36 protein-coding genes, 1 rRNA gene and 1 riboswitch are annotated in these 52136 nt (G+C 56.7%); of the genes, 20 read left to right on the forward strand and 17 right to left on the reverse strand.

Going from position 1 to position 52136, the window contains the following annotated elements; genetic code table 11:
- The first annotated feature begins 34 nt into the window (after positions 1–34).
- The 5 genes from rrf to aceK all read left to right on the forward strand — a co-directional run bounded on the left by rrf (position 35) and on the right by aceK (position 6567).
- Positions 35–150: ribosomal RNA gene (rrf, locus tag ACUTQ5_RS20975) — 5S ribosomal RNA — on the forward strand.
- Positions 151–348: 198 nt separating this feature from the next.
- On the forward strand, positions 349–1278 hold the full coding sequence (gene metA, locus ACUTQ5_RS20980) for a homoserine O-succinyltransferase MetA (RefSeq protein WP_445652813.1): 930 nt from the start codon (positions 349–351) through the stop codon (positions 1276–1278).
- A 388-nt stretch (positions 1279–1666) separates the two neighbouring features.
- Positions 1667–3265, forward strand: coding sequence for a malate synthase A (aceB, locus tag ACUTQ5_RS20985; RefSeq protein WP_445652814.1), 1599 nt, complete (start codon positions 1667–1669; stop codon positions 3263–3265).
- Between the two features lie 46 nt (positions 3266–3311).
- Positions 3312–4619 (forward strand): isocitrate lyase, encoded by a 1308-nt coding sequence (aceA, locus tag ACUTQ5_RS20990; protein WP_445652815.1) that lies wholly within the window; start codon positions 3312–3314, stop codon positions 4617–4619.
- A gap of 193 nt (positions 4620–4812) precedes the next feature.
- Positions 4813–6567, forward strand: a complete 1755-nt coding sequence (aceK, locus tag ACUTQ5_RS20995) for a bifunctional isocitrate dehydrogenase kinase/phosphatase (RefSeq protein ID WP_445652816.1) — start codon at positions 4813–4815, stop codon at positions 6565–6567.
- Positions 6568–6597: 30 nt separating this feature from the next.
- Here the strand turns inward: aceK and ACUTQ5_RS21000 are convergent, their stop codons facing one another.
- The 4 genes from ACUTQ5_RS21000 to iclR all read right to left on the reverse strand — a co-directional run bounded on the left by ACUTQ5_RS21000 (position 6598) and on the right by iclR (position 11086).
- The gene (locus ACUTQ5_RS21000; protein WP_445652817.1) at positions 6598–7239 is read right to left on the reverse strand and encodes a bifunctional 4-hydroxy-2-oxoglutarate aldolase/2-dehydro-3-deoxy-phosphogluconate aldolase; all 642 of its coding nucleotides are present in this window, start codon (positions 7237–7239) and stop codon (positions 6598–6600) included.
- Between the two features lie 56 nt (positions 7240–7295).
- A complete protein-coding gene (gene edd / locus ACUTQ5_RS21005; RefSeq protein WP_445652818.1) occupies positions 7296–9110 on the reverse strand; it encodes a phosphogluconate dehydratase in 1815 nt (604 codons plus the stop codon).
- Positions 9111–9461: 351 nt separating this feature from the next.
- On the reverse strand, positions 9462–10001 hold the full coding sequence (gene gntK / locus ACUTQ5_RS21010; RefSeq protein ID WP_445652819.1) for a gluconokinase: 540 nt from the start codon (positions 9999–10001) through the stop codon (positions 9462–9464).
- 254 nt (positions 10002–10255) lie between these two features.
- On the reverse strand, positions 10256–11086 hold the full coding sequence (gene iclR, locus ACUTQ5_RS21015; RefSeq protein WP_445652820.1) for a glyoxylate bypass operon transcriptional repressor IclR: 831 nt from the start codon (positions 11084–11086) through the stop codon (positions 10256–10258).
- A gap of 197 nt (positions 11087–11283) precedes the next feature.
- Here iclR and metH point away from each other — a divergent pair, with 197 nt between their 5' ends.
- On the forward strand, positions 11284–14979 hold the full coding sequence (gene metH, locus ACUTQ5_RS21020; RefSeq protein ID WP_445652844.1) for a methionine synthase: 3696 nt from the start codon (positions 11284–11286) through the stop codon (positions 14977–14979).
- 74 nt (positions 14980–15053) lie between these two features.
- Here the strand turns inward: metH and ACUTQ5_RS21025 are convergent, their stop codons facing one another.
- A complete protein-coding gene (locus tag ACUTQ5_RS21025; RefSeq protein ID WP_445652821.1) occupies positions 15054–15779 on the reverse strand; it encodes a UTRA domain-containing protein in 726 nt (241 codons plus the stop codon).
- Positions 15780–15970: 191 nt separating this feature from the next.
- Here ACUTQ5_RS21025 and ACUTQ5_RS21030 point away from each other — a divergent pair, with 191 nt between their 5' ends.
- The 6 genes from ACUTQ5_RS21030 (at position 15971) to ACUTQ5_RS21055 (ending at position 22265) form a co-directional block, all read left to right on the forward strand.
- Positions 15971–17032, forward strand: coding sequence for an ABC transporter substrate-binding protein (locus ACUTQ5_RS21030; RefSeq protein WP_445652822.1), 1062 nt, complete (start codon positions 15971–15973; stop codon positions 17030–17032).
- 11 nt (positions 17033–17043) lie between these two features.
- On the forward strand, positions 17044–17841 hold the full coding sequence (locus ACUTQ5_RS21035) for an alkaline phosphatase family protein (protein ID WP_445652823.1): 798 nt from the start codon (positions 17044–17046) through the stop codon (positions 17839–17841).
- A gap of 9 nt (positions 17842–17850) precedes the next feature.
- Positions 17851–18690: an ABC transporter permease gene (locus tag ACUTQ5_RS21040; protein ID WP_445652824.1), complete on the forward strand. Its 840-nt coding sequence runs from the start codon at positions 17851–17853 to the stop codon at positions 18688–18690.
- 17 nt (positions 18691–18707) lie between these two features.
- Positions 18708–19493, forward strand: a complete 786-nt coding sequence (locus ACUTQ5_RS21045; protein ID WP_445652825.1) for an ABC transporter permease — start codon at positions 18708–18710, stop codon at positions 19491–19493.
- A gap of 3 nt (positions 19494–19496) precedes the next feature.
- Positions 19497–20489, forward strand: coding sequence for an ABC transporter ATP-binding protein (locus ACUTQ5_RS21050; protein WP_445652826.1), 993 nt, complete (start codon positions 19497–19499; stop codon positions 20487–20489).
- Positions 20490–20615: 126 nt separating this feature from the next.
- Positions 20616–22265: a Na/Pi cotransporter family protein gene (locus tag ACUTQ5_RS21055; protein WP_445652827.1), complete on the forward strand. Its 1650-nt coding sequence runs from the start codon at positions 20616–20618 to the stop codon at positions 22263–22265.
- Positions 22266–22317: 52 nt separating this feature from the next.
- Here the strand turns inward: ACUTQ5_RS21055 and ACUTQ5_RS21060 are convergent, their stop codons facing one another.
- From ACUTQ5_RS21060 to ACUTQ5_RS21080, 5 genes are all read right to left on the reverse strand, one after another.
- Positions 22318–27141 carry a hemagglutinin repeat-containing protein gene (locus ACUTQ5_RS21060; RefSeq protein WP_445652828.1) on the reverse strand — a complete coding sequence of 1608 codons (4824 nt, stop codon included), beginning with the start codon at positions 27139–27141 and terminating at the stop codon, positions 22318–22320.
- Positions 27142–27184: 43 nt separating this feature from the next.
- Positions 27185–28861 (reverse strand): ShlB/FhaC/HecB family hemolysin secretion/activation protein, encoded by a 1677-nt coding sequence (locus tag ACUTQ5_RS21065; protein ID WP_445652829.1) that lies wholly within the window; start codon positions 28859–28861, stop codon positions 27185–27187.
- Between the two features lie 381 nt (positions 28862–29242).
- A complete protein-coding gene (gene panS / locus ACUTQ5_RS21070; protein WP_445652830.1) occupies positions 29243–30160 on the reverse strand; it encodes a ketopantoate/pantoate/pantothenate transporter PanS in 918 nt (305 codons plus the stop codon).
- Between the two features lie 163 nt (positions 30161–30323).
- A complete protein-coding gene (gene lysC, locus ACUTQ5_RS21075) occupies positions 30324–31691 on the reverse strand; it encodes a lysine-sensitive aspartokinase 3 (RefSeq protein ID WP_445652831.1) in 1368 nt (455 codons plus the stop codon).
- 109 nt (positions 31692–31800) lie between these two features.
- A riboswitch (Lysine riboswitch) is annotated at positions 31801–31994 on the reverse strand.
- Between the two features lie 52 nt (positions 31995–32046).
- Complete coding sequence (locus tag ACUTQ5_RS21080; protein ID WP_445652832.1) at positions 32047–33855, reverse strand: cation:proton antiporter; 1809 nt, start codon at positions 33853–33855, stop codon at positions 32047–32049.
- 272 nt (positions 33856–34127) lie between these two features.
- Here ACUTQ5_RS21080 and pgi point away from each other — a divergent pair, with 272 nt between their 5' ends.
- Positions 34128–35774: a glucose-6-phosphate isomerase gene (gene pgi / locus ACUTQ5_RS21085; protein ID WP_017894221.1), complete on the forward strand. Its 1647-nt coding sequence runs from the start codon at positions 34128–34130 to the stop codon at positions 35772–35774.
- A gap of 63 nt (positions 35775–35837) precedes the next feature.
- On the opposite strand, the gene ACUTQ5_RS21090 is transcribed toward pgi, so the two are convergent.
- Positions 35838–37271, reverse strand: a complete 1434-nt coding sequence (locus ACUTQ5_RS21090) for a capsule assembly Wzi family protein (protein WP_445652833.1) — start codon at positions 37269–37271, stop codon at positions 35838–35840.
- A gap of 221 nt (positions 37272–37492) precedes the next feature.
- Here ACUTQ5_RS21090 and psiE point away from each other — a divergent pair, with 221 nt between their 5' ends.
- Entirely contained in the window at positions 37493–37900 is a 408-nt protein-coding gene (gene psiE, locus ACUTQ5_RS21095; protein WP_445652834.1) for a phosphate-starvation-inducible protein PsiE, read from the forward strand.
- Positions 37901–37987: 87 nt separating this feature from the next.
- On the opposite strand, the gene malG is transcribed toward psiE, so the two are convergent.
- The 3 genes from malG to malE all read right to left on the reverse strand — a co-directional run bounded on the left by malG (position 37988) and on the right by malE (position 41727).
- Positions 37988–38878, reverse strand: a complete 891-nt coding sequence (malG, locus tag ACUTQ5_RS21100; protein WP_012147168.1) for a maltose ABC transporter permease MalG — start codon at positions 38876–38878, stop codon at positions 37988–37990.
- An 11-nt stretch (positions 38879–38889) separates the two neighbouring features.
- Positions 38890–40470, reverse strand: coding sequence for a maltose ABC transporter permease MalF (malF, locus tag ACUTQ5_RS21105; RefSeq protein WP_445652835.1), 1581 nt, complete (start codon positions 40468–40470; stop codon positions 38890–38892).
- A 63-nt stretch (positions 40471–40533) separates the two neighbouring features.
- Positions 40534–41727: a maltose/maltodextrin ABC transporter substrate-binding protein MalE gene (gene malE, locus ACUTQ5_RS21110; protein ID WP_445652836.1), complete on the reverse strand. Its 1194-nt coding sequence runs from the start codon at positions 41725–41727 to the stop codon at positions 40534–40536.
- 359 nt (positions 41728–42086) lie between these two features.
- On the opposite strand from malE, the gene ACUTQ5_RS21115 reads away from it, so the two are divergent.
- The 4 genes from ACUTQ5_RS21115 to malM all read left to right on the forward strand — a co-directional run bounded on the left by ACUTQ5_RS21115 (position 42087) and on the right by malM (position 46498).
- A complete protein-coding gene (locus ACUTQ5_RS21115) occupies positions 42087–43058 on the forward strand; it encodes an alpha-amylase family glycosyl hydrolase (RefSeq protein ID WP_445652845.1) in 972 nt (323 codons plus the stop codon).
- Positions 43051–44160 (forward strand): maltose/maltodextrin ABC transporter ATP-binding protein MalK, encoded by a 1110-nt coding sequence (gene malK, locus ACUTQ5_RS21120; RefSeq protein ID WP_445652837.1) that lies wholly within the window; start codon positions 43051–43053, stop codon positions 44158–44160. The genes ACUTQ5_RS21115 and malK overlap by 8 nt, the downstream gene beginning before the upstream one ends.
- 29 nt (positions 44161–44189) lie before the next feature.
- Positions 44190–45494 (forward strand): maltoporin, encoded by a 1305-nt coding sequence (locus tag ACUTQ5_RS21125; protein ID WP_445652838.1) that lies wholly within the window; start codon positions 44190–44192, stop codon positions 45492–45494.
- A 95-nt stretch (positions 45495–45589) separates the two neighbouring features.
- Positions 45590–46498 carry a maltose operon protein MalM gene (malM, locus tag ACUTQ5_RS21130; protein ID WP_445652839.1) on the forward strand — a complete coding sequence of 303 codons (909 nt, stop codon included), beginning with the start codon at positions 45590–45592 and terminating at the stop codon, positions 46496–46498.
- A gap of 55 nt (positions 46499–46553) precedes the next feature.
- Here the strand turns inward: malM and ACUTQ5_RS21135 are convergent, their stop codons facing one another.
- From ACUTQ5_RS21135 to ACUTQ5_RS21145, 3 genes are read right to left on the reverse strand one after another with little or no spacing between them, the layout of a single operon-like run.
- On the reverse strand, positions 46554–47537 hold the full coding sequence (locus ACUTQ5_RS21135; protein WP_445652840.1) for a nucleoside hydrolase: 984 nt from the start codon (positions 47535–47537) through the stop codon (positions 46554–46556).
- Between the two features lie 22 nt (positions 47538–47559).
- The gene (locus tag ACUTQ5_RS21140) at positions 47560–48561 is read right to left on the reverse strand and encodes a LacI family DNA-binding transcriptional regulator (protein ID WP_445652841.1); all 1002 of its coding nucleotides are present in this window, start codon (positions 48559–48561) and stop codon (positions 47560–47562) included.
- A 22-nt stretch (positions 48562–48583) separates the two neighbouring features.
- The gene (locus tag ACUTQ5_RS21145) at positions 48584–49966 is read right to left on the reverse strand and encodes an MFS transporter (protein WP_445652846.1); all 1383 of its coding nucleotides are present in this window, start codon (positions 49964–49966) and stop codon (positions 48584–48586) included.
- 665 nt (positions 49967–50631) lie between these two features.
- On the opposite strand from ACUTQ5_RS21145, the gene ubiC reads away from it, so the two are divergent.
- Positions 50632–51156 (forward strand): chorismate lyase, encoded by a 525-nt coding sequence (ubiC, locus tag ACUTQ5_RS21150; RefSeq protein WP_445652842.1) that lies wholly within the window; start codon positions 50632–50634, stop codon positions 51154–51156.
- On the forward strand, positions 51153–52046 hold the full coding sequence (gene ubiA / locus ACUTQ5_RS21155) for a 4-hydroxybenzoate octaprenyltransferase (RefSeq protein WP_445652843.1): 894 nt from the start codon (positions 51153–51155) through the stop codon (positions 52044–52046). Before ubiC ends, ubiA begins: the two co-directional genes overlap by 4 nt.
- Positions 52047–52136: the final 90 nt, after the last annotated feature.

The raw sequence follows: 52136 nt of genomic DNA on the forward strand, positions 1-52136 counted from the left end.
TTAGAAGTTCGGCGAAAAGAATTAAAAGAATTTGCTTGGCGGCAATAGCGCGGTGGTCCCACCTGACCCCATGCCGAACTCAGAAGTGAAACGCCGTAGCGCCGATGGTAGTGTGGGGTCTCCCCATGCGAGAGTAGGACACTGCCAAGCATCAAAAAAAGTAAGAAGCCTCATGCGAAAGCATGGGGCTTTTTGCTTTGTGCTTTCCTAAAACGTATAAATCCTGTCTATGCCAAGGCAATGAAACATTTTCACCTTCCGGTTGAACACTCGACATCTTGCTAAAAAAACGCTATCTTCGGGCATCTGGATGTCTAAACGTTTAAGCGGATATATGAGGATTAAGTAATGCCGATTCGTGTTCCTGATGAGTTACCTGCGGTTAGTTTTTTGCGCAACGAGAATGTCTTTGTGATGACATCCTCTCGGGCAAAAACACAGGAAATCAGGCCGTTGAAAGTGCTTATCCTTAACCTGATGCCCAAGAAAATCGAGACGGAAAATCAGTTTTTACGCCTGCTTTCCAACTCTTCTCTGCAAATTGACATCCAACTGTTGCGTATCGATAGCCGTGAGTCGAAGAATACGCCGGCGGAGCATCTGAACAACTTCTACTGTGATTTTGAAGATATTCAGGATGAGAACTTCGACGGATTGATTGTCACTGGTGCACCGCTAGGGTTGGTTGATTTCTGTGACGTTGCCTACTGGCCGCAGATTGAGCGTGTCATCGACTGGGCCAAGAATCACGTCACCTCCACACTGTTTGTATGCTGGGCGGTGCAGGCGGCATTGAACATTCTGTATGGTATTCCGAAGATGACGCGTGAAGTGAAACTGTCGGGGGTTTATCAGCATCAAACACTGCAACAGCATGCGCTGCTGACCCGTGGCTTTGATGATACCTTCCTGGCTCCGCATTCACGCTATGCGGACTTCCCGACAGAAATTATCCGTCAGTATACGGATCTGGATATCCTGGCTGAATCAGAGCAAACCGGGGCCTATTTGTTCGCCAGTAAGGACAAGCGGCTGGCGTTTGTGACCGGACACCCGGAGTATGATGCGCTAACGTTAGCTGGCGAGTATAGTCGCGATAACGATGCAGGTCTTAATCCTGTGGTACCGCTGAATTACTTCCCCGATGATAATCCCGAACTCACACCCAAAGCCTCCTGGCGAAGCCATGGCCATCTGCTGTTTGCCAACTGGCTCAACTACTATGTTTACCAGATCACGCCGTACGATCTGCGCCATATGAACCCAACCCTCGAGTAATCCTTTTTACCCTAATCGGCGGCTGAATCGAGGCCGCCGACGTCATCTCTTCCCCCACCTGTCTTCCTCATTTCACACTTTCTATAGTAAAAACCATTTTCTTACAAAGACTTAAATTAATTTCAACGCTACTGTGGAACCGGTTTCCTTAACAGTGTCTGTTGTTATGATTATTAACTAATTGATAATAAAAGGTTAATAAAATATTTTATAATAAAATGGAAATGGTTTTTGATTTTTATTTTTAGTTGAGTATTCTTAGATTCAGAGAGAAGAGATCTGACCAGTTAGGGATCGTTTTTATATGCCCTGATCCGCACTGATTTCTGATGAAGATGCGCCGGCTGAATGGCAACGGCGGTGCGCAACGATAGGAAGGAGCAAGACAATGACGCAACAGATAGTAGGCACGGAATTAACGTTTACGCAGGGTTTTAGCGCTGCTGAACGGCAGGTGTTGACGGATGACGCAGTCGAATTCCTGGTGGAATTGGTGAGTAAATTTACTCCACAGCGCAACAAACTGTTGGCTGCGCGTGTCTGCTGGCAGCAGAAGATCGATCAAGGAGAGCTTCCTGATTTTATTTCGGAAACCAGTTCCATTCGTAACGGTGAATGGAAAGTTCGTGGTATTCCTGATGATCTGCGTGATCGCCGCGTGGAAATTACTGGCCCTGTTGAACGCAAGATGGTCATCAACGCCCTGAACGCTAATGTGAAGGTGTTTATGGCTGACTTCGAAGACTCACTGGCGCCGAGCTGGGACAAAGTCATCGACGGCCAAATCAACCTGCATGACGCGGTGAACGGCACCATTTCTTACACCAATGAAGCCGGCAAGATTTATCAGTTAAAACCGAACCCGGCGGTGTTGATTGCGCGCGTACGCGGCCTGCATTTGCCGGAAAAACACGTGCAGTGGCAGGGGGAAGCGATCCCCGGTGGCCTGTTCGATTTTGCGCTGTATTTCTTCCATAACTATCGTCAACTGCTGGCTAAAGGCAGCGGCCCTTATTTCTACCTGCCTAAAACCCAGTCCTGGCAGGAAGCGGCCTGGTGGAGCGAAGTCTTCAGCTTTGCCGAAGATCGTTTCTCTCTGCCACGCGGCACGATCAAAGCCACGGTGCTGATTGAAACGCTGCCGGCAGTATTCCAGATGGACGAGATCCTCTACCACCTGCGCGATCATATCGTCGGTCTGAATTGCGGCCGTTGGGATTACATCTTCAGCTACATCAAGACGCTGAAAAACCATGCTGACCGGGTATTGCCGGATCGTCAGTCGGTCACCATGGACAAGTCATTCCTCAGCGCCTATTCCCGGTTGCTGATCAAGACCTGCCACAAGCGCGGTGCCTTTGCCATGGGCGGTATGGCGGCGTTTATACCGAGCAAAGACGCAGAGAAGAATGCCTGGGTGCTGAACAAGGTGCGGGCGGATAAAGAGATGGAGGCCAATAATGGTCATGACGGCACTTGGGTGGCGCATCCGGGGCTGGCAGATACCGTGATGGAGGTGTTCAGCCGGGTGCTCGGTGAGCGCCGCAACCAGCTGGAAGTGCTGCGTGAAAACGATGCGCCGATCAGCGCTGCGCAACTGCTGGAACCGTGCGACGGCGAGCGGACGGAAGCTGGCATGCGCGCCAACATTCGCGTGGCGGTGCAATACATCGAGGCCTGGATCTCTGGCAATGGCTGCGTACCGATTTACGGTCTGATGGAAGATGCGGCAACGGCAGAAATTTCCCGTACCTCAATCTGGCAATGGATCCATCATGAAAAATCTCTCAGCAATGGGCAATTAGTCACTAAAGCACTGTTCCGTCAAATGCTTGCCGAAGAAGTTCTCGTTATTCAAGAAGAACTCGGTGAGCAACGTTTTAGTCATGGGCGCTTTACCGAGGCCGCTCGTCTGATGGAGAAAATCACCGTTTCAGATGAGTTGATCGATTTCCTGACATTGCCCGGCTACGAATTACTGGCCTGAAAACATTCCTGAACATTAACCCTACATTATTGAAAAGGATAAAATTATGTCTACCTCTCGTGCTCAACAGATTCAACAACTGGAACAGGAATGGAAATCAGATCGCTGGGAAGGTATCACCCGCCCGTACAGCGCGGAAGACGTCATCAACCTGCGCGGTTCGGTTAACCCGGTTTGCACTCTGGCACAGAACGGTGCCGCCAAGCTGTGGGAACTGCTGCACGGTAAATCACGCAAAGGCTACGTCAACAGCCTGGGAGCGCTGACCGGCGGCCAGGCGTTGCAGCAGGCCAAGGCGGGTGTCGAGGCAATTTATCTGTCTGGCTGGCAGGTGGCGGCGGATGCCAACACGGCGTCTGCGATGTACCCGGACCAGTCGCTGTACCCGGTTGACTCTGTACCGGGTGTGGTTGAGCGTATCAACAATACTTTCCGCCGTGCCGATCAGATCCAGTGGGCCAACAAAATTGAACCGGGCAGCAAAGGCTACACCGACTACTTCCTGCCGATCGTCGCCGATGCCGAAGCCGGGTTTGGTGGCGTGCTGAATGCCTTCGAACTGATGAAGGCGATGATTGAAGCCGGTGCTGCCGGGGTGCACTTCGAAGACCAACTGGCGGCGGTGAAAAAATGCGGTCATATGGGTGGCAAAGTGCTGGTGCCGACCCAGGAAGCGATCCAGAAATTGGTTGCTGCACGTCTGGCAGCCGATGTGCTCGGCGTGCCGACGCTGGTTATTGCGCGTACTGACGCTGATGCTGCCGATTTGCTGACTTCTGACTGCGACCCGTACGATCGCGAATTTGTGTCCGGTGAACGCACTGCCGAAGGTTTCTTCCGCACCCACGCCGGTGTTGAGCAGGCGATCAGCCGTGGACTGGCCTATTGCCCATATGCTGACCTGGTGTGGTGTGAAACTTCCACCCCGGATTTGCAGGCAGCTAAGCGCTTTGCCGATGCAATCCATGCCAAATTCCCGGGCAAACTGCTGGCGTACAACTGCTCGCCGTCATTCAACTGGAAAAAGAACCTGGACGACCAGACGATTGCTCGCTTCCAGGAAGAGCTGTCGGCGATGGGTTACAAGTACCAGTTCATCACGCTGGCGGGCATCCACAGCATGTGGTTCAACATGTTTGACCTGGCACACGCCTATGCACAGGGTGAGGGCATGAAGCACTACGTCGAAAAAGTACAGCAGCCGGAATTCGACGCCGTGGCTCGCGGTTATACCTTTGCCTCACACCAACAGGAAGTGGGTACCGGTTACTTCGACAAGGTAACCACCATTATTCAGGGCGGAGCCTCCTCAGTGACGGCATTGACCGGTTCTACGGAAGAACAGCAGTTCTGATACTGCCACGCGTAAACCAGGGCCAGATTGATGACAAACACCCGAAAAACGTGGTTTTCGGGTGTTTGGGGTAAATCAGAAGATATAATCCTTTGTTTTTATTCGCTCTCAGATCAGAACTTTTAACCGCAGTGGACTTTGTCAGCAGTCTCGGCCTGCTTATGCAGGCTCTATTTTCTGGCGGGAGGTAAGGATGGCGGCAAAACTGGAGCTGTTGATTGCGCAGACGATCTTGCAGGGCTTTGATGCACAGTACGGCCGCTTTCTGGAGGTGACCGCCGGTGCGCAGCAGCGTTTTGAGCGGGCGGACTGGCCGGCAGTACAGCAGGCAATGAAAAAACGAATCCACCTGTACGATCATCACGTCGGCTTGGTGGTGGAGCAACTGAAGTGCATCACCGGGCAACAGTATTTTGATGCAGACTTCCCCAGCCGGGTGAAGGCGGTGTATACCGATCTGCTGCCGGAGTACCCACGTTTTGAGATTGCCGAAAGCTTCTTCAATTCGGTCTACTGTCGGCTGTTTAGGCATCGCGATCTGACGCCGGAAAAACTGTTTGTTTTCAGCTCCCAGCCAGAAGGGCGCTTTCGTGATATCCCACGTCCACTATCACGCGATTTCACCGCCAACGGTGACGTCTCGGCAATGCTGTACAACCTGCTGACCGACTTGCCTCTGCGGTTGCCATGGGAAAATTTATCGCGCGATATTGATTACATCACGCTGGCCTTGCAGCAGAGTTTTAGCGCGCAGCAATTGGCCGGCGCGACGTTCCAGATCGCCAATGAGCTGTTTTACCGCAACAAGGCGGCCTGGCTGGTGGGGAAATTGCGAGTGACAGGCCGGGTCTATCCTTTCCTGCTGCCGATCCATCACAGTGATTCCGGCGCCTTGTTTATTGATACCTGCCTGACCAGCAAGGCTGAGGCCAGCATCGTATTCGGCTTCGCCCGCTCCTATTTTATGGTTTACGCGCCCCTGCCGGCGGCATTGGTCGAGTGGCTGCGTGAAATACTGCCGGGCAAAACCACCGCCGAGCTGTATATGGCGATTGGTTGCCAGAAGCATGGAAAAACAGAATGTTACCGTGAGTACCTGACGTTTATGAGTGGCTCGCAGGAGCAGTTCATCATCGCGCCGGGGGTGAAGGGCATGGTGATGCTGGTGTTTACCCTGCCTTCTTTCGATCGGGTATTCAAGGTGATCAAGGATGAGTTTGCGCCACAAAAAGAGGTGACGCAGGCGCAGGTGATGGCCTGCTACCAACTGGTGAAAGAACACGACCGCGTAGGGCGCATGGCGGATACCCAGGAGTACGAAAACTTTGTCGTCGACAAGGCGCGACTCAGTCCCGAGCTGCTGGCGGAACTGCAGCGGGAGGTGCCGGACAAACTGGAGGATCTGGGCGATCGCATCGCGATCAAGCATCTGTATATGGAACGACGCATGACGCCGCTGAATCTATATCTGGAGCAGGCCGATGAACAGCAGATGCGCGATGCGATAGAAGAATACGGTAATGCCATCAAGCAGCTGGCCGCCGCCAATATTTTCCCCGGCGATATGCTGTTCAAAAATTTTGGTGTGACCCGGCACGGGCGGGTGGTGTTCTATGACTACGATGAGATTTGCTACATGACCGAGGTCAACTTCCGCGATATTCCACCACCGCGCTATCCGGAAGACGAGTTGGCCAGCGAACCCTGGTACAGCGTGTCACCCAATGATGTATTCCCGGAGGAGTTCAGGCATTTCCTGTGTGGCGATCGGCGCATTCGGCAGGTGTTTGAAGAGATGCATCGTGACCTGTTCGAGGCCGATTACTGGCGCGGGTTGCAACAGCGCATCCGCGATGGGCATGTGGAAGACGTGTTTGCTTACCGCAAAAAGCGGCGTTTCAGCCAGCGTAGTGGTGCGGCGCTGCCCGCGACATCGGCGACTGCATAAGGGCGCGGTTGATTACCGCGCCCGACAAGATTACGCTTTTGCACCCGCAACGGCGGCGCGCGCCAATTCGGTGATGCGTGCGTAGTCACCGCTTTCCAGTGCATCTGCCGGTACCAGCCAGGAGCCGCCGATGCACAGCACGCTTTTCAGTGCCAGATAGTCACGGTAGTTGTTCGGTGAGATGCCGCCGGTTGGGCAGAAGCGTACCTGCGGGAACGGGCCACTGATGGCCTGCAGCGCTTTCACGCCACCGTTGGCTTCCGCTGGGAAGAATTTAAACTCGCGCAGGCCGTGATCCATCCCCAGCATCAGTTCCGACACGGTACAAATACCGGGAATTAACGGAATAGACCCGGTAGTGGCCGCTTTCAGCAGATCGGCGGTCAGGCCTGGGCTGATGGCGAACTGTGCGCCGGCGTCGGTCACTTCCTGCAGTTGCTGTGGATTAATGACGGTACCGGCACCGATAATTGCGTCCGGCACTTCTTTGGCAATCGCACGGATCGCGTCCATCGCGCAGGCGGTGCGCAGCGTCACTTCCAATACCCGCACGCCACCGGCGACCAGGGCTTTCGCCAACGGTACCGCATGTTCCAGTTTGCTGATGACGATCACCGGGACCACAGGTCCGGCCATCAGGATCTGCTCTGCGCTTGTCTTCCAATTGTTCATTAACGTTTTTCTCCAGTTATGGCCGCCGCCGTCAGGCTGTGTGGCCATGCTTTCGGTTAAAATTTAATGCAGCAGGCACCCTGTTCGGCACCGGAAAGCTGGCTGCGCAAGGCGCCGAACAGTTCACGGCCACAGCCGATATGTTCTGCGCTCAGGTCAGGTTGATAAGGTGCGCGCTGGGCCAGCAGGTCGGCATCGACCAACAATGCCAGCTCGCCGGTGCGGCCGTTCACGCGGATCAGGTCGTCGTTTTGCACCTTGGCCAGCATGCCACCGGTGTAGGCTTCCGGGGTCACGTGAATGGCGGACGGAACCTTGCCGGAAGCGCCGGACAGACGGCCATCGGTTACCAGGGCCACTTTAAAGCCACGGTCCATCAATACGCCCAGCGGCGGCATCAGTTTGTGCAGTTCTGGCATGCCATTGGCCTGTGGCCCTTGGAAGCGCACCACCACCACACAATCGCGATCCAGTTTGCCGGCTTCAAACGCCGGAACGATGTCATGCTGACTTTCAAATACCACCGCCGGCGCTTCGATAATCTGGTTTTCGGCGGGGACAGCCGAGGTTTTCATTACCGCCCGGCCGAGATTACCGGCCAGCACCTTGGTACCGCCGTGGTGCTCGAAAGGCTCGGCCACGCTGGCGATAACTTTGGCGTCGAGAGACACTTCCGTGCCCTCACGCCAGGCAAGTTGACCATTATCCAGCCAGGGTTCCTGGGTGTAGCGGGTCAGGCCAAAACCGGCCACGGTATGTACGTCTTCGTGCAGCAGCCCGTGTTTCAACAGTTCGCGCACCACCAGGGCTACGCCGCCCGAGGCCTGGAATTGGTTGATATCCGCCGGGCCGTTCGGGTAGATGCGGCATAACAATGGCACCGCGTCCGATAGTTCGGAGAAGTCATCCCAGTTGATAATGATGCCGGCGGCGCGCGCCATTGCCACCATGTGCATGGTCAGATTGGTGGAGCCACCGGTAGCCAACAGCGCAACGATACCGTTCACCACCACCTTCTCATCCACCAGTCGGCCGATCGGCAGATAGTTACCGGCGGTTTCGGTCAGGCGAGTGACCTGACGTGCGGCCGCGTCGGTCAATGCATCGCGCAGCGGTGTATCAGGGTGGACGAAAGAGGCCCCCGGCAGGTGCAGCCCCATCACTTCCATCACCATTTGGTTGGTGTTGGCGGTGCCGTAGAAGGTGCAGGTGCCGATGCCATGGTAGGAGGCGGCCTCGGCCTCCAGCAGTGCCAGACGGTCGGCCTTGCCTTCGGCATACAGTTGGCGCACCCGGACTTTCTCTTTGTTCGGCAAGCCGCTGCTCATCGGGCCGGCGGGGACAAACAGCGCCGGTAAATGGCCGAAGGACAGGGCGGACATCACCAGTCCCGGCACGATTTTGTCGCAGATGCCGAGGAACAACGCGCCGTCGAACATATTGTGCGACAGGCCGATGGCGGACGACATGGCGATCACGTCACGACTCATCAGCGACAGCTCCATGCCGTCCTGCCCTTGAGTCACACCGTCGCACATCGCCGGGACGCCGCCAGCCACTTGGCCGACAGCCCCTACCGCGTGCAGTGCCTGTTTCAGCTTTTGTGGGTAGTTTTCGTAGGGCTGGTGGGCAGACAACATGTCGTTATAAGCGGTAATGATGGCGATATCGCTGCGCACCATATTCTTCAGCGCAGTTTTGTCATCCGGCTGGCAGGCAGCGAAGCCGTGGGCAAGGTTGCCACAGGCCAATTGCGCGCGGTGTACGGTTTGGGAACGGGCCGCTTCGATGCGCGCCAGATAGGTGGCGCGGCTCGATTTGGAACGGTCGATGATGCGTTGTGTGACACGGGATAGGGTGGGATTAATCATGCCTTCCTCACATTGCTATTGTTATTGTTGCCGCCTGTGGCGGTGCCCCCGGTGATGAATTGCAACCCTGGTGTGCAAGAGCGGGGCGATTTAGGGCTTAAAATACCGTGAAAGCGAGCAGACCGAGAACGTCGAGGCTGAGCAGCGCCTCACCCAGCGTTACCAAGCCTGACAGGAAGCTCATGCTTTTTTACACGGTGTTGGTAATGTGAACTTGCAGCGTGTCGGAGAAGATGTCGGTGACGATGAATACCAACTTCAGTGCGACAAAAGCGTGCAGGCGTGCCCTCATGACCAGGAATCACAACAGTAAAGCCGAGCCTGCTGCGGTACCAGCCAACATCAGAGTGTTCACGCGCACACATCCTGCGGCAGGGAGCTCTGAATATGGCGTACGGTATCGGCGATCACTGCTGCCAACGGTTGGTTGATGTCGACCGCTATCACATCGGGTTCGTCAGCACCCGGTTGTTCCAGAGTGGCAAACTGGGTGATCAGCATTTGCGGTTTGAAGAAGTGACCGTTGCGTGCCGCCAGGCGAGACTCGATAACCGAGAAGTCGCCATGCAGATAGATGAACGACAGGTTATCGTTGCCAGTACGGAGACGGTCGCGGTAATGTTTTTTTAGCGCGGAGCAGACGATGAGCGACACGCTGTTGGTCCGCTGCATGGCGAAAGCGGCATTGTTGAGCGCGGCCAACCACGGGGCGCGATCTTCGTCGTTCAGTGCTGCGCCGGAGGCCATCTTCAGGATATTACTGCGCGGATGCAGAAAATCGCCGTCGAGAAAGTTAGCGGACAGTTGGCGAGCGGCGGCGGCGGCGACAGCGGACTTGCCGCTGCCGGACACACCCATCACAACGTAAATACGATTTTGATTCTTGCTCATGGTTTGGCTCCAAAACACCGGGTGGCGTCACAGGCTTTAAATTGATATGTTACCGGTAACATGTTATCGGTAACATTGTCGGAGGAAGTTTCACCGGTTGCAATGGGCTTTCGCAGGCAGGATCGGTAACTGTGATCGGCTTCAAGTTTTTATTGGGGGAGGGAAACAGGATCGGCACAGCATTTTACACGCTGACAACAGCAGAGGGCGAAACAGGCCGGGGCGCAGAAACTGCACCCCAGAGAGGGCTATGTTTAACGCACGCCGCCATATTCCAGGCTGATCTCTTTCGCCGCATGGATCACCAGCGCGCCCAGCTCAGTCACGCGGTTGTCGGTGATACGAGACACCGGACCGGAGATGGAGATGGCGGCGAAAGCTTCACGGTGCTCGTCGAAGATGCAGGCTGCTACGCAGCGCAGGCCGAGCGCATGTTCTTCGTCGTCAAAGGAAAAGCCCTGCTTGCGAATTTGCGCCAGCCCTTCTTTCAGGTTGTGCGGCGTCAGGGTATGTTGGGTGTAGGTTTGCATGCCCTTTTTATGCAGCAGTTTGGTGACCTGCTCATCCGGCAGGGTGGAAAGAAAGGCTTTCCCCGCGCCGGAAGCGTGCATCGGCAGTTTACCGCCGATCGGTGCCGACATGCGCATTAACGCGGTGCACTGTACCTGATCGATAATAATGGCCTGATACTCGCTGGTATCCAGCACCGCCAGATTAACCGTCTCGCCGGACTCTTCCATCAGGCGACGCAGCGTTGGGTGCACCATCGCCAAAAGATTACGACTCTGCAAAAAGCTGCTGCCGACCACAAAGGCGTGTGAACCGATGGTCCACAGGCCCAAATCGCCCACCTGCCGTACGAACCCTTGCTGTTGCATGGTGGTGAGCAGGCGGTGGGTGGTGGAATTCGGCAAGCCGGCCTGTTGGGCCAGATCGGTTAGCGCGACATTGCCCTGGGCTTCGGCAATGTATTCCAATAATTTCAGACCACGGGTCAGCGACTGTACCTGACCGGTCGCCGCACTGGCGGTCGGGGATGCAGTACGGGGCTTTTTGCCACGTTTGGCAGGAGCAGGGGTGACCATAATTCATGTTCCTTTTTCCGTATGATGGAATTCATTTTCGTTTTTTACGTGTGAATTGCAAGCCGCCAGTCAGCTCATCGGATCTGTTGCTCGGCAACCTGAAAAACTCTCAATTAGCGCTCACCCCTTTGCCATTGCACCTGTGCTAGGATGGCTCGTTGGTTTTTGCAGCAATTGAGCGATGGGCTGGATCGGTAATTGAAGGGGCTACAGTGACAAATCGAGTAGAACAACTGCGCCGGCAGTTAGCGCAGCGAATTTTAGTGTTGGACGGCGGCATGGGCACCATGATCCAGAGCTATCGTCTGGAAGAAAGTGACTTTCGTGGCGAGCGTTTTGCCGACTGGCGGAGCGATCTGAAAGGCAATAATGACCTGCTGGTGTTAACCAAACCAGAAGTGATCACCGCCATTCACTACGGCTACCTGGAAGCGGGGGCCGACATTCTCGAAACCAATACCTTCAACTCCACGTCCATCGCCATGGCCGACTACCATATGGAGTCGCTGTCCGCCGAGATTAACTATCAGGCCGCCTGCCTGGCGCGTACCTGTGCCGATGAATGGACCGCACGCACGCCAGAAAAGCCACGTTATGTGGCCGGAGTACTGGGCCCGACCAACCGTACCGCCTCTATTTCACCGAACGTCAACGATCCGGCGTTCCGTAATGTTTCTTTCGATGAGCTGGTGGAAGCCTACCGCGAATCAACGCGCGCGCTGGTGGAAGGTGGCGTCGATCTGATCATGATCGAAACCATCTTCGATACCCTGAACGCCAAAGCCGCCGCTTTTGCGGTGGAAACCGAATTTGAAGCCCTGGGCGTGGCGCTGCCGATCATGATTTCCGGCACCATTACCGACGCCTCTGGTCGTACCCTGTCGGGCCAGACCACCGAAGCCTTCTATAATTCGATGCGCCACGTCAAACCGCTGAGCTTTGGCCTGAACTGTGCGCTGGGCCCGGACGAGCTGCGCCAATACGTTGCTGAGCTGTCGCGTATCTCGGAAAGTTACGTCACCGCTCATCCCAACGCCGGGTTGCCCAACGCCTTCGGCGAATACGATCTGGACGCGCAAGAGATGGCGAAACAGGTCGGCGAGTGGGCGCAGGCCGGCTTCCTGAATATTATCGGTGGTTGCTGCGGTACCACGCCGGAACACATTGCCGCGATGGTCAAGGCCGTGGCGGGCGTACCACCGCGCCAACTACCGGAGATCCCGGTAGCCTGTCGCCTGGCCGGCCTTGAGCCGTTGAATATCGACGCCAAAACGCTGTTCGTCAACGTCGGCGAGCGCACCAACGTCACCGGCTCCGCCCGTTTTAAGCGGCTGATCAAAGAAGAGAAATACAGCGAAGCACTGGACGTTGCCCGTCAGCAGGTGGAAAGCGGCGCACAGATTATCGATATCAACATGGATGAGGGGATGCTCGACGCCGAAGCGGCGATGGTGCGCTTCCTCAACCTGATCGCCGGTGAGCCGGATATTGCCCGTGTGCCGATCATGATCGACTCCTCCAAATGGTCGGTGATAGAAAAGGGGCTGAAGTGCATCCAGGGCAAAGGTATCGTTAACTCGATCTCGATGAAAGAGGGCGAAGAAGCCTTTATTCATCACGCCAGACTGGTGCGTCGTTACGGTGCGGCGGTAGTGGTGATGGCATTTGACGAAGTGGGCCAGGCGGATACCCGCGAGCGCAAGTTCGAGATTTGTCGCCGTGCCTATAAAATTCTGACCGAGCGCGTCGGCTTCCCGCCGGAAGACATCATTTTTGACCCGAATATATTTGCCGTTGCTACCGGTATTGAAGAGCATAACAACTACGCTGTCGACTTTATCGAAGCCTGTGCCGACATCAAAACCCACCTGCCGCATGCGATGATCTCCGGTGGAGTGTCCAATGTGTCGTTCTCATTCCGCGGTAACGATCCAGTACGCGAGGCGATCCACGCGGTGTTTCTTTATCACGCGATCCGCAACGGCATGGACATGGGGATCGTTAATGCCGGGCAACTTGCGATCTACGATGATCTGACGGCAGAACTGCGCGATGCGGTAGAAGATGTGATCCTCAACCGCCGCGACGACGGTACAGAGCGGCTACTGGACCTGGCGGAAAAATACCGTGGTAGCAAAGATAATGAAGTGGCAGTACAGCAGGCGGAATGGCGCGGCTGGCCGGTCGAAAAGCGGCTGGAATACTCGCTGGTGAAAGGGATCACTGAGTTTATCGAGCTGGATACCGAAGAGGCCCGGCAGCGGGCGGAACGCCCGATCGAAGTGATCGAAGGGCCGCTGATGGCGGGCATGAACGTCGTCGGCGACCTGTTCGGCGAAGGCAAGATGTTCCTGCCGCAAGTGGTGAAGTCCGCCCGCGTGATGAAGCAGGCGGTGGCTTATCTGGAGCCTTACATTGAGGCCAGCAAGCAGAAAGGCACCACGGCGGGCAAAATCCTGCTGGCGACGGTGAAGGGCGACGTGCATGACATCGGCAAAAACATCGTCGGAGTCGTGTTGCAGTGCAACAACTACGAAATCGTCGATCTGGGCGTGATGGTGCCGACGGAGAAAATCCTGAAAACCGCACGCGAGCAGAACGTGGACATCATCGGCCTGTCGGGGCTGATCACTCCGTCGCTGGATGAAATGGTCAACGTGGCCAAAGAGATGGAGCGCCAGGGCTTTACCCTGCCGTTGCTGATTGGCGGGGCGACCACCTCCAAGGCGCATACGGCGGTGAAGATTGAACAGAACTACAGCGGCTCGACCACCTACGTGCAAAATGCCTCACGCACCGTGGGCGTGGTGTCGGCCTTGCTGTCCGATACTCAGCGCGACGATTTTGTGGCGCGCACCCGCAAAGAATACGAAACCGTGCGTATCCAGCATGCGCGTAAAAAACCGCGCACCCCACCGGTCAGCCTGCAAAAAGCGCGCGATAACGCCATGGCGCTGGATTGGGAAAACTACCAGCCGCCGGTGCCGAAGCAGCTTGGGGTACATGCGGTAGAGGCCGGCATCGAGACGCTGCGGCAGTACATCGACTGGACACCGTTCTTTATGACCTGGTCGCTGGCAGGCAAATATCCACGGATTCTGGAAGACGAGGTGGTGGGTGAAGAGGCCAAGCGTCTGTTCGCCGATGCCAACCAGATGCTGGACATGCTGGCCGCCAACAGCAGCCTCAATCCGCGCGGCGTGTATGGCTTGTTCCCGGCCAACCGCGTCGGTGACGACATTGAGGTGTATCGCGACGAAAACCGCGAAGAGGTGCTGGTGGTCAGCCGCCACCTGCGCCAGCAGACGGAAAAAACCGACTTCCCGAACTACTGCCTGGCGGACTTTGTCGCGCCGAAAAGCAGCGGCAAGGCCGACTACTTCGGCGCTTTTGCGGTGACCGGCGGTCTGGAAGAGGATGAACTGGCGGCGGCCTATGATGCACAGCACGATGATTACAATAAAATCATGGTGAAGGCGCTGTCGGATCGCCTGGCGGAGGCTTTCGCCGAGTATCTGCACGAGCAGGTGCGCAAGCTGCACTGGGGCTTCGCGGCTGAAGAGAACCTCAGTAACGAAGAGCTGATCCGCGAAAACTATCAGGGTATCCGCCCGGCACCGGGCTATCCGGCTTGCCCGGAACACACCGAGAAAGCGGAAATCTGGCGCCTGCTGGATGTGAATCGCCACACCGGTATGGTGTTGACCGAATCCTTCGCCATGTGGCCAGGAGCGGCAGTGTCCGGCTGGTACTTTAGCCATCCGCAAAGCAAGTATTTTGCGGTAGCGCAGCTCCAGCGTGATCAGGTGGAAGATTATGCGGCGCGTAAGGACATGAGCGTCAGTGAGGTTGAACGCTGGCTGGCACCCAACCTCGGCTACGACGCCGACTAAATCAGTGAGGGCGCAGCATGCGGCACCCCTACCGGCTAATTTCTCCGCAGGGGCCAACACGTTGGCCCACTTTTTTACCCCGCGTCATTCGCCACCACCTCTACGTCAATGTGCAGCGCGTCGTAACGCCAGTATTCCAAATCACAATCAATCACCCGATCGTGCTGATCGCGGTTAACCCGGGTAATAAACAGCGCCGGGCTGCCGTAGGTCACTTTCAGCATGGTGGCTGCTTCCTGCGGCAGCAGGGTGGGCAGCATATCGAAACGTACCCGTCCATAACGAATGCCGTAGCGTTCCGCGTACAGTGCGGTCAGCGACTGCGTCAAATCGGCATCCAGGATACCGGCAAAGTAGGTCGGGTTGAGGTAGTGCTCGCAATACAGCACTGCCCGCCCGTCAATATATCGCAACCGGCGAATGCGGTAGACCTCGCTACCGGAAGGCAGGTCCAGCCGTTGGCACAGGCTGCCGTACAGCGGCAGCGTGGTGGCGTCGATCACTTCGGTATGGGCATCGCGCCCTTGCTGCTGCGCCATGGCGTGGAAGTGGCTGCGCTGCAACGGGTTGTACACCAACCGTGGCGGCGAAATAAACCAGCCCCGCCTGACCTGACGGTAAATCACTCCCTGCGCCTCCAACTGGCCGAGAGCTTCCTGCAGCGTAATGCGGGTGGTGGAAAACTGTTCGCTCAGGGCTCGCTCGGAAGGCAGTTTGCCGTCGGCGTTGAACTCCCCGTCGGCGATGCGGGCGGTTAGCGTCCGGCAGATCGCCGCCACCGTGGTCGGTACATCATTCATGCACAGTTGCCCCAATTGAGTGCGCTTTGCCCCGCTAAAGGTAGACCAACGCAAGCTCCGGTGACGCCCGAATGCAATAAAAATGCTGCTTTTTTAGACTGACATATAATTATCACATTCGTCCGTTAGATTGGCTTGGTTCTTGCTGGACTAGTCCAGCCACTTCCACACTACCACCCGGAGCATCAGTTATGAAACGTTTGTGCGCTTCTGTGTTAACCAGTGCCATTATCCTGTCCAGCCAAGCGAGCTGGGCTGCCGATTCCGATCTGGCGGCGCTGGCACAGGCTGCCAAGAAGGAAGGGGAAGTCAATAGCGTCGGTATGCCGGACAGTTGGGCCAACTGGAAAGACACCTGGCAGGATCTATTGAGCAAGTACGGCCTGAAGCATGCCGATACCGACATGAGCTCGGCGCAGGAAATCGCCAAGTTTGATGCCGAAAAGAGCAACGCTACGGCGGATATTGGTGATGTGGGCGCAGCATTCGGCCCGATCGCGGTACAAAAAGGGGTGACCCAGCCGTACAAGCCATCCACCTGGGATCAGGTGCCTGACTGGGCGAAAGACAAAGACGGTCATTGGGCGCTGGCCTATACCGGCACCATTGCTTTCATCATCAACAAGCAACAGGTGAAAGAGGTCCCGCATAGCTGGGAGGATCTGCTGAAAGGAACTTATCAGGTCACTATCGGTGACGTAGGTACCGCCTCGCAGGCGGCCAGCGGCGTATTGGCGGCAACTTACGCCATGGGCGGCAATGAGAAGAACCTGAAGCCGGGCCTGGAATTCTTCGGCAAGCTGGCGAAAGCCGGACGTCTGAGCCTGAGCAACCCGGTGATCGCCTCACTGGAAAAAGGCGAAGTGCAGGTCGGCGTAGTCTGGGACTTTAACGGCCTTAACTACCGTGACCAGATCGACAAAACCCGTTTTGAAGTGCTGATCCCGTCCGACGGCTCAATCACCTCCGGCTACACCACTATCATCAACAAATACGCCAAGCACCCGAATGCCGCCAAACTGGCGCGTGAATACATCTTCTCCGACGCCGGCCAGATCAACCTGGCGCGTGGCTATGCCCGCCCTATCCGTGCCGAACATCTGACGCTGCCAGACGATGTCAAAGCCAAGCTGCTGCCGGCCGAACAGTATAAAAACGCTCACCCAATCGCCGATCCAGCGGCCTGGGAGCAAAGCGCCAAAACGCTGCCGCGTATGTGGCAGGAAAACGTCATTATGTTTATGCAGCAGTGAGCTAAGCCTTTATGAAAACGATCCTCGTACTGCTGGACGGTCTGAACTATCAGGTGGCGCATGACGCTATGGGCTACCTGCAGGCCGAATGTGCGGCAGGGCGCGGGCGGTTGTATCAGCTGGAGAGCGAGCTACCCTCGCTCTCCCGGCCGCTGTATGAGTGCATCCTCACCGGCGTGCCGCCGGTGGAGAGCGGCGTGGTGCATAATCAGGTATCACGCCTATCGCAGCAGCAAAGCGTGTTTCACTATGCGCGTGCCGCAGGGCTGACTACCGCGGCGGCGGCCTACTATTGGTTCAGTGAGCTGTATAACCGCACCCCGTTTGATGCCGCCCGCGATCGCCATACCGACGATACCGAGCTGCCGATCCAGCACGGCCATTTTTATTACGACGACCGCTACCCGGATTCCCATCTGTTTGACGATGCCGAAAGCCTACGCCGTCGTCATCAGCCCGATTTCTTGCTGATCCACCCGATGAATATTGATGATGCCGGGCACCGCTTCGGCCTGTCTTCGCCGCAATACCGCAATTCGGCGCGTAATGCCGACGGCGTGCTGTCGCGCTATTTGGCTGATTGGTTGGCGGACGGCTATCAGGTGATGGTCACCGCCGATCACGGCATGAATGACGATCGCAGCCACGGCGGCGTGCTGGCGGAAGAACGTCAGGTACCGCTGTTTGTCTTCGGCAGTGCATTTAGCCAAAACGATGCCGACCCGCAACAAACCGACCTGTGCGGCACGCTGTGCGAAGTGCTGCAGGTGGCACACAACAAGCCGCGTTGCCGTGCGCTGTTGGCATAAGGGTGATTAATGAAAGCCAAGTGGATTGCCGCTTTGTGCCTGTTGCCGTTCATCCTGCTGTTTGGTGCGTTCCAAATCGCGCCACTGGTGTGGATTGCGGTCAGCAGCTTTTTCAGCCAGAGCAGCGGCTGGGGGCTGGCCAACTATGTTGATGTGCTGACCTCGCCGTTCTATCTGCAGGCGTTTCAGTTCTCGCTGGAGATTTCCCTCTGGTCGAGCGTTTATGGATTGTTGATCGCCTTGGTGGGCAGTTACTCACTGCGTCAACTGGGTCAGACGCGGTTCCATGACTTTGTGATGTCGTTTACCAACATGACCAGCAACTTCGCCGGGGTGCCGCTGGCATTCGCCTTTGTCATCCTGCTGGGGTTAAACGGCTGCCTGACGCTATTGCTGCGCAAGTACGGCCTGATGGAGAGTTTTAACCTTTACTCCAAAACCGGGCTGATCGTGCTCTACACCTACTTCCAGATCCCGCTCGGCGTGCTGCTGCTGTACCCGGCGTTTGATGCGCTGCGTGAAGACTGGCGCGAATCGGCATCCTTGCTCGGTGCCAGCCCGTGGCGCTATTGGCGGCATATCGGCCTGCCGGTGCTGGCACCGGCCCTGATGGGGACCTTTGTCATCCTGTTGGCCAATGCGTTGGGTGCCTATGCCACGGTCTATGCGCTGACCACCGGCAATTTCAACGTGATCCCGATACGTATTTCGGCACTGGTGGCGGGGGATATCTCCCTCGAACCTAACCTGGCCAGTGCGCTGGCGATGCTGCTGGTGGCGATGATGGCATTTATCACTCTGATTCATCAGTGGCTGCTGCGCAGGAGTTACCTTAATGCACGCTCATAATATTGCGGAGGGCGGCCATGTCGCGTTTTGAAACCGGCTATCACCGCGTAGTGAGCGGCTTGCTGCTGCTGATCCTGCTGTTACCGCTGGCGGCGACGCTGATTTATGCGCTGGCCACCCAATGGGGCGCGACCATAGTGCCGGACGGTTTTACCCTGAAATGGCTGGTGGCGTTATGGCGCGATCCGCGCTTCCTGCTGGCGCTATGGCACTCGCTGCTGATCTGCTTTGGCACTCTGGTGCTGGCGGTGATGGTGATTTTGCCGATGATGTTTGTGATTGCTTACTATTTCCCCAAGCTGGATGCGGTGATGAATGTGCTGATCCTGCTGCCATTCGCCGTGCCACCGGTGGTATCGGCGGTGGGGTTGATGCAACTGTTCGCCGCCGATCCGCTGCCGTTACTGGGGACGCCATGGATCCTGATCGGCTGCTATTTCTCGATTGCGCTGCCGTTTATTTACCGCGCTATCAGCAACAACATGCAGGCGATTAACCTGCGTGACCTGATGGACGCCGCCCATTTGTTGGGTGCCAGCACCTGGAAAGCGGCGCTGTTGGTGGTGCTGCCGAACCTGCGCAAGGGTGGAATGATTGCCGTGCTGCTGTCGTTCTCTTTCCTGATTGGCGAATTCGTCTTCGCCAACCTGCTGGTAGGCAGCCAGTACGAAACGCTGCAGGTTTACCTGTTTAACATGCGCAACGGCAGTGGCCATTTCACCAGCGCACTGGTCATTTCATATTTCGCCGTGGTGCTTATCGTCACCTGGTTGGCGAATTTACTGAATAAAAATAAGGGCTAACCCATGGCTTATCTCAACGTTACTCGCCTTAACAAACATTATGGGCAGACCCAGGTGTTTCAGGAGATCGATTTTACTGCCGAAGAAGGCGAGTTTGTCACGTTGCTGGGGCCGAGCGGCTGCGGCAAGTCTACGCTGCTGCGCTGTCTGGCCGGGCTGACTTCGGTCGACAGTGGGCAGATCCTGCTGCAGGGGCAGGATCTGGTGCCGGTATCCCCGCAGAACCGCGGTATCGGTATGGTGTTTCAGAGCTATGCGCTGTTCCCGAACATGACGGTTGAAGGCAATGTGGCGTTTGGCCTGAAAATGCAAAAGCTGCCGATCGGGCAGATCCAGCAGCGGGTACAGGAGGTGCTGGCCCTGGTGGAACTGACCGAACTGGCCAGGCGCTATCCGCATCAGCTTTCCGGCGGCCAGTGCCAACGGGTGGCGCTGGCGCGATCCCTGGTGACCCGTCCGCGCTTGTTATTGCTCGATGAACCGCTCTCGGCACTCGATGCCCGCATTCGTAAACACCTGCGCGAACAGATCCGTCGGATCCAGCGTGAACTGAACCTGACGGCGATCTTTGTCACCCACGATCAGGAGGAGGCGTTGACGTTGTCGGATCGCATTGTGCTGATGAACAAGGGGCAAATTGTACAAAGCGGCGATGCGGAAACCTTATACACCCAACCGGCCGATGTTTTCGCCGCCGGGTTTATCGGCAACTACAACCTGCTGAGCGCCGAGCAGGCGTCGGTTTTGACCGGCAGCACTTATCGCGGTAAGGTGGCTGTTCGCCCGGAATCCATGACTTTACTGCCTGCCGGGCAGGGTATTGCTGCCACTATCCTCAACCACAGCCTGTTGGGCAACGTGGTGCGCTATCGGATTCAGGCCCGCGGTGTGGAGTTGCTGGTCGACGTGCTCAACCGCTCGGTCGAGGATTTGCGGCCCGACGGCAGTGAAATTGGACTACACTTAGAAACTGTTACATTACGGGAAGTTGCATGACATTTTCCCGCTGACAAACGGAATTTCCCTTCCCTTCAGCGGCAGTCTGCCCCCCGTTGCCGCTGTTCTGTTCTTTAACGCCCGGCAGAACGGTTGCCTTGCTGGCGTTTATGGAGCGTATTTTCCGTGTTGACCCTTCTTCATCTGCTTTCTGCTGTGGCGCTGTTGGTGTGGGGTACCCACATCGTGCGCACGGGGATTATGCGGGTCTATGGCGCTAATTTGCGTCGGGTATTGAGCGACAGCGTGCAGAAAAAGCCGCTGGCGTTCATCTCCGGCATCGGCGTGACCGCGCTGGTGCAAAGCAGCAACGCTACTGCGCTGCTGGTGACTTCTTTCGTCGCACAAGGGCTGGTGGGGCTGACGCCTGCACTGGTGATTATGCTCGGTGCCGACGTCGGTACCGCGCTGATGGCGCGAATACTGACCTTTGATCTCTCCTGGTTGTCTCCACTGCTGATCCTGGTCGGCGTATTCCTGTTTCTCAGCCGCAAGCAAACTCGGGTGGGCCAAATGGGCCGGGTGTGCATTGGTCTGGGGCTGATTGTCCTGGCGCTAGAGCTGATCGTGGCTGCCGCAACGCCAATTACCCAGGGCGCGGGGGTGAAGGTCCTGTTCTCGTCATTGACCGGCGATGTGATGCTGGATGCCCTGACCGGCGCATTGTTCGCCATTGTCAGCTATTCCAGCCTGGCGGCGGTGCTGCTGACGGCAACCCTGACCGCCTCCGGCGTGATTTCACTGAAAGTGGCGTTGTGTCTGGTGATCGGTGCCAATCTTGGCAGCGGTCTGTTGGCGGTGATTAACACCAGCGGCCAGAATGCCGCCGGCCGTCGGGTGGCGCTCGGCAGCCTGCTGTTCAAGCTGATCGGTTGTGTGCTGGTGTTGCCCTTTGTCTCTTACCTGGCCGATGCGATGGCCCGGCTGCCTGGTGGCAACGAAGAGCTGGTGATTTATTTCCACGTGTTCTACAACCTGATCCGCTGCCTGGTACTGATCCCACTGGCCGGACCGATGGCGCGGCTGTGCGAAACGCTGATCGCCGACGTGGCGGCTGACGATCCCCGCTTGCGACCACGGCATCTGGATGCCAGTGCGTTGGATACGCCGACGCTGGCGCTAGCCAATGCGGCGCGTGAGACTCTGCGCATGGGGGACGTGGTGGAACATATGATGATCCTGCACCGCGAAGTGCTGCACGGCAAGATTGGGCAGGATAAAGAGGTGCGCCGGTTGGACGATGACGTCGATGTGCTGTACACCGCCATCAAGCTGTATCTGGCGCAGATCCAAAAAGAGGATCTGGGCGAAGAAGATTCGCGCCGTTGGGCAGAAATCATTGAAATGGCGCTCAACCTGGAACAGGCCGGGGACATCATCGAACGCATGACCGGCGATATCGCGTCGAAGTCACATGCGGCGCGGCGGGCATTTTCGGCCGAAGGATTGGCGGAGCTGGACACGCTGTATGAGCGACTGATTGGCAACCTGCGGCTAAGCCTGTCGGTGTTCCTGTCCGGTGACCTCACCAGCGCCAAGCGGCTGCGACGCTCCAAGCACCGGTTCCGTATTCTGGATCGCCGCTACGCGCATGCGCACGTCGATCGCCTGCACCAACAGAACGTGCAAAGCATCGAAACCAGTTCGCTGCATCTGGGATTGCTGGGTGACATGAAACGTCTGAACTCCCTGTTCGCCGCAGTGGCGTATAACGTGCTGGATCAGGATGAGAAGGATGATGAGCGCGAATGGGAGGACACCCCGAGCACACTGTAAAAAAATGCCCCCGGCTGAACCGGGGGCATTGATTTTGATTATTTACCACCAGTTATTGACCCGAAAAAACACCTGCCTTGGCATCGGCGGCCTGGCTATTGATATAGCCGCCGATCGGGGTCTCCAGATTCGCCACACTTTTACCGACGATCCCCAGCAGGCCACCGGCAGAGGCTGCCGCATCAAGGTGACCGCCACCCTGATAACGGCTGCCCGCCACGTCCTGTTGTTCCAGTTTGCCGTTACCCAGTATTACTTCACCCTGTTGGCTGCGGATCTTCCCACCGGTCAGTTGGGTGTTGCCCTGTACGTTCAGCGCCACACCATTTTTCCCGCTGATAGCGGATTGCACGTTCACCGCATCGTTATTGACCACGTCGGCTTTGACCTTGAACAGACCCTGCAGCCCGGCTGGGCCGGTCAGGCTCTCTTTGGGCTTGTTGCCGAGGAAGCGAGCGCCGCGATCCCACAGCGGTGCCTGTTCTTTTTCACCCACCAGAGTTTCCGGCAACGTTACTTTGCCCTCGGCCTTGTTGAAGCTAACCGCGCCGGTGGTGTCCTGTTTGGGATAGAGACGATGGGCCACGCTGTTGTACTTGTCGGTAGTGGCGTCAGCAACCTTGTTGATCCCGTCCTCCAGCTTCTCTTTCACTTTATCGGCATAGCGCGGCGTGCCCACTTTCGACAGTTTGGAGGTGATGCTGCTGGCCGGATCGTTGGTGTGGTTCAGACCGACATCCACATTGACCTTCACGCTGTTTTCGCTGTCTTTACGGCTCTCGACGCGCAGGTCACCGCCGACGTTGCCCTGTACGTTATCGGCATCGATCCGGGCACCGGCTAGAGAGGTGTCTTTACCGCTGTTGATCGTCACTTCGTTGGCGTTAATCAGGCTGTTGCCCTGGGTGGTTTTCTGCAGCTTATCGACGCCGACTTTTACCCCGGCACCCAGAGTATGGGTGTCGCTGCCGCTGGTGGCGTCAACCTTGCCGTTGGCATCCTTGTTGAAGGATTGGCCACCTTTGGCGTTCGCTTTCAGCCCGAGGTTCCAGTTGTTTTTCTGTTCCTGATTTTGCACCGACTCCAGCACCATACCGCCATGCTCGGTATTCAGGCCGACGCTGCTGCCCTGGATCTCGGCCCCTTGCAGATGCAGTGCCTGGTCGCCAGTGCCTTTGGCGGTAATGTTCACTGCGCCACCGCCGGTGATTTTACCGCCCTGGTGGGTGGTGGAGGATTCATCGACCTTGGCGATGTCAAATGCGCCGCCGAGGGAAATGCCGCCCGCACTCTTTTTGTCGCTGTCGGTGCTGTTACCGCCAAGATCGATATTGCCTGACAGCGTATCGTCCTTGCGCGTCTGGTGCGATTTGGCTGCCTGTAGCGCCACCTTGTCGCCCGCTTGCAACGTGACGTCGCCCTGACTGGTGACATGACTGCCTTGCAGCGTCAGCCCACGACCGGCTTCCAGCTCCACGCCCTGTTGGCCGCCGATGCTGCTGATCTGTGCGCTGCTGCTGTCGCTTTCGCCCAGGCTGCGACCGCCTCCCAGCCCGCCGCCGAAGTTTTTGGTCTCCGGAGTGGATCCGCCTTTGGCCGACACTTTGACATTAAAGTCACTGTGGCTCTCGTGACTGTGGTCGGTAGCCTGTTCGAAATGTAGGTTGCCGTCTTTGGCTTTCACCTGTGCTTTGCCCTTGCCGGCATCGAGAGAAGTGCCCTGGTAAACCGCGTCCTGCTTAACCTGGATGTCGATGCCGTTGGCTGCGGAGATGCCGCCGGTGACGGCCTGGCTGGCGCGACTTTCGCTATGCTTGTTGCCGCCGTCACCTTTGGCGTCGACGTTGAGGTCGTTGCCGGTGTTGGTGTAAACGCGCACGCTGGCGTTGCCATGGGTATCGCTTTGGTTCTGCTGCTGGTGGTTTTCCGCCGCTTCACTGCGGTGGCTGTCTGCCTTCAGCGTCACGCTACCCTGGGTAGTCTGATATTGAGTGCCGCGATCATGCAGTTTCCCGGCAGCTTTAACCTCAATCTCCCCGGCCTTGATGTTGCTGACCACCGCCTGCGAGCTACTGCTGCGCTGTTCGCTGCTGCCGCCATTGGCACCCACGTCGATGCCGACGTTCGGCAAGCCGATGCTGCCGATATCGTTGATTACACCGTTGGCGTCCAGCTTGGCGGCTTTGCCCACTGCACGCTCAACCGGACGGGTGATGGCGCTGTAATCGACGTTAGCACCGATATCCACGCCAACCTCCATTTTGCGGGTGTTGCTGCTATTGCTGTCAGTGGTGGCCAGGTGGGCAACGCTGTTGGCATCCTCCTGATATTTGCCAGCGACCTGATGCTGCGCGCCTTGGTGTGTCAGCTTGTCTTTGGCGTTAATAGTCAGATTGCCGTTGATGTCGCTGCCCGAGGTAACGGCCTTGCTGCTTTGCGTCTGAGTTTTGCTGTTCTTATAGCCGCCTTCGATGCCCGAACCGACTTTATCGATGCCGCCGGTGTAATAGAACCCACCGCCAATTTTGGTTTGCTCGATGTCGCTGGTGGTCTTGTTGTTCGCCGCCAGGAAGGCGACGTTGTTGCCGCTGACATTGGCATCACCCTGAGTGGTCACCAGTTTGGAGCCGCTGAAGGTCACGTCTTTATCCGCTTGCAATGCTACGCTGCCGCCACTGAGCATTGAAGACTGTTGCTCGCTGCGGGTGGTTTTCTCGCTATCGCTGGTATGTTCAATACGCAAGCCAGCGCGGTATTGCTTATCGCCTTTCTCGTTGGCGTAGCCGTTGACAGACAGCGCCGTTTTCTGCTCATCAATACGCTGCTGTTGCTCTGCCGCGCTGACATTGATATTGCCCCCGGCCTGGATGTCCAGCTTGCCAGTGCTGGTGACCTTGCTGCCCACCACGTCGGTATCCTGTTGGCTGACCAGTTGCAGGTTGGTATCGGAAACCAGTTCACTGGCGGTGGACTGCTGGTGGCTGTTGTTGGACTTTTGCGAACTGCTGGTGATGTTAAAGACGGTACCGTTGCGGGCATTGACCTTGTCGATATTGGTGCTAATCGCGTTATCAATCCGCAGGCCACCATTGCTGGCGGTAACAAAACCGCCCTGGTTGCCTTTTACCTTGCTGCCGGTAATGGTCACGCCCTGTTTACCGTTCAGCCACAGGGTGCCGTCGGCGGTCAGCTCGGAAGCGTTGCTGACCTCACGGCGGTAGCTGTTGTTTTTGTTAGAGCCACCGCCGATACCGCCCCAAGAGGTTTTATTATCACGCACCGATTTGGCATTGGCGGTTTTTTGCACGTCGATGTTGATCTGATCGTTGGCATTGACCTTCAGGTTACCTGCGGCATACACCTTGGCTCCCTGTGCCACTAGGCTATTACCGGCGCTCAGCGTCAAATCGCCACCGGCATGCAGGTCGCTGGCCTTCAGGCTTTCGGTTTCATTGCTGTTGTTCCAACGGCCGGTGCGCAGGCGGGATGTATGGTTACGCTGATAGCCGCGTTCGCTGGTTTTATCCTTCTCGACCAGTCCGGCGATCTGTACATCGCGTTTGGCATCGATTTTCAGCGAGTTACCGGCTCCGACCGTGGCCCCGAGCAGCTTCACATCCTGTGCGGTGGCCGTCAGCGTGGCGTTTTTGCTGGCGCTGACGCTGCTGCCGACCTGCTGGTGCTGCTCATTTTCGCGGGTGACGTCGTACTGCCAGGAATAGAACCATTGGTCATTGGTATGTCTCTGAGTCTGTTTGAGTTGCTGACCGTCGAGCGTCAGGTTGGCACCCTGCAAATTTACCTCTTCGCCGCGAATATCGGTGGCGGTCAGGTGGTTGCTGTTATCGGCCAGCAGGCTGATATTTTTGCCTGTCAGCTCGGTGCGGGCCAGCTTTTGGCTGGTGCTGCGGTTGTTGATATAGATGCCGCCGCGATAGTTTTGGTAGTTCTTACCGCTGTTGCGGTTGCTGCTGTCGTCACGAACCTGGCTTTCTGCACGGATGTCGTAGGCTTTCACCCGGATCTCATCGCTGCCCTGCAGTTTGCCTGCCAGTTTCACACCGCTGCCGGCTGCGGTGTTGATGATGTTGATACGTCCGGCCTGCATGCTGCCAAGATAGTAGCTGTCCAGCGCGCTCAGGGGGGGCTCGCTGCTGAGCACTTTCGCCTCGCGTGAGACACGGTTATTACCGCTGATAGCGTTGATATCCGCCACCATTGTTCTGCTTTTCTTATCGAATACCGGTGTGACGAGCACTTCGCCCCGGCTGTCGATGCGTGGGGCGATCAAGTCCAGCACGCCACCGGCGTTCAGTTTGCCATCCAGACTCAGGGGGTTGCGATTACCCAGGGTGCTGTAGCCCTGCAGCATGCCGTTTTCCACCAGCGGGTTGCCCACCACCAGTGACGAACGGCTGGTATTGATAAAACCGCAGCCGTTGCAACTGATGCCGTTCGGGTTGGCCAACACATAGTCGGCCGCCATGCCGAAGATTTCCTGCTGGCCATGCAACAGCGACGGATTGCGGCTGATCACTTCGTTGAGGATCACGCTGGCCGCTTGGCCGTTCAGATTCGGGTTGGCCCCCAGCTGACCGGCCAACTGTGACAGTCCGGGGTCGCGCGAGTTATTCAGCACCGCGCCGGGCTGGTTGACGTTGAAATCCTGATATTGGTTATGCGATAGCCCGTGGTCATTCGGCGTAACAATATTGACCACCTGCGCGCCGTTACCGGCGGTGGAAACGCCGGGGCCGTTAGCGCCGTTAGCCGCCACGATCTCGCCGGCGTAACCGTTGCCAAGTGAAGCGAGAATGATCGCCAGTGAAGCGGCCAACTTACCCGCCGCCGAAAGCCTGAAGTTATTATTTTTCATCCATGTATCTCCATATATCGCCGTGTGGTACTGCAGAAAGTGACTAAAAGGTGTACGAGAAGCGGGCCAGCACCTGGATCGGATCGTCCGGCATGGCGTGGCTGGACAGTAGCCAGCCTCGGCTGGCCTCGACGTCGATGATGGCCCGCTGATAACGCAGGGTGGCCCCGGCGCTCAAACCTGCACTGCTTTGCCAACCCGAGGGGCGGTTGTCACGCGGTAGCACCCGGCCGACGTCGCCGCCGAGGCGTGGGGTGAGGGTGCTTTGGCCCAGGTTGAAGCTGCGGGACAGGGTATTTTGCAGGTACCAGCCGTTATCGCCGGACAGCGTGCTGCGGCTGAAGCCGCGGATCGCGCTGCGGTCGGTCAGGCTGAGCCATTCCACGCCGGGCAGCCGATCGCGGCTATATTGCCCATACAGCAGGTTGCTGAGCTGGTAACCGGAACCGGCCAGGGTGAAGCGTTGGGTAAGGTTGGCGAACAGCTTGCCTTTGGTGAATTGGGCATCGGGCAGGCCGGCACCGCCGTGGCTATCGGCCCCAAACCACGGCAATCCTTGTTCTACGCTGAGGTTGGCGCTGACTAGCCCGGCAGGCAGGATCTGCAGGTGATTCACCCCCAGTTCGAACAGGCTGAGCGTCGGGCTGCCGAGGCTGATGCGCACGGTGTCGAAGTAGTTATTGATACGTTTATGGGTCAGTTGGCCGCTCAGGGCGTTGATTTGATCGCGATCGCGGTAGAACACATAATCGCCGCGCAGGCCGTATTGCTGGGTCTGGCCGTGCAGCTTATAGCTGTTGAAAACCAACTGCTGGCGGTTCATGTATTGCGAATAGCTGGCAAAACCGCTGAAGGTAAAAGCGCCATAGGGCAGGGAATAGAGCAGGGTATAGGCGCGGTTATAGCGCTGCGACGGGTCTTTCAAGGTACCGGCGACGTTCAGGCTGACAAAGTCCGACAGCCCAAACGGGCTGTCCAGCGTTGCCGTGCTGCGAGCCAACCACTGGCCGGTATTTTTCTGGCCGTAATTGTCCAGGGTGGCGGATAGCAGCCAGGGCTTGGTATGTTGGTTATGCAACCGAATAATAGAGCCGCCGGTTTGGTTGCCCGGTAATATATCCAGGCGAGTTTTGTTCGATTGCAAACGATTGGCCTGATCCAATCCCTGATCGAGCTGGATTAATTTCAGCGGTTGGCCTTCCAGTCCGGGGAATAATAATTTGCTGTTAACCCAACGATCGCCACCCTCTATTTTCTCGATAAATCCTTCGATGACCCGCAGACCCAATTCCCCTTCGGCATTAGGGCGAATAAACTGTACGCGGGCGGTGATATAGCCTTTATCAAGGTATAAACGGGTTAATTCGCGCGTCAGACGGTTGATGTCATTACTGCTGATGCAACGTGGTGGCAGTGCACTGAGCGCCGCCAAATCTTTCTCAGACAACAGGGTAATGCCTTGCAGATAGACGCCATCAATCGGCAAACATTGGGCTGAACGCGGCAATGTCGGGGGCGCGGGTTCGGGGTCTGCCAGTAATTGCTGTTGTTTAAGCTGTTGATAGCGTCGTTGCTCTATCTGCTGATTCACCTCACGCGTGCCGTCTTGCAGGGCGCGGCGTGATTCGCCCATCGGCGAAAAATGCTCCATTTCCGGCAGGGTAGCGGCGGGGAGCGCAGTGCTGAACAGCAGCACCAGGGCGGCGGTTTTTTTAATCATTTTAATCCATTATGAGAAGCCAGCGGGGTGGCCTGCTCAATCCATGAGGTCAAGAAACGGACGGCCAGAGGCCGGCCCGAAACAGCGAGCGACAAGCACATTGCGATATCTCGATTTGCCGCAGGCAAATTAAGACGATGGGTATATATCTAAATAATAATTAGGCTGCTTGTTTTAATTTTCAGTTCCGTTGAGTTAATTAACTAAATAAGTAATTAACTTTTCCGTTATTTAAATCTTATCGGCACGGATTGGAAGTATCTGAATTTTTATTTTGTCCTAGGATAATAGAGGGTGAGGGTAATTCTGACAATCCGACCAGTGGGAAATACGAAATTTCGCAGAAGGTTGGGGCGCAGTCATTTGCGCCCCAGGATGAGATTATTTTTTGCCGATTGGCCGACCGGACCAGTAACCCGCCAGCAGCGAACCGGACAGGTTATGCCACACCGAGAACAGGGCGCCCGGCAGCGCGGCCAGCGGTGAGAAGTAAATTTTGCCCAGCGTTGCCGCCAGCCCGGAGTTCTGCATGCCGACTTCAATCGCCAGCGTACGGCAGGTGGACTCGTCAAAGCCAAACAGCTTGCCGCCCCAGTAACCGCTCAGCAGCCCGATGGCGTTATGCAGGATCACCGCGATGATCACCACCAGCCCGACTGAGGCGATATGGCTTTGACTGCCTGCCACTACGGCACTGATGATCGCCAAAATGCACACCATCGACAGCGCCGGCAAAATAGGCTCAATGCGTTTGACGGTTTTGGTAAAGGTGTGATGGACGATCAACCCCAGACCAATCGGGATCACCACGATCTGCAGAATGCTCAGCAGCATGCCCATCACATCGACGCTGATCTCGGTATCGACGTATAAGCGGGTCAGCAGCGGCGTGGCGAAAACGCCCACCAGAGTGGAAACCGCTGAGATGGTGACGGACAGTGCTACATCACCTTTTGCCAGATAGATCATGACGTTGGAAGCGGTGCCGCTGGCCACGCTGCCAACCAGCACCATGCCGGCGGAAAGATCCGGCGGCATGTGGAACAGCATCGCCAGCAGCCAGGCGGCTAGCGGCATGATCAGATAATGCAGAAAGATCCCGGCGGCTACCGGGCCTGGTCGCGACAGCACGCGCTTGAAGTCATCCAGCCGCAGCGTGACGCCCATGGCGAACATGATCAACATCAGCAGCGGGCTGACGTAGGGGCCGATACCGGTAAAGGTGGTGGGGGTGAAGTAGGCGGCGACGGCGAGCAGCACCGCCCACAAGGGGAATAATCGGGTAAATCGTGCCAGCATGAATGAGGTTTTCCTTCAGTTAGTAGGCTATCTTACTGGCCACTTTGAGCCCGGGCAGTGCTCGGAATCCTCACGTACTTTGCGTACGCTCCGGTTCCTGTGCGCTGTCCGAACCCAAATTGACTGCGACGATATACGCCTATTAGCGCAGGTATTAATAAAACTATTCGAACAGATTGTGATGCAGGGTGCGTACCACTTGCTCGGCGTCGTTGCCGGGGACCAGGAAGCACAGGTTATAGCTGCTGGCGCCGTAGCAAATCATGCGGATATTGAACGGATCGAGCACGCCAAACACTTCCTTGCCGACGCCGCAGGCCTGGGAAAGTTTGTTGCCAATCAACGCCACCAGCGCCAGGTTTTCTTCCACTTCCACTCGACACAGTGATGACAGGTCGGTCAGCAACGAGGTGGTCAGCGGGCTACCACCGGTGTTGGTAGAGCCGGTAGTGTCCATGGTCAGCGCGATACTGACTTCGGAAGTGGTGATCAGATCCACAGAGACATTATGGCGTGCCAGAGTGTTGAACACCTCGGCCAGGAAACCGCGTGCGTGCAGCATGTTGAGGCTGTGCAGTGTCAGCAGGGTTTGCTTGCGGCGCAACGCCAGCGCGCGGAACAGCGGTGGATTCTCGGTGGTATTACACACCAGGGTGCCCCCGGCGGCCGGATCTTTGCTTGAGCCGACAAACACCGGAATATCGCAGCGCACGGCTGGCAGTAGGGTCGCCGGGTGCAATACTTTCGCACCGAAGGTCGCCATTTCTGCCGCTTCTTCGAAGGTAATTCGGTCAATGCGTTTAGCCGCCGGAACCACGCGAGGATCGGTAGTGTAGATGCCCGGCACGTCGGTCCAGATATCCACCCGGCTGACGCTCAGCGCTTCACCCAGCAGGGCGGCGGTGTAATCGCTGCCGCCACGGCCCAGCGTAGTGGTACGGCCTTTCGGCTCGCTGCCGATAAAGCCCTGGGTGACCACCAGCGCTTCTTGCAGACGCGGTTTGAGCAGCGATTGGGCTAATTGACTCAGTGCTGCACTGTCCGGTGTGGCACGCCCGAAGTGGTCATCGGTGTGCATTACTTTTCGCACGTCAAACCATTCCGCCTGCACCTTGCGAGTACGCAGGATCTCCACAAACAGCAGGGTAGACATCAGTTCGCCATGGCTGACCAGTTCGTCGGTTAATGCCGCTGAATTTGCCAGCGATGCCGCTTCGGATAGCATGGCGATGTTTTCCAGCATGCGGTCGATTTCTTCGCGCACAACCGCCGGATTGTCGAGACGATCAAGGATAGCGTATTGGATACGACGGATTTCATCGAGCTGGAAATGGCGTTTGTCGGCATCGCTGCCTTCGGCCAGAGCCACCAACAGGTTGGTGACGCCTGCAGAAGCGGACAAGACCACCAGGCGTACGTCCGGATTGGCGAGTACGACGTCGGCGCTGCGGTTCATGGCTTCGTAGTCAGCAACGCTGGTGCCGCCGAATTTGGCGACAACGGTGGAATTCTGGGGTGCTGCTTGGTTCATGTAAAAACCTCGTGTCAGGGTGGCTCTATTCAGAGAGCGCTTTTTTCATAGCCTTGGCACAAGGGAGGAGCGATAAGCAGGGGGCAGACGTAGAGGTTAAGGCTACGATACACCCAGAAGCGCCCCACCTTGCTGATTGCCCCTACGGACAATCCCTGGTGACAACTCAGGGGATTCAGCCCCTGTAGTCGATACGATGAATGCCGCACATCACCTTACCTCGGCGTCGCTCCCCCTCAAGTGCCGTCATTGGACAACGGCTCCTCTGACACTCTACCTGGGCGACGCACCTCTTCTGGCTTGCACACCGGGTGCGCAAGTAGGCTGTTAGGAATAGCCGGTAATCACGCTGCTGTCAACGTCCGGACGTTGAGGGATTTTCATCTTGTACCAGTGCAATCAGCGTACAGGGCATCGCCGGAACGAAACCGTTTCCGATGGGGTGCAGTGCGCCATCCTCCCGTTGGCTGAATAACGGAATAATCCCCTGATTTTTTTCAATATATTCCAGCCAGCCAAAGTTTTCGTTCAGCTTGGTGGCTTTGATGGTGGCGCCATGGGCGATCAGACTGCTCAAGCGGGCGTAGGTGGCTTCTTGATTAAATAAAACTTCATGCCGACGAAAGCGAGAGCTTTCCCCACTGTTGCCTCGGCCTTTCAACGGTGCGCCGGAACGGATGGCGAACACCTTTCCCTCACCAAAAATATGGCCGAAGTGGTAGACCGCCAGCGCATTTTGATGGCGGTTGGGCGACAGTGCCAGCACCTGCGCGGTATCGCTGAGATCAAGATAGTTCTCGGCATGCTCGGAGTAAGCATGCCCATAATAGGCGGGGATGCCCTCCATGCGTGCCTGGCGGTAATATTCCCAACTGCTGTCGGTGACCAGCACCGGGATATTCATTTTGATCAACGCCTGCGCCAGCATGCGTGCCACGCTGTTGGCACCGACAATCAGCACGCCGCGCGGTTTTTGCTGCTGTACCCGCAACCAGCGCGCCATCAGGCTACTGGTCAGGCTTTGTAGCACCACGGTACCGATGATCACGGCGAACACTACTGTCACCAGCCGATCGGCCCCTGGGTAACCGCTGCGTTGCAAGGTCAGGGCGAACAGCGAACTGACCGCCGCGGCGACGATGCCGCGTGGCGAGATCCAACACAGCAGCAGCCGATCGCGCCAGTGCAGGGAGGAGCGCCAGGTCGATACCGCAATACACAGCGGCCGGGCGATAAACTGCACCACCAACAGCAGGCCCAGCAGCGGCCAGCCCATATTCCACAGCGCCTGGATATCAAGCCGTGCTGCCAAAATGATAAACAGCGCCGAAATCAGGATCGCCGACAGTTCTTCCTTAAACGCCAGGATGTCGCTGGTATCGACATCGCGCATATTGGCCAGCCAGATCCCCATCACCGTGACGGTCAGCAGGCCGGACTCGTCGGCAATGGCGTTGGATACGCCAAAAGCGGTGAGCATAATTGCCAGCACCGCTAGGTTTTGCAGGTAGCGGGGTAGCCAGACACGGCGCAGCGCCAGGCCCAGCAGGTAACCAAACAGTGCGCCAGCCATCAGGCCGACGGCGGCGGTAATGCCCAGGGTGTAGAACAGGTGGGTATAAGACTCCGAATGCTGTTTCAGAACGATAAATTCAAACACCAGCAGGGTGAAGATAGCGCCGACCGGGTCGATCACTATCCCTTCCCAGCGCAGCACCTGGTTGATATTGGCGTTGGGCCGCACTACCCGCATCAGCGGGGCGATCACCGTCGGGCCGGTGACCACGGTGACTGCGCCGATCAGCGCCGCCAATTCGGGGGGAAAGTCCAGCAGCCACCAGCAGGCCACGCCAATCACCAAGAAGGTCATCAGCATGCCGATGGTCACCAGGTTGCGTACCACGCCACCCAGGCCACGTATTTCCTCGACCCGCAGCGTCAGCGCGCCTTCGAACAGAATAATGGCCACCGACAACGACACCAGTGGGAACAGCAAATTGCCAAACAGCGCGTCCGGCTGGACCAGATGTACCACCGGGCCCAGCACCACGCCAAACACCAGCAGCGGCAGGATCGCCGGCAGGCGTAATAGCCAGGCCAGCCACTGCGCCAGCAGCGAACTCAATCCAATAACCACCAACATCAACGGGGCAGATAATTCCATAGTAATGTCCTTCGTGTTTCAAACCGCAGCCTGATTGGCGCGCATCCTTAGCCTAATTACGTCAATGACGTGGTGATAATCTGACACAGTTTGGTGACAGTTAACTCACCCTGATAACAGGCTGTTATCCAAAAGTATAGGGGAAGAGCTGAAACGATGCGGCAGCGTTTGATCGTTAGCGCCTATCGCAAGAAAAGAGATCATAATCACAGTCGAACAGGCTACAATCGGACAACCACGTCATCTTTATTCTCAAGCCTAAGAGTGTTGCTATGAAAAATATCAATCCTAGTCAAACCGCTGCTTGGCAAGCCCTGCAGCAACATTTCGAACAGATGAAAGATGTACAGATCAGCGATCTGTTTGCTCAGGACAAAGAGCGTTTCTCCAAGTTCTCTGCCACCTTCAACGATCAGATGCTGGTGGACTACTCTAAAAACCGCATTAGCGCGGAGACCCTGGAGAAGCTGCAGGCACTGGCGAAAGAAACCGATCTGCAAAGCGCGATCAAATCCATGTTTGCCGGTGAGAAAATCAACCGTACCGAAGATCGTGCGGTGCTGCACGTTGCTCTGCGCAACCGCAGCAATACCCCGATTATCGTGGACGGCAAAGACGTGATGCCGGAAGTGAATGCGGTGCTGGCCAAAATGAAACAGTTCTGCGACCGCGTGATTGGCGGTGACTGGAAAGGTTACACCGGCAAAGCCATTACCGACGTGGTGAACATCGGTATCGGCGGTTCCGATCTCGGCCCTTATATGGCGACCGAGGCGCTACGCCCATACAAAAACCACCTGAATATGCATTTTGTCTCCAACGTTGACGGCACTCACATCGCCGAAACACTGCAGCCACTGAACCCGGAAACCACCCTGTTCCTGGTGGCGTCCAAGACCTTCACTACCCAGGAAACCATGACTAACGCCCACAGCGCGCGCGACTGGTTCCTGAGCACTGCTGGCGATCAAAAACACGTGGCGAAGCATTTCGCGGCGCTGTCGACCAACGGCAAAGCGGTGGGTGAGTTCGGTATCGATACTGCCAACATGTTCGAATTCTGGGATTGGGTCGGCGGTCGTTATTCCCTATGGTCGGCGATTGGTCTGTCGATTGCCCTGTCACTGGGCTTTGATAACTTTGAACAGCTGCTGAGCGGCGCGCATGCGATGGACCAACACTTTGCACAAACCCCGGCAGAGAAAAACCTGCCGGTGCTGCTGGCGCTGATTGGTATCTGGTACAACAATTTCTTCGGTGCAGAAACCGAAGCTATCCTGCCTTACGACCAGTACATGCATCGTTTTGCTGCTTACTTCCAGCAGGGCAACATGGAATCCAACGGTAAGTATGTCGATCGCAACGGCAACCCGGTGGATTACCAGACCGGCCCGATCATCTGGGGCGAGCCAGGCACCAACGGTCAGCACGCGTTTTACCAGTTGATCCATCAGGGGACCAAACTGGTGCCTTGCGACTTTATCGCACCGGCCATCAGCCACAACCCGCTGAGCGACCACCACGCCAAACTGCTGTCGAACTTCTTCGCACAGACCGAAGCGCTGGCGTTTGGTAAATCGCTGGAGGTGGTAGAGGCTGAGTTTGCTGCACAGGGCAAAACGCCGGAGGAGGTCAAGCACGTGGCGCCGTTCAAGGTGTTTGAAGGCAACCGTCCGACCAACTCCATCCTGCTGCGTGAGATTACCCCGTTCAGCCTGGGCAGCCTGATTGCTCTGTATGAACACAAGATCTTCACCCAGGGCGCGATCCTGAACATCTTCACCTTCGACCAGTGGGGCGTGGAGCTGGGCAAACAGCTGGCTAACCGCATCTTGCCGGAGTTGGCGGGTGATGAAGCGGTCAGCAGCCATGACAGCTCAACCAATGCGCTGATCAACCGCTTTAAAGAATGGCGTTAAGTACTACCTCGAATTGATGCCAATAAAAAACCCGCCACGGCGGGTTTTTTTACATCTGAATGATTACAGATTGATAGGCACTTCGAAACTGATGCCTGCGCCCACGTCATCGGCAGTGCTGGCGTTGTTATCGGTGTACCACAGGCTGGTATCGAACTTGACCTGCGAGTCGAAGTTGTAGCCCCAGCCCAACTGAATGCCTTTCAGCGTGTCGGATTTCGGGAATGCATGGTTGATAGACTGATTATTTGGGTTCACTTTGGCGTACACCAAGCGGGTGCTCCAACGCTGACCATCATCCAACACCATTTCTACTCGGCCGGACAGCATTTGCCCGTCGCCACCCATGGCATGACCCAGTGGGTAGCCTTGCTGGTAGTAGCCGCCTCTGTAAATGTAATGATTATACATAACGTTGTTGGCATTGCCATTGGAGCGAGTATCACTGCCCTCAATGTGCCAGTTGATGGTGGTTGGGCCCCATTCTGGGTGACCTTCCAGACCTAAAAGATAGGCATTGTGCGACGGCAACATGCCGGCTTCATCTTCACCGGTGATTTGGCCGTAGAAGCTGACCGGCAGGCCAATCAGCGGCTGCATTTTCAGCTTGAAGTCAAACCCGCCAAGCTGGTTACCCGGATCGTTTTTCGGGTCGCCGGTGTTGTCGTTACCGGTCACACCGTCCCAGAACGAACTCCAGGAGTGCGGACGGCCATCGCCACCCCACATCATGACGCGTGAAGCGCCCAGCTCGAGGAAGTTGGTCGGCATCATGGTAAAACGACCGCCAATCAGTTTGGTATCAGGCACGGCAGTGTATTGCGACAGCTGGCCGGCGGTAAGCTGGTACTGCCAACGGCCAATCCACGACAACCAAGGGGTTTCAAACGGCGATTGGTCGGCGCGCTGCAGCATAAAACCGGCAACCGGGCGTGCGGCATCGGAACGAATCAGGCTGCCGTCATAGCCCGGCCCCCACCATTGGGATACCTCACCGAAGGACAGCCATTGGTTCCAGATTTTCACTGCACCATAGGAGCCATTCAGGTTGAATTTGGAGCCGTCGCTGACGCGTTGATCGCCCTCGACTGATCCTTGGAGTCGCACGTCCCAGAACTCGCCGTTGGCACCGGCACCGATAGTCAGACTTTGGTCAGCATATTGGTTCTGGCCGAAGCCCTGCGGCGTGCCAGGTTTGTCTGTGGCTGCATAGCCGCTGACGCGAATATTGGCTTTTAAGTTACCGACGCGGCGTTGAACGCGGTCGAGAACGTTTTTCTCGGTATTGGTTACCGGTTTGGCCTGTGAAATTACAGAGCTGATTTCTTCCTGGCTCAGTGGCCAGGTGGACAGGCTAACGTTGATGACGCCACGGTCGGACAGCCAGGCGAGGTCATTACGCAGGTCATTATCAGGGGTTACCAATCCGCTGGCATGACCGCCCAATGCACAGGTAAACAAGCCTGCGGCGACCAGTCCGTTAAGTTTAGCGCGCATAAATATTCCCTTGTTAATTCGAGTTGTTTGTTTTATGTAAAGATCTATAACCCATCATAGTGGACATTTCAATTTGCTACAAATATATCCATATGAAACATTAAAATGTAACTGTTTGAATAATACTTATTTTTTTTAGACCCTGCGCAGATGTTAATTTTTAAGATAATGCCTATGTTAGGATGCGCGAATAACTACAGTGGTATTGATGGGGAATATTTATGGCAAAAACCTCTCGCTCGGTGATGATCGCCAAGGGGTTGCAACGGGTGTTGAACGTGGGACTGTTGCTGCTGGCGGCGATCCTGATCGTCTTTTTGGTGAAAGAGACCATTCATTTGGCGCAAGTCTTATTTGTAAACAACGAGGAGTCGACGTCCTATTTGCTGATTGAAGGGATAGTGATTTACTTTCTCTACTTTGAATTTATCGCTTTGATTGTGAAGTATTTTGAATCGGGTTATCACTTCCCTCTGCGCTACTTTATTTATATCGGTATTACCGCGATTATTCGTTTGATCATCGTGGATCATGAAAATCCAATAGACACGTTAATTTATTCTGCCGCGATCTTGTTACTGGTGGTGACGCTTTATCTGGCGAATACCGACCGCTTAAAACGAGAATAAATGACATAAAAATGGCGGCCCGTAAGGGGCCGCCGAAGACACAGGTTATAGAACGAAGTACATCAATCGCATTGCAGTGGCACAAAACTAACCTTTCACCCCACCGGCCGTCAGGCCACCGACCAGCCAGCGCTGCGCCAGCAGGAAGACGGCGGTTATTGGAATTGCCGACAGCACCGCCGCAGCGGCAAAGTCGCCCCACAAATAGTTCTGCGGGTTCAGATATTGCTGCATCCCAACTGCCAGCGTATAGCTGTTGACGTCGCGCAGCAGCAGTGAAGCCACCGGCACCTCGGTGATAGCGGCGATGAATGACAGAATAAACACCACCGCCAGAATCGGTACTGACAGCGGCAGCAGCACCAAACGGAAAGCCTGCCACGGGCTGGCCCCGTCTAGTGCCGCCGCCTCTTCCAGAGAGTTATCGATGGTTTCGAAATAGCCCTTGATGGTCCAGACGTGCAGCGCGATGCCGCCCATATAGGCGAAAATTACCCCGCCGTGGGTGTTCAGGCCGATAAACGGAATGTACTGACCCAGGCGATCGAACAGGGCGTACAGCGCCACCAGTGACAATACCGCCGGGAACATCTGGAAAATCAGCATGCTTTTCAGCAGCGTGCTTTTACCGCGAAAACGCATGCGAGCAAAGGCATAGGCGCAGGTGGTAGAAAGCGTGACGATGCCAATGGCGGTGATCACCGCGATCTTGATCGAGTTCCACAGCCACAGCAGGACCGGGAATGGCGGTGGGGTGACGCTGCCGTCGGCGTGCGTCACGCTCATGCCGAGCGCCAACCGCCAGTGATCCCAGGAAATTTGTTCCGGTATCAGGCTGCCGGTGGCGAAGTTGCCAGACCGCAGCGAGATAGTGACGACCATCAGCAGCGGGAACATGATCAGGGCGATAAAGCACAGCATCAGAGCATGGGTTATCCACAGACGTAGACGCTGGGATTTGGGTTGGACCATAGCCATTATTTTTCTCCCTAGTCGAAGTTCATCTTGCTGGCTTTCAGATTCAGGATCGCCAGAGCGCCTACCAGCAGGAAGATCAGCGTGGCAATCGCGGCCGCCAGACCGAAGTCCTGCCCGCCGCCGCCTTCAAAGGCAATGCGGTAGGTGTAGCTGACCAGCAGGTCGGTATAACCGGCCGGCGTGGTGGTGCCGATCATGTCCGGCCCGCCGTTGGTCAACAGTTGAATCAAGACGAAGTTGTTAAAGTTAAAGGCGAAACTGGCAATCATCAACGGCGTCAGCGGCTTGATCAATAACGGGAGAGTGATGCGGAAAAAGTTCTGCATCGGGGTGGCGCCGTCCATTGCCGAGGCTTCGTACAGATCGTCGGGGATCGCTTTCAACAGCCCCATGCACAGGATCATCATGTACGGATAACCCAGCCAGGTGTTGACGATCAGAATCATGCTCTTGGCGGTAATGGGATCGCTGAACCAGGCCGGTTTGATACCGAACAGATGGCTGAGCATCATGTTGATTTCACCGAAACTTTGGTTAAACAACCCTTTGAAAATCAGAATCGAAATAAACGACGGTACCGCGTAGGGCAGTATCAGCATAACGCGATACACGGCTTTGCCTTTCAGCGCTTCCCACTGCACCACGCAGGCCAGCACCATGCCCACGGCCACGGTGAGGATCACGGTCAGCACCGAGAACACGATGGTCCAGATGAAGATCGACACGAACGGCTTTTTGATACCTTCGTCCTGCAACACGCGCAGGAAGTTTTTTCCGCCAATGGTGACGGTGTATCCCGGACTAAGGGTTTCTTTAGCCCAATTGCCGTCGGCATTCACCGCCTGATAAAAGCCAATCTCCGGGTTGGGTCGGTATTGAATGTGGGTCTGTTGGTCGGTCAGCGCATTGCTGTCCTTATCCAGAGCGTAAAGCGGGCTGGTACCGGAAAACTGGCGCAGAGAACTCATACGCAGCTCGCCGCCGTCCGGTAACTGTGCCACCAGTTGGCTCAGTGCCTGACGGTTTTGCGTGATCACTCGCAGCGTAGCGCGTTCGCCTGCCGGTTGTTCGGCGCTTTCTTCGACCAGCTTCAGCGTTTGCGGTGCGTTGGCATCAAAGCTGAAAGGCTGGGAAATCAGCTGCCGACCGCTGTCCGGGTGAGTTAGCTGCAGAAGCCAGCGTTGATTTTCCGCTGGATACAGGCCGAAGGTAAAGGTCTTGCCGGTCTGGAACTGACGCTGCATCAGCACCGACTGGGCACGCTCAAAGGTGAGCTGATTGGTGCTGCTGTAGTTGGTAAAGGCGATGGCGATGGTGCAAATCAGCGGAAACAGGACAAACAGCCCCATGCCGGCGATGCCAGGGTAAACGTAGCGCCAGGCGTAGGCACGACGGTTGGCGAAGACGTAAAGCCCGGCGCTGACCAGAATCAGCGTCAGAATGGCAAACAGGTATTCACCCTGTGCATACATCAACACAATCAGGTAGCAGGTAACCAGGCTGAACAGGCCGATAACCAGCCATTTCAGTATGTCACTCTGCCACCACTTCGACTTTTTGCGCGCAGGTGAACCGGCGTGAGCTAATTGCATAGGGCGTTCCTTTCTGTGAAGCCACAGCGGGGTACCTGTCTGTACCCCGCACAACATAGTGTGTTACTTGGTAATACGAGTTTGCACGTCATCCAGCGCGGCTTTCACCGTCTGGCGACCACTGACGGCGTTGATCACCGCACTGCGTTCGGCATACCAGAAGGCGCTCATCTGCGGGATGTTAGGCATGATTTCGCCGTTCTGTGAGTTCTCCATGGTGGCGGCAATCTTTGGATCTTTCGCCAGTTGCTCCTGATAGGACTTCAGCGCCACCGCACCCAGCGGTTTGTCCTTGTTGACGTCCGCCAGCCCTTCGTTGGTTAGCAGGTAGTTTTCCAGGAATTCGGTCGCCAGTTCTTTGTTCGGGCTGGCGGCGTTGATCCCGGCGGTCAGTACGCCGACGAAAGGTTTGGAAGGCTTGCCTTTGAAGGTCGGCAGCAGGGTAACGCCGTAGTTGATTTTGCTTTGCTCGATGTTTGCCCACGCCCAAGGGCCGTTGATGGTCATTGCGGTCTGGCCTTTGTTGAAGGCGGCTTCGGCAATCGAGTAATCGGTATCGGCGTTGATCTGTTTGTTTTTCACCAGATCGACGATGAACTGCAGGCCGGCCTGTGAACCGGCGTTGGCGACGCCAACGTCCTTGATGTTGTATTTGCCGTTCTCATACTTGAAGGCATAACCGCCGTCGGCGGCAATAATCGGCCAAGTGAAGTAGGGTTCCTGCAGGTTCCACATGATGGCGCTCTTGCCTTTGGCGCGCAGCTCTTTGTCCAACGCCGGGATCTCCTCCCAGGTTTTTGGCGCCTGTTTGATCAGGTCTTTGTTATAAATCAGCGACAGCGCTTCTACCGCGATCGGGTAGCCGATCAGTTTGCCGTCGTAGCGCACTGCGTCCCAGGTGAAGGGGAACAGTTTGTCCTGGAAGGCTTTGGAAGGATGGATTTCGGCCAGCAGGCCCGACTGCGCGTAGCCGCCAAAGCGGTCATGAGCCCAGAAGATGATGTCCGGGCCGTCGCCGGTGGCGGCTACCTGCGGATATTTTTCTTCCAGCTTGTCCGGGTGCTCAATAGTGACTTTAATGCCGGTGTCTTTCTCAAATTTTTTGCCGACTTCGGCCAGGCCGTTATAGCCTTTATCGCCGTTGATCCAGATAACCAGTTTCCCTTCCTCGATCTTGGCAAAGGCGGAAGAAGAAAGCACCAAGGTGGTCAGAGCGGAAAGCACCAGCGTATGGGCGATGGTAAAGCTGCGAGTCATAATCCAATCCTTCTTTTTTATGGGCACGTAAATCAAGGAGAGAGGTTTCGCGGTAATAGTGGGTCACAAAGCGACACATTCTCATCCTCCCCCCCTCTACGCCCCACGCCTACGTAGTGTGATCCAGTTAACATTGCTCTCTATTCTGTGGCGTCAGACACAAAATAGGGGGACGATTTTTGCCAGACAGATCACAGATTTGTCTTAAGCGTGGAACTTCTCACCGCCGCGGTCGTTCCCTCATCCTCCCATCTCCTCCCCCATGAAAAATCCTGTTACGGATGATTACCCTTTGTGGGGTTTACCGCACTATCGGCCACATTGATTTTCATCGCCATGAGCAGCAGGGAACCGGATTTATGTCGCCAATGCCTACCGCCACTCACCCCACCCTGTACCGGATCCATCCGGTCAGTTTCCGTGATGGAAACGGGGATGGTATGGGCGACACTCACGGCATGATTGCGGCCTTGCCCTATTTGAGCACGCTATCGATTGACGGCCTGGTGTTGCCACAGGGCTTGGCGGCCCAGGAGGAAGCGGCGGTCGATGCCCAGGGTTTGGCTCTGTGGTACTGCGACGGGCCAAACCACATTCGTCGCGCCGCTGCTCCGCAACAGTATCTGCGCAGCCCACTGGCGTTGGAGGTCGTACCCTTCAGCGTGGAGAGGCTGGTTGAGGTGTTGAATACTCGCCGCACCACGTTGGCAGAAAGCCTGTGGAGCACCGGTGATGCCGACCAGCCTCGGGTGGTCAGCCACTGGGGGCAGGGCAACTTGCGCTCCGCCGATGCCTTTTTGACGCTGCTGGCAATGCTGCCCGCGCCCATTTGCCTGTATCAGGGGGAAGAGCTGGGCTTGCCGCATGCCGCCGCTCTGCAGGATCCGCTCGGCGCGCAAACGCCGATGCCATGGCATGAAGCCCCTGAGCAAGTGACCGCCGGTGAAATCCACTGGTATCAGCAGGTGGCGATCGAACATCGCGCGCTGGCTATCAGCCGCCAACAGCACGACCACTACTCCACCTTGCGTTACTGCCAGTCCTTGCTGGCGCTGCGCCGTTTAGCGGTGATCCAGCAGGGGGAACTGAGCGCGGTCAGCCAGAGTAATGGTGTAGTTAGATTACTTATTACCCATCAGGATCAATGCCTTGAAGCGCTGATTAACCTGCAGCCTTATACTCAGGCGGCCGCACCGTCTGAGGCGACCTTGCCACTGGCTTGGCAGCACGGTGCGCAGCAAGAGGGTCATCAATGGGTTTTGGCGGGTTTTGCGTCCGCCATTTTTACACGAAATGTTAACTGCGAAAGCAGGGGAGTAACGCATGGCTAGCGTCACATTGCGCAGCGTTTATAAGGCTTTCGGCGAAACGGTGATTTCCAAAGACGTCAATCTGACGATCAATGACGGCGAGTTTGTGGTGTTTGTCGGGCCATCGGGCTGCGGCAAATCGACGCTGCTGCGCATGATCGCCGGGCTGGAGGACATCACCTCCGGTGAGCTGATGATCGGCGATAAACGTATGAATGAGGTGCCGCCCTCCGAGCGCGGCATCGGCATGGTATTCCAGTCTTACGCGCTGTATCCGCACTTGTCGGTGGCCGACAACATGTCGTTCGGCCTGAAGCTGGCAGGGGCTAAAAAAGCGGAAATAAATCAGCGGGTCAATCAGGTATCGGAAGTACTGCAACTGGCCCATCTGCTCGACCGGCGGCCAAAAGCGCTGTCCGGTGGGCAGCGTCAGCGGGTGGCGATCGGCCGTACGCTGGTGGCGGAACCGGACGTGTTCCTGCTTGATGAGCCGCTGTCCAACCTCGACGCCGCGTTACGGGTACAGATGCGCATTGAGATCTCCCGCCTGCACAAGCGCCTGCAGCGCACCATGATTTACGTTACCCACGATCAGGTCGAAGCGATGACGCTGGCCGACAAAATCGTGGTGCTGGATGCCGGGCGCGTCGCTCAGATCGGCAAGCCGTTGGAGCTGTACCACTATCCAGCCAACCGCTTTGTCGCCGGCTTTATCGGATCGCCGAAAATGAACTTCCTGCCGGTCAAAGTGACCGCCGTAGAGCCGCAACAGGTCCAGGTTGAACTGCCTAACAATCAACTGGTGTGGTTACCGGTGGAAGGCACGCAGGTGCAGGCCGGCTCGAATATGTCACTGGGCATTCGCCCGGAGCATCTGTTGCCTGGTGAGGCCTCTGAAGTTCGGCTGACCGGTGACGTACAGGTGGTGGAGCAACTCGGCAACGAGACGCAAATCCACATCCAAATCCCGGCAATTCGTCAAAACCTGGTTTACCGCCAGAACGACGTGGTGCTGGTAGAAGAAGGTGCAACATTCGCTATTGGCCTGCCGCCTCACCGCTGCCATTTGTTCCGTGAAGATGGTACGGCATGTAAACGGCTGCACCAGGAGCCGGGCGTTTAAAGCATCACAGTCTGTATAACAGGAGAATAATGATGACTACTCTGCGCAAACTTCCTCTGGCACTGGCAATCGCCGCTGGTGTTCTCACCACTCAGGCTATGGCCCTTGATTTTAAAGGCTATGCCCGTTCCGGCATTGGCTGGACCGGCAGTGGTGGTGAGCAACAGTGCTTCAAGGCCACCGGCGCCGACAGCAAATACCGTCTCGGTAACGAGTGTGAAACCTACGCCGAACTGAAGCTGGGTCAGGAAGTGTGGAAAGAGGGCGACAAAAGCTTCTACTTCGATACCAACCTGGCTTACTCGGTTTCACAACGTTCCGATTGGGAAGACGTGACGCCAGGCTTCCGTGAAGTGAACGTGCAGGGTAAAAACCTGATCGACTGGCTGCCGGGTGCCAATATGTGGGCCGGTAAGCGCTTCTATCAGCGTCATGATGTTCACATGATTGACTTCTACTACTGGGATATCTCCGGTCCGGGTGCCGGTCTGGAAAATATCGATCTGGGCTTCGGCAAGCTGTCTGCTGCCGTGACCCGTAACTCCGAATCCGGTGGTTCTTACGGTTATCTGGATAATGAACTGGACCAACGCCCAACCGTCAATGACACCTTCGACGTGCGTCTGGCCGGTCTGGAATTGAACCCGGGCGGTACCCTGGAGCTGGGTCTGGACTATGGTCGGGCTAACGCGCAGGACGGCTACCACCTGGCTGACGGTGCCAGTAAAGACGGCTGGTTGGTAACTGCGGAACATACCCAGAGCATCCTGACCGGCTACAACAAGTTCGTGCTGCAATACGCCACCGATTCGATGACCTCACAGAACAACGGCCGTAGCCTGGGTTCAACCATCGACAACAACGGCAAGATGATCCGCGTGCTGGATCACGGTGCCATCGACTTCAACGATCAATGGGCGATGATGTATGTCGCCATGTTCCAGGACATCGATCGCGACAACAACAACGGCAGCACCTGGTACACCGTGGGCGTGCGCCCAATGTACAAATGGACGCCAATCATGAGCACTCTGCTGGAAGCCGGTTACGACAACGTGAAATCTCAGCGTACCGGCGATCGCAACGGCCAGTACAAGGTCACCCTGGCGCAACAGTGGCAGGCGGGCAACAGCATCTGGTCACGCCCGGCTATCCGCGTATTTGCGACCTACGCCAAGTGGGATGAGAAATGGGGCTACGCTACGTCCAGCGACGCAGAGGGCAATCCGGCTCTGAAAGCTGGCACCGCGTATAACGACACCAGCATGCACAGCTTCAGCCGTGGCAATGACGATGAAGTCACCTTCGGCGCACAGATGGAAATCTGGTGGTAATGAGATAACGGGGGGAGCCAACCGCTCTCCCCAACCTGTATTCGCCGACATTGTCTCTCTTGCCTGAGCCGCGTCGGTTACCTTGGGGTATAACAATGAAAAAGAATCTGCTGTCTCTATGCCTGTCACTGGCTCTTGCCGTGGGTGCGCCACTGGTGGCCAATGCCGATACGCCGGCCAATGTATCCATCGCTCCAGCTATTAGTGCCAGCACGCTGCAAAGCCTGCCATGGCAACCGCTGGTGCCGCCGGTCAGCCAGGAGGTGAAACTGGATAATGTCAGCCCGCAAGTTAATCAGGGCGATATTCAGGGCGCTATCGCCGCCTATACGCTGCCGGCCGATCGCGGTTCGCTGGAAGTCACACTGAGCAGCATCAGCAAGAACAACTCAATTTATGCACCTAGCGTCCTGGTGCTGGATGAACACCTGCGACCGGCAGCCTATTACCCGAGCAGCTATTTCCCTTATCAGCCACCGGGTGCGATGTCATCCGATCGCCTTGAGGGCACGCTGAAACTGACACCGGCGCTGGGTCAGAAGCAAATCTATCTGTTGGTGTATACCACTCGTCAGGATCTGGCGAAAACCACTCAATTGACCAACCCGGCGAAGGCTTATGCGCAGGGCGTGGGTAACGCAGTACCGGATATTCCGGATCCGATCGCCCGGCATAGCACCAGCGGCACCATCAAACTGAAGGTCACGGCAGAGCAGGGCAGCGGCAACATCATGATCGGCATGTTGCAGCCGGCACCGGCGGCGACGCCAGTGGTGGTGGGATCAGCCGCGGCGGTTGCTGCAGCACCGACTTCGGCACCGGCTCCAACCCAACCGGCGGAACCGATGTTGAATGACACCGAAACTTACTTTAACAACGGCATCAAACAGGCAGTGAAGGCGGGGGATATCGATAAAGCGCTGAAACTGATGAATGAGGCTGAAAAACTGGGTTCTACCACAGCGCGTGAAACCTTTATTGGCAGCGTGAAAGGCAAGGGGTAGTACCCGACGCTGCCGATGCTGGCTTGATGATTGGTGCGCCCCGGCGCACCTTTTTTCATTCGCGGGCCAGCGTTTCGCCGATCAGCGCCAGCAGGCGAGCATTATCCACCTGTTGCATTATCCGCACCGGCCGACCTTCGACTTCCGGCATACCGACCGTCAGGCGCAGACTTTGCGGTCGCCAGCGACGAGAGCTGCCGCGCGTCATAGCACCTTCCAGCGCGACATCAACAAAATACTCTTCCGTGGTGACCAACTGCGGCTCCAGCAGCCAGGCAATCACCAGTGCATCATGGATCCAGCAGCCCGGCAGATGGCGGGTATGGCGGGAGTAGTCGATCCAGGGCTGGGTGGTGGCTCGCAGATAGCGGCACAGCGGCGTGTCCGGCTGGGTCATCTGTATCAGATCGGTCTGAGTCAGCATGGTTTGCGTGGTGACGTCCAGCGGGGCAAGCGTGATATTGGCACCGCTGGTCAGCACCTGCCTGGCCGCTTCCGGATCCAGTCCGAAATTGGTGTCCTTGATGTAGCCTTCGACGTTGAACACCCCACCCATAATCACGATTTCCTTCACCGCCTGCGCCATCTGTGGGTACAACTGCAGGGCATGGGCGACGTTGGTCAGCGGGCCGATTGCCGCCAGGGTGATCTCGCCGGGGTGACTGCAGATCAACTCCCCGATCGCTATGGCGGCGTTGGGTGTGGGTATTGTGGCGGCTTGCGGATAAGGCGTATTACGCCACAGGGCAGCCAACTGCGGCTCGGTAATCGCCCGATCCAGATGGATGCGCCAGGGTTCTGGCGCTTCACTCAATGCTCGCGTTGCACCTGCCACTACCGGTACCTGATAACCGGTTTGCTGCAACAGATGGCTGGCCACGGCAAAGCCGACGTCGCGTGGCGTATTGCCGGCCACGATGCTGACAAGCTCCAGTGAGAGCTGAGGTTTGGCCGCCAGAGCCAGGGCTAGGGCCAACCCGTCGTCAACGTTGGCACCGGGAATACCGTTGCCAGGATCGCAATCAATAATCAAACGCATAGCAGTTACCTGAATCAATAAACTAGCAGCCGCACGATCGGCGGATATGCAACTGGAAGGTAAATTCGTGCAGCTCTGGCTGCGCGGTACCGGTGGCCAACATGGCGATGGCTTTTCTGGCCATGGCGTCGATTGGCTGTTCGACCGCGCTGAGCGGCGGCACGCTGAATTCGGATTGCTGGGTGCCGTTAAAACAGATGATAGCCAGATCGTCCGGCACGCGCAGCTGATGTTCCGCCAGCGCTGACAGGCAGCCGAGTGCCTGCTGTTCGTTGGAAGTGAATATGGCGCGTGGGCGGGGGCCTTGCAGCATTTTCTGGCTGGCCTGATAGCCGCCCTGGCGGGTATAGGGGGCTTCAAAAATCCATTCTTCACGCGGCGTAATACCCGCTTCAATCAGCGCGTCACGCCAGCCGTTAAGGCGATCTTGTGCGTTGAGCATGGTTAGCGGACCAACAAAAATGCCAAGAGCCCGATAGCCGTGTTGCAACAGGTGGCGCGTGGCCTGACAAGCGGCGTCGCGTTCATTAACGCGGATGGTACTGATGCCGGCATGGCTGTCGATAGTATCGATCATCACGCAGGGGGTGCCGGAATAGCGGATCAGATCAAACCAGGGATGGCGATCGACGCTGGTATACAGCAGGCCGTCAACCTGACGGCGCAGCAGGTGATTAATCAGATCGTGTTCGTGCTGGCGGTCGTCGCCGGCGTCCCCCAACAGCAGCACGCGGCCGTGTTTGAAGGCTTCGCGTTGCAGCGCCCGTGCCATTGTGGCAAAAAACGGGTTGGAAATATCGGGAACCACTAATCCATAAGTCAGGGTATTGCCGGAAGCCAGCGCCCGGGCGATGTCGTTCGGTCGGTAACCGGTTTGCTCGATCGCCGCCAGCACCCGCAGACGGGTGGCTTCTGCCACTGGGCGCGGGCCGTTATTGATCACATAGCTGACTACCGCGACCGAGGTGCCCGCGACGCGGGCGACGTCGGCGCGGGTGATGCGCCGCGCGGATTGATTATCCAAGTTGGTTTCCTGTACGCCCTGATTACACCGCGTCCTGCGGCAGGTTAAGATCGCGGCCGCGCGTTTCCGGTGCAAAAAAGGTAGTGATTAAGCCAATGCCCGCCATTACAACAAAATAGCAGGCGACAGGCCACCAGTGACCGAAACCGGCCAGCAGTGCGGTAGCGATCAGCGGTGCGGTCCCGCCGGAGAGGATCGACCCCAGTTCTTTGGCGAATGCCATTTTTGAGTAGCGGTTTTTGACGCCGAACAGTTCCACGCCATAGGCCGCCTGCACGCCAAAAATGCCCAGAGATGCGATGCACATGCCGACTACAATCACCGAAATCACTATCGCCGGTTCACGGCTGTCGAGCAGCCAGAAGGCCGGGAAGGCGTACAGCACCAGCAACAGACAGAACCAGCGGTAGGTGACGCGGCGGCCGAAGCGGTCAGAAAGCCAACCCGCCAGCGGGATCACCAGGAAACCGCACAACGAGGCGATCATCACCGCCAGCGCCGGCACCGATTTATCTACCATCAGCACCTTGGCAACGTAGCCCACGATAAAACCCTGACATAGATAGGACGGGCCATTTTCACCAATACGCAGACCGAGCATGATCCAGAAGGCTTTGGTGCGTTGCAGGTAGCTGCGGTTATCCGCTGCCACGGGAGCGTTGTCCAGCATGCGCTGACGGTTTTGCTGCAGTTCGCGTTCAAATACCGGGGTTTCACGCACGTGACGGCGCAGGTAAAGAGCGCCCCCGGCGATCAGGATGCTGGCGAGGAACGGGATACGCCAGCCCCAGGCGATCAGATCGGCCTTGTCCAACTGCAACACCAGTAACCATACCAACGAGGCCAACAGAGTGCCGCTGTTGGAGCCTATCGCAATGATCGAGGCAACCAGGCCACGGCGTTTGGCCGGGGCGTATTCTGCCAGCATCACCGCGCCACCGGAAAGCTCTGCCCCGGCACCGAAGCCCTGGGCAAAACGCAGGATCACCAGACAGGTGGGGGCCCAGACACCGATTTGGGCGTAGGAAGGGATAAGCCCGATCAAAGTGGTAGAGACACCCATTAGCGCTACCGTGGTGAGCAGCACCACGCGGCGGCCCTTACGGTCGCCAATCCAGCCGAAAACCAACGCGCCGACAGGACGGGCAATAAAACCGACGGAGTAGGTGGCAAAGCTGGCCAACAACGCCACCAGCGGGGTGGCTTCGGGGAAGAACACGTCGCCGAACACCATGCCGGCCGCCAGGCCATACAGGGCGAAATCGACATATTCCATTGCCGTGCCGAGCCAGCACGAGAAAGTGGCGCGCCAGAATTGGCAGCGCCCTTCTTTGGTGGTCAAACGTTCATCGGCTGCCAAGGTTTCGGCGGTGGCCTGTGGGGTTGCAAGCGTTGTTTCGCTCATGGCATTGATATCCTCTTTTCTTCTGCGCCACACCTGTAGCGTGAACGCGGTAAAGATGGTTTCCAGAGGCTGTGCCCCGCAATAGGTCGTGGTGCCGTCGCAGTTCCAAAAGCCCGTAATCAAGGCGGAGGGTGCAGGGCATAGCGGGCCTACGTTCAAGCCTGACAACGCAGAGTACGGGCTTTTGGGGCGCGACCCGAAGGGCTGGGGCCATTTGAGCGCGCACCTGTGTTACGAGCCGCTTATTTGGCCCACCAAACCTCACGATTCGCGCCTTGTTGCGCACTCAAATGACCGCCAGAGGCGCTCACGAACTATTGCGGGACGCAGCCTTATGTCGGCAAGAAGGTTTGCTGACAAAGTTTTTGACTGTTGGCGATTCAACGCTGCAGTACAAGGGTATCTACGCGCGTAGATAAAACAATGCTGCAGGGGTGAAATTTTGCTGAGGATCACATAATCCCCATCGCGCCGGAGAATGAAGGTAAAGAAAACAGATGGCAGAAAGATGACAAAGCGGTGCTTTTAAGGCACGAAGTTTTGCTGTGTGGCCCCCCTCGAATCAGCCTGCCGCTTTTGAATTTCTGCGTTACAATGAGCGCCTGTTAACAGTTTGTCTGGTCTGGCGCAGCCGCAGGGCGCGGTGTCAGGCATGGAGTAGAACAATGTCAGGCAATAGGGATTCGATCCTACCGCCGCTGGAGTGGTTAACCGCGCAACATCCTCCGGCACCCGCCGCCGTCAGTGACTGGTTGATGGAGCCAGGTTCCATGACGCGCCGCTTTGAACGCCACTGTGGACGGGTACATGTCGAACCACAACGCGAATGTTTTGTTACCTGCGACCAACTGGGGGAAGAGGGGGAACATCTGCCGGACAGTCCGCGCTATTGGCTGCGTGAAGTTGTGTTGTTGGGCGACAACCAGCCCTGGCTATTGGGGCGTACGGTGATTCCGCTGGAAACGCTGACAGGCCCTGATCTGGCACTGGTGGATTTGGGCACCTTGCCACTGGGCCGCTATCTGTTCAGCAGCGATGAACTGACTCGCGATTACATTCATATTGGACGGCAAGATGCACTGTGGGCGCGCCGTTCCCGCCTGCGGCTGGCGGGTAAGCCGCTGTTGCTGACCGAACTGTTTTTACCGGCTTCACCGCTGTACGCGACAGGAAGTTCGGTTCCCGAATGATGAGGAGAGAAAAGACCTTGGAAGGAAGCGTGATTCAAAGCAAATGGCAGGCTTACAGCCATCTGATGCGCATTAATAAACCTATTGGTACCTTGTTATTACTGTGGCCGACGCTGTGGGCACTTTGGATAGCGGGACAGGGCGTGCCGTCGCTGTCTATCCTGGTGGTGTTTGTGGCTGGGGTCTTCATGATGCGAGCTGCCGGTTGTGTGGTGAATGACTATGCCGACCGTGCTGTAGATGGCCACGTGAAGCGAACTGCCACTCGTCCGATGCCGAGTGGCCGGGTGAGCGAGAAAGAGGCCAAGGTGCTGTTTGTGGTATTGGTGCTCGTCTCGTTCGGGCTGGTGCTGACGCTCAATGCGATGACTATCTGGCTGTCACTGGCGGCGCTGGCGCTGGCGTGGGCCTATCCGTTTATGAAAAGGGTCACTCATCTGCCGCAGTTTGTTCTTGGCGCGGCGTTCGGCTGGGGTATCCCGATGGCCTATGCCGCCGTCAGTGAATCCTTGCCATTGAGTTGCTGGGTGTTGCTGCTGGCCAATATTTGCTGGACGGTGGCTTACGACACGCTGTATGCGATGGTTGACCGTGACGATGACCTGAAGATTGGCATTAAATCTACCGCCATTTTATTTGGTCGTTACGACAAGCTGATTGTTGGTTTGCTGCAGTTCGCCACGCTGCTGCTGCTGCTGTGGGTAGGTTATCTGACGCAGATGAGCGGGGCCTTTTACTGGTCACTGTTGCTGGCGGGCGCCTTGTTTATCCATCAGCAAAAACAGATTGCCACCCGTGAGCGTGACGCCTGCTTCAAGGCGTTCATGGATAACAATTATGTCGGGCTGGTGCTGTTTATCGGCATCGCGTTGAGTTACTGGCAGGGTTAAGGCGTTACCTCAGTAAAAAAGGCACCCGAGGGTGCCTTTAGGTTGCTGACAAAGCAGGAAAAAGCGTGGTTTTTCCTGCTTTGTGGTGAG

It is taken from the genome of Serratia sp. NA_112.1 (assembly GCF_052691715.1).

What these genes read in the sequence shown, in the direction of transcription:
- ACUTQ5_RS21135 (WP_445652840.1), bottom strand. Translation starts at nt 47,537, where the DNA reads ATGCGTTTGATTATTGATTGCGATCCTGGCAACGGTATTCCCGGTGCC.
- malK (WP_445652837.1), top strand. Translation starts at nt 43,051, where the DNA reads ATGGCTAGCGTCACATTGCGCAGCGTTTATAAGGCTTTCGGCGAAACG.
- ubiC (WP_445652842.1), top strand. Translation starts at nt 50,632, where the DNA reads ATGTCAGGCAATAGGGATTCGATCCTACCGCCGCTGGAGTGGTTAACC.
- panS (WP_445652830.1), bottom strand. Translation starts at nt 30,160, where the DNA reads ATGCTGGCACGATTTACCCGATTATTCCCCTTGTGGGCGGTGCTGCTC.
- edd (WP_445652818.1), bottom strand. Translation starts at nt 9,110, where the DNA reads ATGATTAATCCCACCCTATCCCGTGTCACACAACGCATCATCGACCGT.
- aceB (WP_445652814.1), top strand. Translation starts at nt 1,667, where the DNA reads ATGACGCAACAGATAGTAGGCACGGAATTAACGTTTACGCAGGGTTTT.
- aceA (WP_445652815.1), top strand. Translation starts at nt 3,312, where the DNA reads ATGTCTACCTCTCGTGCTCAACAGATTCAACAACTGGAACAGGAATGG.
- ACUTQ5_RS21125 (WP_445652838.1), top strand. Translation starts at nt 44,190, where the DNA reads ATGATGACTACTCTGCGCAAACTTCCTCTGGCACTGGCAATCGCCGCT.
- pgi (WP_017894221.1), top strand. Translation starts at nt 34,128, where the DNA reads ATGAAAAATATCAATCCTAGTCAAACCGCTGCTTGGCAAGCCCTGCAG.
- aceK (WP_445652816.1), top strand. Translation starts at nt 4,813, where the DNA reads ATGGCGGCAAAACTGGAGCTGTTGATTGCGCAGACGATCTTGCAGGGC.
- ACUTQ5_RS21040 (WP_445652824.1), top strand. Translation starts at nt 17,851, where the DNA reads ATGAAAGCCAAGTGGATTGCCGCTTTGTGCCTGTTGCCGTTCATCCTG.
- malF (WP_445652835.1), bottom strand. Translation starts at nt 40,470, where the DNA reads ATGCAATTAGCTCACGCCGGTTCACCTGCGCGCAAAAAGTCGAAGTGG.
- ACUTQ5_RS21080 (WP_445652832.1), bottom strand. Translation starts at nt 33,855, where the DNA reads ATGGAATTATCTGCCCCGTTGATGTTGGTGGTTATTGGATTGAGTTCG.
- malG (WP_012147168.1), bottom strand. Translation starts at nt 38,878, where the DNA reads ATGGCTATGGTCCAACCCAAATCCCAGCGTCTACGTCTGTGGATAACC.
- lysC (WP_445652831.1), bottom strand. Translation starts at nt 31,691, where the DNA reads ATGAACCAAGCAGCACCCCAGAATTCCACCGTTGTCGCCAAATTCGGC.
- ACUTQ5_RS21030 (WP_445652822.1), top strand. Translation starts at nt 15,971, where the DNA reads ATGAAACGTTTGTGCGCTTCTGTGTTAACCAGTGCCATTATCCTGTCC.
- ACUTQ5_RS21045 (WP_445652825.1), top strand. Translation starts at nt 18,708, where the DNA reads ATGTCGCGTTTTGAAACCGGCTATCACCGCGTAGTGAGCGGCTTGCTG.
- ACUTQ5_RS21050 (WP_445652826.1), top strand. Translation starts at nt 19,497, where the DNA reads ATGGCTTATCTCAACGTTACTCGCCTTAACAAACATTATGGGCAGACC.
- iclR (WP_445652820.1), bottom strand. Translation starts at nt 11,086, where the DNA reads ATGGTCACCCCTGCTCCTGCCAAACGTGGCAAAAAGCCCCGTACTGCA.
- ACUTQ5_RS21065 (WP_445652829.1), bottom strand. Translation starts at nt 28,861, where the DNA reads ATGATTAAAAAAACCGCCGCCCTGGTGCTGCTGTTCAGCACTGCGCTC.
- ACUTQ5_RS21000 (WP_445652817.1), bottom strand. Translation starts at nt 7,239, where the DNA reads ATGAACAATTGGAAGACAAGCGCAGAGCAGATCCTGATGGCCGGACCT.
- ACUTQ5_RS21035 (WP_445652823.1), top strand. Translation starts at nt 17,044, where the DNA reads ATGAAAACGATCCTCGTACTGCTGGACGGTCTGAACTATCAGGTGGCG.
- malM (WP_445652839.1), top strand. Translation starts at nt 45,590, where the DNA reads ATGAAAAAGAATCTGCTGTCTCTATGCCTGTCACTGGCTCTTGCCGTG.
- ACUTQ5_RS21090 (WP_445652833.1), bottom strand. Translation starts at nt 37,271, where the DNA reads ATGCGCGCTAAACTTAACGGACTGGTCGCCGCAGGCTTGTTTACCTGT.
- ACUTQ5_RS21060 (WP_445652828.1), bottom strand. Translation starts at nt 27,141, where the DNA reads ATGAAAAATAATAACTTCAGGCTTTCGGCGGCGGGTAAGTTGGCCGCT.
- psiE (WP_445652834.1), top strand. Translation starts at nt 37,493, where the DNA reads ATGGCAAAAACCTCTCGCTCGGTGATGATCGCCAAGGGGTTGCAACGG.
- ubiA (WP_445652843.1), top strand. Translation starts at nt 51,153, where the DNA reads ATGATGAGGAGAGAAAAGACCTTGGAAGGAAGCGTGATTCAAAGCAAA.
- ACUTQ5_RS21115 (WP_445652845.1), top strand. Translation starts at nt 42,087, where the DNA reads ATGTCGCCAATGCCTACCGCCACTCACCCCACCCTGTACCGGATCCAT.
- ACUTQ5_RS21145 (WP_445652846.1), bottom strand. Translation starts at nt 49,966, where the DNA reads ATGAGCGAAACAACGCTTGCAACCCCACAGGCCACCGCCGAAACCTTG.
- metA (WP_445652813.1), top strand. Translation starts at nt 349, where the DNA reads ATGCCGATTCGTGTTCCTGATGAGTTACCTGCGGTTAGTTTTTTGCGC.
- ACUTQ5_RS21025 (WP_445652821.1), bottom strand. Translation starts at nt 15,779, where the DNA reads ATGAATGATGTACCGACCACGGTGGCGGCGATCTGCCGGACGCTAACC.
- malE (WP_445652836.1), bottom strand. Translation starts at nt 41,727, where the DNA reads ATGACTCGCAGCTTTACCATCGCCCATACGCTGGTGCTTTCCGCTCTG.
- gntK (WP_445652819.1), bottom strand. Translation starts at nt 10,001, where the DNA reads ATGAGCAAGAATCAAAATCGTATTTACGTTGTGATGGGTGTGTCCGGC.